General features: G+C 40.9%; 47 protein-coding genes and 1 pseudogene (1 of these 48 cut by a window edge). 36 read left to right on the plus strand and 12 right to left on the minus strand.

Features of this window, described 5'->3' with window-relative positions:
* The 4 genes from ACFI4Z_RS11010 to ACFI4Z_RS11025 all read left to right on the plus strand — a co-directional run.
* Positions 1-1,605 carry the 3' portion of a methyl-accepting chemotaxis protein gene (locus ACFI4Z_RS11010; RefSeq protein ID WP_462670637.1) on the plus strand. It extends 1,089 nt beyond the left edge of the window, so 1,605 of the gene's 2,694 nt are visible here — the last part of the coding sequence; its start codon lies off the left edge, out of view; it ends in the stop codon at positions 1,603-1,605.
* A gap of 247 nt (positions 1,606-1,852) precedes the next feature.
* The gene (locus ACFI4Z_RS11015; RefSeq protein WP_462670638.1) at positions 1,853-2,674 is read left to right on the plus strand and encodes a CheR family methyltransferase; all 822 of its coding nucleotides are present in this window, start codon (positions 1,853-1,855) and stop codon (positions 2,672-2,674) included.
* Positions 2,667-3,284: a chemoreceptor glutamine deamidase CheD gene (cheD, locus tag ACFI4Z_RS11020; protein WP_462670639.1), complete on the plus strand. Its 618-nt coding sequence runs from the start codon at positions 2,667-2,669 to the stop codon at positions 3,282-3,284. The genes ACFI4Z_RS11015 and cheD overlap by 8 nt, the downstream gene beginning before the upstream one ends.
* A gap of 9 nt (positions 3,285-3,293) precedes the next feature.
* Positions 3,294-4,331, plus strand: coding sequence for a protein-glutamate methylesterase/protein-glutamine glutaminase (locus ACFI4Z_RS11025; protein ID WP_462670640.1), 1,038 nt, complete (start codon positions 3,294-3,296; stop codon positions 4,329-4,331).
* A 34-nt stretch (positions 4,332-4,365) separates the two neighbouring features.
* On the opposite strand, the gene ACFI4Z_RS11030 is transcribed toward ACFI4Z_RS11025, so the two are convergent.
* Positions 4,366-5,397 (minus strand): polysaccharide deacetylase family protein, encoded by a 1,032-nt coding sequence (locus ACFI4Z_RS11030; protein ID WP_462670641.1) that lies wholly within the window; start codon positions 5,395-5,397, stop codon positions 4,366-4,368.
* Here ACFI4Z_RS11030 and dinF point away from each other — a divergent pair.
* The 6 genes from dinF (at position 5,374) to ACFI4Z_RS11060 (ending at position 17,567) form a co-directional block, all read left to right on the plus strand.
* Positions 5,374-6,708, plus strand: coding sequence for an MATE family efflux transporter DinF (gene dinF, locus ACFI4Z_RS11035; RefSeq protein WP_462670642.1), 1,335 nt, complete (start codon positions 5,374-5,376; stop codon positions 6,706-6,708). The genes ACFI4Z_RS11030 and dinF overlap by 24 nt on opposite strands.
* 107 nt (positions 6,709-6,815) lie before the next feature.
* Positions 6,816-10,829, plus strand: coding sequence for a hybrid sensor histidine kinase/response regulator transcription factor (locus ACFI4Z_RS11040; protein ID WP_462670643.1), 4,014 nt, complete (start codon positions 6,816-6,818; stop codon positions 10,827-10,829).
* Between the two features lie 578 nt (positions 10,830-11,407).
* Positions 11,408-14,914, plus strand: a complete 3,507-nt coding sequence (locus tag ACFI4Z_RS11045; protein ID WP_462670644.1) for a PKD domain-containing protein — start codon at positions 11,408-11,410, stop codon at positions 14,912-14,914.
* A 47-nt stretch (positions 14,915-14,961) separates the two neighbouring features.
* Positions 14,962-15,333, plus strand: coding sequence for a hypothetical protein (locus ACFI4Z_RS11050; RefSeq protein WP_462670645.1), 372 nt, complete (start codon positions 14,962-14,964; stop codon positions 15,331-15,333).
* A gap of 72 nt (positions 15,334-15,405) precedes the next feature.
* Positions 15,406-16,020 carry a trimeric intracellular cation channel family protein gene (locus tag ACFI4Z_RS11055; RefSeq protein WP_099295550.1) on the plus strand — a complete coding sequence of 205 codons (615 nt, stop codon included), beginning with the start codon at positions 15,406-15,408 and terminating at the stop codon, positions 16,018-16,020.
* A gap of 35 nt (positions 16,021-16,055) precedes the next feature.
* Positions 16,056-17,567 carry a YifB family Mg chelatase-like AAA ATPase gene (locus ACFI4Z_RS11060; RefSeq protein ID WP_462670646.1) on the plus strand — a complete coding sequence of 504 codons (1,512 nt, stop codon included), beginning with the start codon at positions 16,056-16,058 and terminating at the stop codon, positions 17,565-17,567.
* 16 nt (positions 17,568-17,583) lie between these two features.
* Here the strand turns inward: ACFI4Z_RS11060 and ACFI4Z_RS11065 are convergent, their stop codons facing one another.
* Positions 17,584-18,288 (minus strand): response regulator transcription factor, encoded by a 705-nt coding sequence (locus ACFI4Z_RS11065; protein ID WP_099295552.1) that lies wholly within the window; start codon positions 18,286-18,288, stop codon positions 17,584-17,586.
* Positions 18,289-18,437: 149 nt separating this feature from the next.
* The gene (locus tag ACFI4Z_RS11070; protein WP_462670647.1) at positions 18,438-20,933 is read right to left on the minus strand and encodes an alpha/beta hydrolase family protein; all 2,496 of its coding nucleotides are present in this window, start codon (positions 20,931-20,933) and stop codon (positions 18,438-18,440) included.
* Positions 20,934-21,015: 82 nt separating this feature from the next.
* On the opposite strand from ACFI4Z_RS11070, the gene ACFI4Z_RS11075 reads away from it, so the two are divergent.
* Entirely contained in the window at positions 21,016-22,086 is a 1,071-nt protein-coding gene (locus ACFI4Z_RS11075) for a hemolysin family protein (protein WP_462670648.1), read from the plus strand.
* Positions 22,087-22,088: 2 nt separating this feature from the next.
* Here the strand turns inward: ACFI4Z_RS11075 and ACFI4Z_RS11080 are convergent, their stop codons facing one another.
* Positions 22,089-23,300, minus strand: coding sequence for an EAL domain-containing response regulator (locus ACFI4Z_RS11080; RefSeq protein ID WP_462670649.1), 1,212 nt, complete (start codon positions 23,298-23,300; stop codon positions 22,089-22,091).
* Positions 23,301-23,444: 144 nt separating this feature from the next.
* On the opposite strand from ACFI4Z_RS11080, the gene ACFI4Z_RS11085 reads away from it, so the two are divergent.
* The 4 genes from ACFI4Z_RS11085 (at position 23,445) to ACFI4Z_RS11100 (ending at position 28,553) form a co-directional block, all read left to right on the plus strand.
* Positions 23,445-24,461 carry a metalloprotease gene (locus ACFI4Z_RS11085; RefSeq protein WP_462670650.1) on the plus strand — a complete coding sequence of 339 codons (1,017 nt, stop codon included), beginning with the start codon at positions 23,445-23,447 and terminating at the stop codon, positions 24,459-24,461.
* Positions 24,462-24,598: 137 nt separating this feature from the next.
* A complete protein-coding gene (locus tag ACFI4Z_RS11090) occupies positions 24,599-25,840 on the plus strand; it encodes an HlyD family efflux transporter periplasmic adaptor subunit (protein WP_462670651.1) in 1,242 nt (413 codons plus the stop codon).
* A 226-nt stretch (positions 25,841-26,066) separates the two neighbouring features.
* A complete protein-coding gene (locus tag ACFI4Z_RS11095; protein ID WP_462670652.1) occupies positions 26,067-26,213 on the plus strand; it encodes a hypothetical protein in 147 nt (48 codons plus the stop codon).
* A gap of 198 nt (positions 26,214-26,411) precedes the next feature.
* A complete protein-coding gene (locus ACFI4Z_RS11100; protein ID WP_462670653.1) occupies positions 26,412-28,553 on the plus strand; it encodes a peptidase domain-containing ABC transporter in 2,142 nt (713 codons plus the stop codon).
* A gap of 46 nt (positions 28,554-28,599) precedes the next feature.
* Here ACFI4Z_RS11100 and ACFI4Z_RS11105 read toward each other — a convergent pair.
* Both ACFI4Z_RS11105 and ACFI4Z_RS11110 read right to left on the minus strand, forming a co-directional pair.
* Positions 28,600-29,909, minus strand: a pseudogene (locus ACFI4Z_RS11105) (short-chain fatty acid transporter).
* Positions 29,910-29,987: 78 nt separating this feature from the next.
* Positions 29,988-30,938: a chemotaxis protein CheV gene (locus ACFI4Z_RS11110; RefSeq protein ID WP_462670654.1), complete on the minus strand. Its 951-nt coding sequence runs from the start codon at positions 30,936-30,938 to the stop codon at positions 29,988-29,990.
* Positions 30,939-31,107: 169 nt separating this feature from the next.
* Between ACFI4Z_RS11110 and ACFI4Z_RS11115 the strand changes: the two genes are divergently transcribed.
* The gene (locus ACFI4Z_RS11115; protein ID WP_462670655.1) at positions 31,108-32,175 is read left to right on the plus strand and encodes a potassium channel family protein; all 1,068 of its coding nucleotides are present in this window, start codon (positions 31,108-31,110) and stop codon (positions 32,173-32,175) included.
* A complete protein-coding gene (locus ACFI4Z_RS11120; protein ID WP_099295560.1) occupies positions 32,175-32,390 on the plus strand; it encodes a hypothetical protein in 216 nt (71 codons plus the stop codon). The genes ACFI4Z_RS11115 and ACFI4Z_RS11120 overlap by 1 nt, the downstream gene beginning before the upstream one ends.
* A 16-nt stretch (positions 32,391-32,406) precedes the next feature.
* On the opposite strand, the gene ACFI4Z_RS11125 is transcribed toward ACFI4Z_RS11120, so the two are convergent.
* The gene (locus tag ACFI4Z_RS11125; RefSeq protein ID WP_462670656.1) at positions 32,407-32,904 is read right to left on the minus strand and encodes an EVE domain-containing protein; all 498 of its coding nucleotides are present in this window, start codon (positions 32,902-32,904) and stop codon (positions 32,407-32,409) included.
* 74 nt (positions 32,905-32,978) lie between these two features.
* Here ACFI4Z_RS11125 and tesB point away from each other — a divergent pair, with 74 nt between their 5' ends.
* Positions 32,979-33,836, plus strand: coding sequence for an acyl-CoA thioesterase II (tesB, locus tag ACFI4Z_RS11130; protein ID WP_099295562.1), 858 nt, complete (start codon positions 32,979-32,981; stop codon positions 33,834-33,836).
* 61 nt (positions 33,837-33,897) lie between these two features.
* Here tesB and plsB read toward each other — a convergent pair whose 3' ends face one another.
* The gene (gene plsB / locus ACFI4Z_RS11135; RefSeq protein ID WP_462670657.1) at positions 33,898-36,336 is read right to left on the minus strand and encodes a glycerol-3-phosphate 1-O-acyltransferase PlsB; all 2,439 of its coding nucleotides are present in this window, start codon (positions 36,334-36,336) and stop codon (positions 33,898-33,900) included.
* A gap of 389 nt (positions 36,337-36,725) precedes the next feature.
* On the opposite strand from plsB, the gene rpsJ reads away from it, so the two are divergent.
* The 12 genes from rpsJ to ACFI4Z_RS11195 all read left to right on the plus strand — a co-directional run bounded on the left by rpsJ (position 36,726) and on the right by ACFI4Z_RS11195 (position 42,736).
* Positions 36,726-37,037: a 30S ribosomal protein S10 gene (gene rpsJ, locus ACFI4Z_RS11140; RefSeq protein ID WP_002957900.1), complete on the plus strand. Its 312-nt coding sequence runs from the start codon at positions 36,726-36,728 to the stop codon at positions 37,035-37,037.
* A 27-nt stretch (positions 37,038-37,064) separates the two neighbouring features.
* Entirely contained in the window at positions 37,065-37,700 is a 636-nt protein-coding gene (rplC, locus tag ACFI4Z_RS11145) for a 50S ribosomal protein L3 (protein WP_058561417.1), read from the plus strand.
* Positions 37,701-37,717: 17 nt separating this feature from the next.
* Complete coding sequence (gene rplD, locus ACFI4Z_RS11150) at positions 37,718-38,323, plus strand: 50S ribosomal protein L4 (protein ID WP_058561416.1); 606 nt, start codon at positions 37,718-37,720, stop codon at positions 38,321-38,323.
* Positions 38,320-38,622 carry a 50S ribosomal protein L23 gene (gene rplW / locus ACFI4Z_RS11155; protein ID WP_099295563.1) on the plus strand — a complete coding sequence of 101 codons (303 nt, stop codon included), beginning with the start codon at positions 38,320-38,322 and terminating at the stop codon, positions 38,620-38,622. The genes rplD and rplW overlap by 4 nt, the downstream gene beginning before the upstream one ends.
* A gap of 17 nt (positions 38,623-38,639) precedes the next feature.
* A complete protein-coding gene (rplB, locus tag ACFI4Z_RS11160) occupies positions 38,640-39,464 on the plus strand; it encodes a 50S ribosomal protein L2 (protein ID WP_004588688.1) in 825 nt (274 codons plus the stop codon).
* Between the two features lie 15 nt (positions 39,465-39,479).
* The gene (gene rpsS, locus ACFI4Z_RS11165) at positions 39,480-39,758 is read left to right on the plus strand and encodes a 30S ribosomal protein S19 (protein ID WP_004588689.1); all 279 of its coding nucleotides are present in this window, start codon (positions 39,480-39,482) and stop codon (positions 39,756-39,758) included.
* 14 nt (positions 39,759-39,772) lie between these two features.
* A complete protein-coding gene (gene rplV / locus ACFI4Z_RS11170; protein ID WP_087532558.1) occupies positions 39,773-40,105 on the plus strand; it encodes a 50S ribosomal protein L22 in 333 nt (110 codons plus the stop codon).
* An 11-nt stretch (positions 40,106-40,116) separates the two neighbouring features.
* Positions 40,117-40,818, plus strand: a complete 702-nt coding sequence (gene rpsC, locus ACFI4Z_RS11175) for a 30S ribosomal protein S3 (RefSeq protein WP_004588691.1) — start codon at positions 40,117-40,119, stop codon at positions 40,816-40,818.
* Between the two features lie 12 nt (positions 40,819-40,830).
* Positions 40,831-41,244 carry a 50S ribosomal protein L16 gene (gene rplP / locus ACFI4Z_RS11180; RefSeq protein ID WP_054206129.1) on the plus strand — a complete coding sequence of 138 codons (414 nt, stop codon included), beginning with the start codon at positions 40,831-40,833 and terminating at the stop codon, positions 41,242-41,244.
* Positions 41,244-41,435, plus strand: coding sequence for a 50S ribosomal protein L29 (rpmC, locus tag ACFI4Z_RS11185; protein WP_004588692.1), 192 nt, complete (start codon positions 41,244-41,246; stop codon positions 41,433-41,435). Before rplP ends, rpmC begins: the two co-directional genes overlap by 1 nt.
* Positions 41,435-41,692, plus strand: a complete 258-nt coding sequence (gene rpsQ, locus ACFI4Z_RS11190) for a 30S ribosomal protein S17 (protein WP_058561414.1) — start codon at positions 41,435-41,437, stop codon at positions 41,690-41,692. The genes rpmC and rpsQ overlap by 1 nt, the downstream gene beginning before the upstream one ends.
* A 279-nt stretch (positions 41,693-41,971) precedes the next feature.
* The gene (locus ACFI4Z_RS11195) at positions 41,972-42,736 is read left to right on the plus strand and encodes a hypothetical protein (protein ID WP_462670658.1); all 765 of its coding nucleotides are present in this window, start codon (positions 41,972-41,974) and stop codon (positions 42,734-42,736) included.
* 90 nt (positions 42,737-42,826) lie between these two features.
* Here the strand turns inward: ACFI4Z_RS11195 and ACFI4Z_RS11200 are convergent, their stop codons facing one another.
* The 3 genes from ACFI4Z_RS11200 to nfuA form a co-directional block, all read right to left on the minus strand.
* Entirely contained in the window at positions 42,827-44,452 is a 1,626-nt protein-coding gene (locus ACFI4Z_RS11200) for an endonuclease (protein ID WP_462670659.1), read from the minus strand.
* Positions 44,453-44,597: 145 nt separating this feature from the next.
* Positions 44,598-44,867 carry a hypothetical protein gene (locus ACFI4Z_RS11205; RefSeq protein WP_462670660.1) on the minus strand — a complete coding sequence of 90 codons (270 nt, stop codon included), beginning with the start codon at positions 44,865-44,867 and terminating at the stop codon, positions 44,598-44,600.
* 5 nt (positions 44,868-44,872) lie between these two features.
* Positions 44,873-45,448 (minus strand): Fe-S biogenesis protein NfuA, encoded by a 576-nt coding sequence (nfuA, locus tag ACFI4Z_RS11210; protein ID WP_099295567.1) that lies wholly within the window; start codon positions 45,446-45,448, stop codon positions 44,873-44,875.
* A gap of 145 nt (positions 45,449-45,593) precedes the next feature.
* Here nfuA and ACFI4Z_RS11215 point away from each other — a divergent pair, with 145 nt between their 5' ends.
* Positions 45,594-48,143, plus strand: a complete 2,550-nt coding sequence (locus ACFI4Z_RS11215; RefSeq protein WP_462670661.1) for a M14 metallopeptidase family protein — start codon at positions 45,594-45,596, stop codon at positions 48,141-48,143.
* A 1-nt stretch (position 48,144) separates the two neighbouring features.
* Here ACFI4Z_RS11215 and ACFI4Z_RS11220 read toward each other — a convergent pair whose 3' ends face one another.
* Positions 48,145-48,846 (minus strand): ComF family protein, encoded by a 702-nt coding sequence (locus ACFI4Z_RS11220; RefSeq protein ID WP_462670662.1) that lies wholly within the window; start codon positions 48,844-48,846, stop codon positions 48,145-48,147.
* Between the two features lie 58 nt (positions 48,847-48,904).
* On the opposite strand from ACFI4Z_RS11220, the gene bioH reads away from it, so the two are divergent.
* From bioH to ACFI4Z_RS11245, 5 genes are all read left to right on the plus strand, one after another.
* Positions 48,905-49,642 (plus strand): pimeloyl-ACP methyl ester esterase BioH, encoded by a 738-nt coding sequence (bioH, locus tag ACFI4Z_RS11225; RefSeq protein ID WP_462670663.1) that lies wholly within the window; start codon positions 48,905-48,907, stop codon positions 49,640-49,642.
* Positions 49,643-49,745: 103 nt separating this feature from the next.
* Positions 49,746-50,054 (plus strand): hypothetical protein, encoded by a 309-nt coding sequence (locus ACFI4Z_RS11230; protein WP_462670664.1) that lies wholly within the window; start codon positions 49,746-49,748, stop codon positions 50,052-50,054.
* A gap of 6 nt (positions 50,055-50,060) precedes the next feature.
* Positions 50,061-50,933, plus strand: a complete 873-nt coding sequence (locus ACFI4Z_RS11235) for a putative metalloprotease CJM1_0395 family protein (RefSeq protein WP_462670665.1) — start codon at positions 50,061-50,063, stop codon at positions 50,931-50,933.
* Between the two features lie 307 nt (positions 50,934-51,240).
* The gene (locus tag ACFI4Z_RS11240; protein ID WP_462670666.1) at positions 51,241-56,781 is read left to right on the plus strand and encodes a S8 family serine peptidase; all 5,541 of its coding nucleotides are present in this window, start codon (positions 51,241-51,243) and stop codon (positions 56,779-56,781) included.
* A gap of 140 nt (positions 56,782-56,921) precedes the next feature.
* Positions 56,922-57,650 (plus strand): hypothetical protein, encoded by a 729-nt coding sequence (locus tag ACFI4Z_RS11245; protein WP_462670667.1) that lies wholly within the window; start codon positions 56,922-56,924, stop codon positions 57,648-57,650.
* The last annotated feature ends 21 nt before the right edge of the window (positions 57,651-57,671 follow it).

A 57,671-nucleotide genomic window follows, 5' to 3' on the forward strand; every position in this document is an offset into this window, starting at 1 on the left:
AGGCGGTTAGGGACGATTGTTGAATGGCAGGATATCACTGAAAGTGAACATAAAGCGCAAGAGGAAGAAAAGAGTGCGCAAGAAAACTTACGGGTTCGTCGTGCACTAGATCGAGTCGCCACAAACACCATGATTGCCGATGCAGAAAACAACATAATTTACCTCAATGAAGCCGTCACTAATATGATGCGTGCTGCTGAGTCGGACTTACGCAAAGATTTACCGAATTTTGATAGTAGCAAGTTATTGGGTCAAAATATCGATGTTTTCCATAAGAATCCTGCACATCAAAGGGGGCTATTAAACACGTTATCGACCACCTACCGAGCTGAAATCTTAGTGGGAGGAAGAACATTTGGACTTGTTGCCAACCCTATATTCACGCCAGAAAAAGAGCGTATTGGAACGGTTGTCGAATGGGTCGATCGCACTGATGAAGTGGCGATAGAGAAAGAAATTAACGATCTTATTAAAGCGGCTGGGTCTGGCGAATTAAACAGTCGTATAAATGAAGAAGATAAAGCAGGGTTTTTTAAACGATTATCGGTTGGTTTGAATAGCTTGGTGAGTATTGTTGATGACGCTGTGGCCGATACAGGTCAAATGCTCAGCGCAATGGCGACGGGAGACTTATCCAAGCGAATAGAGAAAGACTACCAAGGGTCTTTTGATAAGCTGAAACAAGATGCCAACGCAACGGCTGATAAGCTCACTGAGGTTATGCATCGGATTAATTCATCGGCAACTTTGGTAGCAAGTGGAGCTGAAGAAATTTCACAGGGCAACACTGATTTAAGTCAACGTACAGAGGAGCAAGCATCTTCGTTGGAAGAAACGGCTTCAAGCATGGAAGAAATGACAAGTACAGTACGCCAAAATGCGGATAACGCTAAAGTGGCCAATGGACTTGCCGAAGAAACCAGAGATAAAGCATTAGAAGGCGGCGAAGTGGTTAATCGCGCTGTTGCGAGTATGTCAGCGATTAATGAATCGAGTAAAAAAATTGCCGATATAATCAGTGTTATTGACGAAATCGCATTCCAAACTAATCTGCTTGCACTGAATGCGGCTGTCGAGGCGGCTCGAGCAGGTGAGCAAGGGCGGGGCTTTGCGGTGGTTGCTGGTGAAGTTAGAAATCTTGCTCAGCGCTCAGCAGGTGCAGCCAAAGAGATTAAAGAGCTAATCAGAGATAGCGTTGGTAAAGTTGAGGATGGCACATTATTGGTGAATGAATCCGGCGCTACATTGCAAGAAATTGTAAGTTCTGTTCAGAAAGTGACAGAGATGATTTCTGATATTGCGCAAGCATCAGAAGAGCAAAGTTCAGGTATTGAGCAGGTCAACAAAGCGATATCTCAAATGGACGAAATGACTCAGCAAAATGCCGCGCTAGTCGAAGAGGCGTCTGCCGCTGGAGAGTCTATGGCAGAGCAGGCAAATGATATGCGTCGCTTGTTAAATTTCTTTTCTTTGAATCAACAAGAGTCATCAACGATAACGACATCATCAGTGATTGAAACACCTAAAGGTCACAGTCGTAATATTCGTAGTGCGCCTCGAGGTAATGACTTTGCTGATTCATCAGATGAATGGGAAGAGTTCTAACTTTTTGACCGGCATTAGAGGTTTTTAATGCCGGTCTTTTAACTATCGATAAGTTCAAAGCTGAAACGTATTATATTTTGTGGCATTCATTTTACTTGAGTAGTTTATGCGTACTTTTCATAAGTTACCTTCGCAGTGAATGCTGTTTACTTAGGTAAATCAAAGCGTACATGGCAAGTTGAAAGTCACCTTATTTCATAAATGGGTTTTTCGACTCAATTTAGTCATTATAGTGTGAGTATGTGCAATGAAAGAGTTTTTATTGACGGACAGTGATTTTAAAAAAATTGCATCACTCGTCTACAACGCATGCGGGATTGTATTGGGTGACCATAAAAGAGAAATGGTTTATTCGCGCTTAGCTCGGCGTATTCGCACTTTGAATTTGGCTAATTTTAAGCAATATTTAGAATATTTAGAGACGCATAAAGAACAAGAGTTTAGTGACTTTATCAATGCGATAACGACAAATTTAACCTCCTTTTTTCGTGAACCCCATCATTTTGAATACCTCAAATCAGAGGTAGTCCCTAAACTACTACTAGCTAATCGAGCGTCTAAGCGTGTAAGAGTATGGTCTGCTGGTTGCTCTACTGGCGAAGAACCTTACACCTTAGCTATGACGTTAGAGGGGTTATTTCCAAGTGGGTGGGATGTTAAAATCTTAGCCACCGATCTTGATTCTAATGTACTGAGTAAAGCGCAGTACGGCAGTTACACGGCTGCTAACGTAAATGGACTTGAATCTCATCATTTAAAGCGTTGGTTTTTGAAAAGTAAAAATGGTGAATCTTACAAAGTTAAACCTGAACTGCAAAAAAAAGTACATTTTAAACGACTAAATTTGTTACAGCAGTGGCCAATGAAAGGTTCATTTGATGTGATCTTTTGTCGCAATGTGGTTATTTATTTTGATAAGGAAACTAAAGATCAATTGTTTAAGCGTTATTGTGACATTCTAGCACCCCGTGGCCACTTATTCTTAGGTCACTCAGAGAGTATGGGTAAAGAGCACAATGAATTTAAAAACTTAGGTAAAACAATGTATCAAAAGGTAGCGGATGAATAGTCAATTTAAAACCGTGCTACCAGGTTTTGAGCACGTAAAACGATTTTGGGATGCGGGGCAAAAACAAGTTATTGTTAAAGTATTGCCGGGTGAATTTTATGTCTCTAAAAATGAAGAGTTGATCAGTACTGTACTTGGTTCTTGTATTGCTGCGTGTGTTTATGATGAACGATTAGGTATTGGCGGGATGAATCACTTTATGCTTCCAGCAGAGAAAGGGGTTGATCAAACCAGTGCCCACAGTTTAAATTGTCGTTATGGAAACTGGGCCATGGAATTCTTGATAAATGAAATTCTTAAAAATGGTGGTTCCAAAAAAAACTTAAAAGTTAAACTGTTTGGTGGCGGTAAGATCATACGTTCCATGACAGACATAGGTTTAGGTAATATTCGTTTTGCATACTCTTATGTGCAAGAAGAAGGATTAGACCTTGTTTCTCATGATGTCGGCGGCCCTTGGCCCAGAAAGGTTGTATTTAATCCCCAAACAGGCAAAGCGCAAGTAAAAAAACTACGTGAAATGCACAGTGATGCATTAGAAAAACGTGAAGTGCGATACCTGCATGATATAGAAAAACAAGACTCGAAAACAGATATCGAGCTGTTTTAGGAGATCGTCATGATCAAAGTTTTAGTTGTTGATGATTCACCTTTAATTAGGAGAATTTTAACCGATGTTTTATGTGAGCCAGACGATATTGAAGTAGTTGGGTGTGCCGAAGATCCATATCAAGCGCGAGAAATGATAAAGCAGTTAAAGCCTGACGTTTTAACGTTGGATGTTGAAATGCCAAAAATGGATGGTATCAGTTTTTTAAAAAACTTAATGCGTTTACGGCCAATGCCAGTCGTTATGATCTCAACGTTAACTCAAAAAGGCTCACCCGTTACGCTAGAAGCGCTGGAGTTGGGGGCTGTTGATTTTATAGCCAAGCCGACTGTTAATGTCTCTGAGCAATTCAATCAGTATGCCGCAGTGCTGCAGCAAAAAGTGCGAACGGCTGCAAGTGCACGCGTGCGCCCGTTTAAAGCATCACATAATCAGTTGATAGAGCCAAGCTTAATGGCAAACTTTAACGTTTCTGCTATTTTGGCCATTGGTGCATCCACAGGTGGAACAGAAGCAATTAAAGAAGTATTGGTTCGGATGCCTAAGAACTGCCCTTCTATTGTTATAACACAACATATCCCGCCAGTATTTAGTAGCTCGTTTGCTCAACGAATGGATAGAACTTGCACTATTAACGTTAAAGAGGCTGAGCACGGAGATAAACTGGCGCCTGGGTGGGCATTTATTGCGCCAGGCGATAAACATTTAAGTGTTGTTAAGCGTGGTAGTCATTTGGTTTGTCAGTTGGATGAGTCAGCCGCAATTAATCGCCATCGGCCTGCAGTAGATGTGTTGTTTAACTCGCTCGTTAGTATACACCCTAAAAACACCATGGCAGCACTCCTAACAGGCATGGGTAATGATGGAGCGAAGGGTTTATTAACGCTTAAGCAAAATGGGGCCTATACAATTGCACAAGATGAGCTTACATCCGTGGTTTGGGGTATGCCTAAAGCGGCGATTGAATTAGGGGCTGCCAGTGATGTTTTACCGCTTGAGAAAGTAGCTGACTATCTATTGAAGAAAGCACAAAAACAGCCCAACTAAGTAGCCCTTGCTTTATTTAGTGGGTCACTATTAGTTACTGTGTGATCACCCATGGTTGGGAAAACCAGTAATAGCTCCCTTTATGAGCTTTCGATGGCGCGGTACAGTTAAATCGCGAACGCCCCAAATTTAACTTTTTAGGGGAGTGTACGGTAACCGTATCTTTTGTAATCCAATCAAGCTGTGCTTGCCCGATACCAGAAATGTAGCAGGCCAACTGGCTTTTATGAAAGTCACCCATTTCAAATTGAATACTGATGGTGGGTGGGTTTTCGTTCGTCACACTATCAGAGTATGTAAGAGTTTTAATGTTAAATGCGCGGGAGCTCAGTTTGGTTTTTAGTGTATCCAATTTGCTATAAAACCCCGATGCTGGAAAGCGAGGTAGGCGGGTAAAGTCAGAGTTTACGCCAATGGCTCCTGAGTGTTGGCCAATACCAATGAAACCAAGGCTTTTTACTAATTCTTGAAGCTGGTTATTGAACTCACCATAAGGATAAGCTAAGTATTTAAAATCATGACCAATTTCCTCTTTAATGCGCTTTTGCGAAAATAAAATATCGTCTTTAATTCGCGCTTTCCATTGTGCGTCGCTTTCACCACTTTGGCGTTGGTGGAGGTAATCGTGTTGTGAGCTATGATTGCTGATCAGCGCCCCTTTTTTGGCAAGCTCTCTAAGTTTATCCCAACCCATAACATAACCTTTGCCTTCATCAATCAATCTTGGATTTACAAAAATGGTATAGGGGTAATTAAATGCTTCAAGTATAGGAGCGGCTTGGTCATAATTGTTGTTGTAACCATCATCAAAGGTAATTGCGAGTGTTTTATCAGGTAAACTTTGGCCTTGTTGTAAAGAGTTTACTAATTCATTTAATGGAATAACATTAAAGTCATGTTGTTTAAGGTAGCTTAAATGCGCTTCAAAGTTTGTAGCACTGATGCTAGTAACTGCGGGCAGCGTTTCGCTAACATGATGATACTGTAGAATAATCGCGCTTTTTACAGAAAACGATAGGTAAAAAAGGATAGATAAAACACAGTGAAACAATTTATTAAAGTTCATAAAGCACACCATAAAAGCTTGTTGTTATTAGCGGGTCCGATGATCTTATCAAATATAACCGTGCCACTGTTAGGAATAGTTGATACAGCGGTCATTGGGCATTTAGGGAGTGCGCATTATCTTGCAGGTATAGCGCTGGGCGCTGCAGTCATTTCATTATTGTTTTGGCTGGCAGGCTTCTTAAGAATGAGTACCACAGGTTTGGTTGCTCAAGCGTATGGTAGGCAGGATAAAGTACTGCTGGCAAGTTTATTAAAGCGCAGTTTATTGCTAGCTCTTGTTGTTGCGTTTACTTTACTTGCAGCATCACCGTGGATAAAGGATTTAATTGCGTATTTATCAGGGTCCAGTGATGCTGTCCTGGAGCAGGCGTATATTTATTTTGATATTCGTATTTTTAGCGCGCCTGCTGCGTTATGTAATTTGGTTTTATTGGCGTGGATGTTGGGTGTGCATTATGGTCGAGGTCCTTTTTATTTATTGTTAGCAACTAATATTACCAATATTGTGCTCGATATTTATTTTGTTGTTTACTTAGATTGGCAAGTAGCTGGCGCGGCATGGGCTTCTGTAATTGCAGATTATACCGCGTTTATATTTGCTACTTTTTTGGTTTTAAAATTAGCAGCTAAAAAGTCGGTACCATTATTTTTTGGCGATTGGTTTAGTATTGCCAAAATGCTGGACTTGCTGAGCTTAAACCGTGATATTTTTATTCGCTCTCTTATTTTACAGTTGTGTTTTAGCTTTATGACCTTTTATGCGGCACGAATAGGCGATATCACCTTGGCTGCAAATGCTGTATTGCTTAACTTTTTAATGCTGGTTAGTTTTGCTCTTGACGGAGTTGCTTATGCAAGCGAAGCAAAGGTCGGACAGGCTAAGGGTCAAAATAGTGAGCGTAAAATACATTTGTGGGTTCGAGTTAGTTTATTTTGGGGAGCAATTTTTGCTTTGGTCTATAGTGTACTTTTTGCCTTATTAGGGAAGCAGATTATCGCCTTACTAACTGATGTACCTGAGGTTATAGCTACGGCCACGGTGTACTTGCCTTGGCTTATTGTGTTACCTGTAGCGGCAATGAGTTGTTTTTTATTTGATGGTGTATTTGTTGGGTTAACGCGAGCAAAAGACATGCGTAATAGTATGTTATTGTCAGCAAGCGTGGGCTTTGCGGGCGTGTTTTTTGTTTTTCATTCTTGGCAAAATCATGGTTTATGGCTAGCAATGACCTGCTTTATGCTCTTAAGGGGTATGACATTAATTATACGATATAGGCAGCTAAAAAAAATGGGGCGCTTACTTCACTAAGTATTCAATACGGGTAAATTTGCTTTAATCACGTTAAATTACGTGTGTAAACAAAAGGTTTCAGCTAAGCTTTACCTATATGGAATGAGTAGAGTAAAGGGTTTTTGATGCGGTTAAAGCTAGGGTTTTTACTTGGTGTATTAATCTTACTCAAATTAAGTAATGCCTTAGCGGCTTTTGAGCATTACACAATAGAAGATGGCTTGTCTCAAAGTATAGTGTTTAGCATAGAGCAAGATGAACTTGGTTTTATGTGGTTTGCAACACAAGATGGTTTAAACCGTTTTGATGGGAACCGTTTCGAAGTGTTTAAGGCCTCGGATAAAAATAGTAATTCGTTGGCAAACAATTACATTTACCCATTATCCCTAGATAATCAAAATCAGTTAGTTATTGGCACGCGCTATGGGGGGGTTAATCAGTTAAACTTATTTAATTACGCTTTTTCTACTCCTTTGTTAAATGAAAAGCGCATTACTGCACTACTCCTTTATGAAAAATGGCTGTTTGTTGGTACGTTTGACGGTGTTGTGTATCGTATAAACCGTGACTCATCAAAAATTGATACGCTCGTCGATAATCTAAAAAAGCCGATTTACGCACTTGAAAAAATAGATAATATTCTATGGATTGGCAGTAATGGTAGCGGTTTAACCCACTATGATTTACAAACCGACACCTTATTGCCAGCTATGTTAGAAGACATCTTTAAAGCTGAGCCTATCTATCCAAGTATTTATGCCATTAAGCAAGATGCTAATGCTCACGTATGGATTGCAACCCAAGGAGGCGGCGCTTATAAAATCGATTTAACAAAACGGATATTTACCAATTGGCGCCATGATGAACAAGATTTTGAGAGCATTTCAAGTAACCAAATCCGTGATATTGAATTCGATGAGCAAGGCCGAACTTGGTTTGCAACACGTGGTGGTGGTGTCAGTATTTATCACCAGCAAACACAGCGCTTCACTCATTTAAAACATGACCCTTTTGATCGCTACAGCTTAGCGCATAATCGTGTGTACAGTGTATTTAAAGATCAATCAGGTATTATGTGGTTTGGTACAGCGAATGGTATTAGCAAGTTAGATCCAGCCTCGTTGAGCTTTACTAAATTACGTAAACCAGCCCCTTTATCCAGTAATGATGCTTGGGCTCTTCATGAAGACTCTAAGCAGCGGCTATGGTATGGGAGTTGGGGGGCCGGTATTGATATCCTTGATAAAAACTTTAACCGTGTAGACCACCTAGATAAACATTCATCCCCAATAGCATTATCAAGCAACGCAATCAAAGTCATTACCCAAGATGGGTTAGGCAATACGTGGATTGGAACGTGGGAGCGCGGCATTAATGTTATCACCAAACAAGGTGAATTGATCGCATATCATGCAGAGGAGGGGAAGCATGGGTTGTATGAGAATAGTATCTATAGCTTATTAGCCGATAGTAACAACAATGTATGGGTGGGAACGAATGGTGGGGGCTTATTCAAATTTGATATTCAATCGCAAAAATTTATTAGCTACAGTAAGCCGCAACCCAATACAACTTTGCTCATAGATGCCCCAAGAGTGACCAGCCTTTATCACGGGCAAAATAATGAGCTTTGGATTGCGACAGATGGCTTTGGTGCTTATAAGTATAATACCGAGTTAGATTCCCTCTCCCATTTTACAAAGCGTCCTTCAGGCGAAGGGTTAAGCCACAATACAGTTCGAGCATTCTTACTACGTGATAACGGAGATATGTGGCTGGCAACCTCTAATGGGGTCAATATTATAAAAGCAGGCACAGGGCAAATTACACACATCGGGTTGGATGATGGCTTACCTAACCAAGTTGTATATGGTTTGGTTGCACAAGGCGAGGAATCGGTTTGGCTCAGTACTAACAATGGCCTTGCTAAAGTTAATAGCTCGACTGGCCTCATTAGGCACTTTAAAGCAAAAGATGGCATTCAAGGAAATGAGTTTAATGCAGGGGCGTATCTCAAAACGCGGCAAGGAAAAGTCATTTTTGGCGGAACACAAGGCCTAACCGTTTTTTCGTCCGATGAATACCAACCTCAACTACCTGCTAAACTAGCATTAACCAAGCTAAAGTTTGATGACCAGCCTCTAAGCAACAGCATGGGTAGCCAATTAGGTATGCATTATGAGGTTGAGAAAAATCGTCAACTGGAGATCCCTCACTCAGTAAAACGTATTTCGCTTGCCGTTAATCTTTTGCACTTCTCAGAACCTAAAACCAATGTCTATCGCTATCGATTAATTGGCTTTGAACAACAATGGCGTTCAGCGAAAGGAGCAAGTCTTTCGATTGATTATACAAATTTACCGGCAGGAAATTATCAGCTTGTTGTTGAAGCAAATTCACATTTAGGTGGGAAAGCACTCGCTCCGTTGATGTTAAACCTACATGTACTTACTCCGTGGTGGCAAAGCTCATTGGCTTATTTTATTTATTGCCTCTTGTGTGCAATATTTGTTTGGATATGTATTAGTCTATGGACACAGCGATTACGTAATCAAAAGAGTGAACTAGAGCGTTGCGTGGTATTGAGAACCCAAGAGATTGAGTCGCAAAAGTCAGTGATTGAAAAGCAAGCTACTGCGCTTGGGCACACGTTAGAAAGCAAAGTTCGCTTCTTTACTCATGCATCCCATGAACTACGAACCCCGCTTAGCTTGCTTGTTGCACCAACACAGGCATTGTTAACGAATGAGAGTAACCCTAATAAAAGAGCTAATCTGGATTTAATTTTGCGCAATTCACGACGGCTCGAGGGATTAGTAGATAAGTTACTTACGTTAACGCACTTTGATCAAAGCAATGATGAAGAACTAAAAACTATTTCATTGTCGGCAATAGCCAGAGAGGTTGCTGAGCAGTTTAGTGTGTTAGGTGAGCAAGATATTGTGTTCGAATATGATATTGAAGAAGCTCTTTATATCCACGCTAGCAGAGAAGGGTTAATCACAATATTTAATAACCTGCTAAGTAATGCATTCAAATTTACTACACAAGGCAGAGTTGAGTTAAAGGTTTATGCTTTGCAGCAACAGGCAGTAATAGAGTTTAAAGACACTGGACGGGGTATTGCTGAGGTGGAAGCCAGTAAAGTCTATGATTTGTTCTACCGAACAGCAGGCAATACAAATGTAGAAGGCAGCGGTGTAGGCTTATCTATTGTTAAAAAGCTCGTAGATAAATACGCTGGACAAATTGAGCTACAAAGTACATTGCTCAAAGGCACTCAATTTAGTGTTAAATTCGCTCTGGTTTGTGCTCCTAAGCAATTGCAAAGTCAACATAATCTTCAAATCAAAACTAAGCAACATCTTAACGAAGATGATTTGGCAACCGTGTTAGTTGCTGAAGATAATGATGAATTAAGGCATTACCTTTACAATGAGTTAGCTGCTAAATATCAGGTGCTGATGGCCAGTAATGGTAAAGTTGCGATGGAATTAATGCAAAAGCATGTACCTGATTTATTAATTACAGATTTGATGATGCCAAAAATGGACGGATTTGCTCTATTAAAAGAAGCGCATAACTGTCGTATTACTTGCCATATTCCGGCTATTATTTTAACCGCTAAAGGCGATCACGAAAGCCGCTTAAAAGGACTTAATCATTTTGCGCTCGATGTCATTACTAAGCCTTTTGACCGTGATGAGCTATTGGTTAAAGTCGATAATTGGATTGCATGGAAAAATACATATCATCAACATACTCCACATGAGATTCAAGCTGAATCAACAAAAAGTGGTACGGTGAATCGAGATCCCAAAGACACACAATTATTAGTTAATTTAAATGCGTTTCTAGATCTACATTACTCGGATACGCAGCTGACGGTGCCACGTTGCGCAAAAGAGTTAGCGCTTAGTGAACGTCAATTTCAGCGAAAATTGAAAGTGCTTATTAACCTTTCCCCAACTGAGTTCATCCGAGATTTTCGTCTTACTAAGGCTGCAGACTTATTACTGCAGGGTCGGCAGATAAATTTAGTAATAGAAGATGTCGGTTTTACCTCGCGTTCTTATTTTTCTAAGGCCTTTAAAGCTAAATATGGGATGACAGCAAAGGAATATCAGTTATCTAATTAGTTGAAAGTTATTACTTTGTCGTGTGAGGAGACAAATTGGTCGGATATGGACGCTGTTTTTTTTGCGTCTTGCGGTATGCTTTATTCATCCTTTTTAGCATGTAACTCCCTTCGCTTTAATGGGTCTGACACTTACATATAGTAAATATGTATAAATCATCGAATTTCTCTCCTTAAGTGGAGGCTGGAGAGTAGGCTAGCCTCTGCTATTTTTCTTTTATTGCTTTGCCAATACCTGATTAGAATATTTCATATCACAAGTGTTTCACGCCTCTATCATATTGAAAATTATAAACTTGTCGGGAATGAGTACAAATTGGTCGCATATGTAGTCACCGTGTTTAGTAAGTTAAACTAGAATCATCCCAGTTACTTTTTGTAGAAAAGGTGCTCCAAAAATTGATACCTGAGTAATGGAATAGCGGCTCAATTGCATAAGTGGATTTGCCAATTAATTTTGCAAAAGATGTATCTCGTCATTCTATTTTCATTTATTGATTTATTCATTTGGCTTATCTGTGTCGTGTAATCAGTTTTATTGATTTACATAGGGCCAGCAACAGGGAAAAAGGAAATAAAATGAGTGTATCAAATAGGCTTCATCGTTCGAGTGTTTTGGCACTATTGACGAGTGCTTTTATTATCACAGGTTGTGGCGGCGGAGGCGGCGATAGTGGCGACTCCACGCCCCCAGCTATAAGTAATAACAGCCCAACTGTGAGTATTTCTGGTGACGCAGAAGTTAACGAGGGAAAAGAGTTGTCCTTGACCGCTGTTGCCAGCGACAGTGATGGCAGTATCACAAGCTACGCATGGCAAGCCATTTCAGGGCCTACAGTCACGTTAGCAGGTAGTGATAGTGAAAATGTTAGCTTTACTGCGCCTAATATCGAAGAAGATACCGATTTAGTACTTGAAGTGACGGTGACGGATAATGAAGGTGCGACCAAAAGTGCTCAAATCACGGTTAATATAAAGCGTGAAGTGCTCAGTGTGACTATTACAGGAATTGTCACAGATGAGCCTATTGTCTCTTCAAATATAGCTGTTCAAGTGGGTGATGACCTTTTTGAAGTCACCGCCGATGAAACGGGTCAATACACAGTGAAAGTTGAAGTGGATGACTCGTTTGCTAATAAGCTTGTAAGGTTAGTGGCACTGGGGAACAACGCTATCAACCCAGAAGTTGAATTTGTATCGCAGTTAAAGTCAGTTGCAACCTTAATTACACAAGCAGGTGATGATGCGACTTTGACAAAAAATGAAAACTTCGGCGTGAACATCACCAATGTGAGTACAGCTGAATATGCTTTGGTTAAACGCGATAATGGCGATGTGCAAGACGAAGCTTCACTTTCAAATGCGTTGTTAGCTGTTGATGCAAATGAAAAGCTATTACTAGCATCTTTAATTAAAATTATAGTAGATGATGAAAACTATACCCTCCCTGAAGGCGTGGATTCAACATTGGCGTTAGTGTCTAATTCAAACGATATTGACAACTTCGTGAACACTGTTGAGAGTCAAGACCCTGACTTAATCGAGGCCACTAAAAAAGCGATTAAAGACGATGATGACCTGATTGACAAAACCATTGGTGATGTAACCGGTGAATTCATTTTGACAATGCCACAATCTTACCGCGCAGCTGCGGCGCAATTACATCTTCTTGATGAGGAAAAGGGCTACATTAGTTTTACTGGTTTTGATACAAACTTTACGTGGCAACAAACTGGGCCCTCGATAAGCATGGTACTTGATGAGGCCGCTTTAGAGAGCTGCGCCATGATGATGGATGAGAATAATCAGCAGCAGGAGAGTTGTCAGTACCTAGTAGAGTTAGGTATGACCATACTCCTTGAGAACGATGTGAATAAAACCGTTGAACTTTACAGAAAGTTTGAAAGACGCTGGAGCAGCACAGGTGATGTTCACGATTCATATGAAGGCACAACCAACTTTAGTTTAATTGAAAAGCAACAGACGATAGCCATTACGGCCGATAAACTACTAGGCACCTGGGTTGTTGATGGTGCAAGTGAATTTCAAGGTTTAAGAAGTGCCGTATCATTTGATTTACTTGCTGGCGGTGCGGGAACGCTCAGAGATAATGATAAAGCACCTGTTAGTATCACTTGGCAAATAATTGATAATCGCTTAGTGATTACCAACACCAATGAAGAGGCCGTGTTTGATTATGAGTTTTGGTTGATCAAGGATGTTCAAGTAGGGTATCAATTTGTGTCATCACTAAACGCCAAAGCAGATGAATCAACACGTACTTCATCTGGCTTAATGATCAAAGATAATCAATTAGCATTTAGTGCAAACGAATTGCTGGGCAAATGGACAATCTATCGGGGATACAACGCGCCACAGACTGATTTACATTACGATGTGTATGCTGATGGCTTAATGAACTTTAATTTGAACCAAGATTATCGTTCGTGGCAAATCGGCAGTGAGGGTGAGTTTTTACGTTATAACTACTTCACTGATAACGGTGTTCAACCAGTGTGTCCTGAAGGCCAAACCTGCCAAGTATACAGCGAGTTTTCACAACGTTTATTGGCAACAGCCAATGACCAAAACTTTACCTATCGTAAATACAGGTTCTTTAATTTTGATGGTTCAGAAAGGCCGCAAAATTACTCCTCCCATCTTCGTAATTTCTCAGTTGCAAATGGTGAGTATGGTGTTACACGTTTTGCACCCTATTGGATTCAAGAGAACCCAGGCTTTGATGAGAACGGATACCCAACCAATGTAAATTATATCGAACTGTTTACGCCTAATAGCAAAGGGGTAGAAACAATAACTATTGCGACAAACTATGACTCGCAAGGCGAGCCTAGTAGTTACACAATTAGCTTTACTAACTCAGGTGTTTCGCAGTCGTACGATTATAGTTTAGCTTCTGGGAAACTTTTATTTAGTGATCAACAAATCGAAATAAAGGACTTTGATCGCAACTTCCTCACTGTGTGTATTTATGCTCAGGGCGAAGTCTGTAATGAAGCAAATACACAAGCTTGGTACTTTGATGAAGCAATGGCAGCCGAAAATGTACAAACTGTTCGTCCTCAACCTACACACCCGCTCGATGGTGCATGGCAGTTGGCCGATGAACCTGATGTAGTGCTGGTTTTGCGTGATGGCAAGTGGATTCAAATTCAATCAATAGCGGTAGAAGGTGAGACTGACGCTTTTCCTGGCTATGAAATAGGTGATTTTACTTGGAATGAAGCAACAGGAGATCTTACTGTTAATTTAACTGAAGACACTAATGGGGCATTTGGCTATGACAGCGACGAGCCATTAAAAATTACGGTTAATGCAGATGAGCTGATTTTTTCAGTAGAAGGTGAAGGGGATTATAGGTTTACCCGTATTTATGACCCAAGTAAGCCTCATGTAGGTGCTTACTTTAGTGGTTCAATTACCAATAATGACTTTTTCTTAGCAGTGTTTAAAGGAGATGGTTATTTCACTGAATTTGATCATGAGGTTGGTTTTACACCAGCAATTAATGCGGGTACTTACACTTATACTGCAGATCCGTCTGGCGATCCTGAACTGTTAAGTGTCACCTTGGATTACTACCTTAATCAGATGCAAGCTGATGAGCCAGAGGAAATTGAACCTTATGTTGTGATTAAGGGTGAGGGTAATAGATTGGTGTGGCTTGATGGTAATGACTTTGGTGTGGACCAGCGAGTAACTAACGTCGTAGAACCAATAGAGTTTAGCGCAGCAGATATTATTGGTGATTATGTATTTAGTTTTATGGAGCAAGGTACTACTACTGAACGTGCGATTGAAGTTCGCAGCGATGGAACCGCTAGCTTTGATTTAGATGGTACAGTTCGAGAGGGAGCCTGGTCACTTGAATTAGGGAGTTTAAAGTTAATAAGCCCTGAGTCGGCAACGCAAGATACGACCTTTGGTATGATTATTACTCCTAGCTCTGTAATAGCGAACGGCTATGCTGTGGCAGCCTTTAGCGTCACAGTACCGGGTAATCATCCTGATAAGGAGGATCCAAGCCTGCATATTAGTGTAATGGGTAGCTTTATAAAACAATAGCATTTGACGGAGCCTAACGGCTCCGTTTTATTTTAAGGATTAAGAAAATGTATAAAATCTTATTGGTTATATTTTTGGTCGCACTTACAGGCTGTGAAACAGTTGAGTCTGTGCAGCAGGATGTCAGTGCGTTTAGTGATAATCTGTTTTCCAGCTCAGGCAGTGAAGAGGATATCGTTAATGCATATGAAAAAGCACAGGAAGCTTATTCAGAGGCAAACAAGGTAAGAAAGCAAACTTCTTCACTAAATGCACAACAGCGAAGCTTGTGGGCTGAGCTTGAAAGTGATTATAAAAAACTGGTTGCAAACCCTGATTCAGCAGCTGATAAAGAATCAATTTTTTCTGATGGCACATTGGCTGAAAATATCATGACGCAAAGCCTTGAGTTTATCGAATTGACGGCAAAAGCAGATTAATTATTAAGATTGCTTAAAAGTGGCTGATGATTGTGTTAAAACAATCGCCTAGTTTACTTTTTAGCGACAACTATGACTGAACTTTACCACTGGTTTGATTTAATTGGCGTTGCCGTATTTGCAGTATCAGGCACGTTGATTGCGTACGATAAAAAAATGGATGGCTTTGGTGTTTTTGTACTCGCTACTGTTACGGCTATTGGTGGGGGAACAGTGCGTGATTTGATCTTGGATGTGCCGGTATTTTGGCTGCACGATCAAAGTTATTTTATTGCTATTTTTGCCGCAGTATTTATTACAGCTAGATTGATCAACAAGCAAAAATCGATACCGCTTTACCACTTACAAATTGCAGATGCATTTGGGTTAGCATTTTTCGCTGTAATGGGGACGCAAAAAGCGCTACTCGCAGGCATGCCTGCGACCACTGCGATTATTATGGGAATTATCACAGGTTGTTTTGGCGGTATGATACGCGATGTATTAGCAGGTAATATCCCGATGTTGTTAAAAGGTGAGCTTTACGCCATTACGTGTATTGCTGGTGGGTTAGTTTACACTCAGAGTGTTTCACTGAATGCGATGACTGAAATTGCGATGGTTTTAGCAATGCTAACAACCTTATTATTACGTCTTGCAGCAATGAAATGGCAACTTACACTACATATTTTTAAATATCCTGACTAGACTGTAATAAAAAGTACATTACAGGGACAATGGATGTGTCGTTAGCTCGTATTTATTCTCGTGCGCAGGTAGGAATTCAAGCGCCAGAGGTGATGGTTGAAGTTCACTTAGGTAATGGTCTGCCAGCATTTCATATCGTAGGTTTGCCAGAAGCCTCTGTCAAAGAATCAAAAGACAGAGTAAGAAGTGCGCTGGAAAACTCCCAATTTGGCTTTCCAGATCAAAGAATTACCGTTAACCTTGCGCCTGCAGATTTACCAAAAGATGGAGGTCGCTTTGATTTAGCCATTGCTGTGGGTATTTTGGTAGCCTCAGGACAAGTGGTTTGTAATGAATTAGAGCGCTATGAGTTTTATGGTGAGCTTGCGTTAAATGGCGAAGTAAGAGGTGTGAATGCTATTTTACCGTCGGTATTGGCTGCTAAGGAGCAAGGGCGTTGTTGTTTTCTGCCTGCTGTAAATGACAGTTTAGCCAGCTTAGTGAATGGCGTGTCTCGTAAAGCGGTCAACTCAATACAAGATGTGTGGAATGATTTGTTGAATCAGCAACCATTGCCACTGAACATTGAGTATGAAGAGCGTGTTCACTGCACGCATTTTATTCACGATTTAAGTGATGTTAAAGGTCAGCCTGGTGCTAAAAGGGTATTGGAAATAGCGGCCGCCGGGGGTCATAATTTACTTTTTTTAGGGCCACCTGGCACAGGTAAGTCAATGCTTGCTCAGCGTATGCCCACAATTATGCCAAGTATGTCTGATGAAGAAGCCCTTTCTAGTGCCGCGTTGTACTCTATTATTGGTCAATCAATCGACTTAACTAATTGGCGGAAAAGGCCGTTTCGCAGTCCTCATCATACCTGTTCAGCTGTAGCCCTAGTTGGGGGTTCTTCAAATCCTAAACCGGGTGAGATATCTCTGGCTCATAATGGTGTACTATTTTTAGATGAGTTGCCAGAATTTGAACGAAAAGTATTGGATTCACTGCGCGAGCCAATGGAAACCGGCACGGTTACTATTTCGAGGGCTGCGCGGCAAATGGAGTTTCCTGCACAGTTTCAGCTTATTGCTGCTTTGAACCCAAGCCCTACAGGATGCCATAATGATAAGCGAGCAACCCCAGATCAAGTTATGCGCTATTTATCACGAGTGTCAGGACCTTTTATTGATCGGATTGATTTACAAATAGAACTACCACGGTTGAGTAGCAATCAGTTACAAAGTACAGCGCCCGAAGAAAGTAGTGCACAGGTAAGGGCGCGGGTTGAAGCAGCATATGACATCCAGTTGAATAGACAAGGTAAAGTAAATGCACGGCTTAATAATAAAGAAATGAGTAAATTCTGCGAATTAGCACCCGCGGAGTTACAGTTTTTAGCTAAAGCCAGTGAAAAGCTGTCATTGTCACCACGCTCTTATCATCGGGTAATAAAAGTTGCGCGCACAATTAGTGATTTAAAAGGCAAGGAAAATATAGGATTAGCGCAATTAAAGGAGGCGCTTAATTATCGCGCCTTTGAGCGTTTGATTTCGCAGTTAACACAGTATTAGCGGCTGGTTATTTTGCTTAAATTGATAGCATGTACCCTTTGCCACGTACAGTTACGATGCGTTTTTGGTCTTTTTCATCACTCAGCTTTTTGCGTAAACGGCCAACGAGAACATCTACAGTTCGATCGTTAGGGCTCCAATCAGGTTGACCTATTTCTTCTGATATTTTTTCTCTAGGCGTCGCTTTACCTGCGTTCGAAATTAAGCATATAAGGACTTTATGCTCTGCTTCAGTTAAGCGTGATTCAATGCCATTTGCAGTAATCAGTGTGCGATTATCTGGATGGAGTTTAAAGTCGGCGTATTCAATAAACTCTTCACTTTCGTCATTATCGGTGCTGCCTTTTAACCTTTTGTGCAGAGCACGCATGCGTAACTCTAGCTCTAAAAGATCAACTGGCTTGCAAATATAATCATCAGCACCTTGGGCAAGGCCTGCAATTCTATCGGCTTGTGAATCGCGGCTTGAAAGCATAATCACACCGATATCAGTTAAGGTATTGAGCTCTTTAGCTAAATGAAGCCCGTCACGCATAGGTAGAACAATATCAACAATGGCAAGTGAAATGGCACTATTGCTATGTTCACGTGAACTAACAATTTCAAGCGCTTGAGCACCTGTTGCATCATTTTCAATGTGAAATTCAGTCTGGGCAAAGTGTTTAATGATGCGTTTAACCAATAGTTCATCATCTTCAACCAGTAAAACATTAATAGTCATAGTATCTTAATTACCTATATTGATGTCTCCATATTAGCACTCATTAGCGCAAGGAGAGAACAACTGAAGTACTGTTTATGATAGTTTCTTTGCATAAACTCAAATAATAGAAAGAAAGGAAAGCTTTGTTTCCTTTCTTTCATACCTTATTATTTCTCAGGGTATAAGTATTGCCACCATTGTGGTTCATCTTTTAAATGCTTATCAAAATAGGCAAGCATTGTGCTCCACCAATCAAAGCGTTTATCGCGAGCAAAAATTTGATGGTCAGCACCTTTATACTCAATCAGATCAACATCCTTACCAAGAAGTTTTAGTGCAGTGTACATGTTATGACTTTCGCCAACTGGCACATTGGTGTCGGAGTCTCCATGCAGTAAAAGTAATGGTGTTGTTACTTTATCTGCATGAAAAACAGGGCTTCGTTGACTGTAAAGTTCACTGTTATTCCACGGGAAGCTGCCTTTAGATGCTTCACCAGAATATAAATAGCCCCACCAACCTTGACCCCAATACGAGGTAATATTAGAAATACCTGCATGGGCAATAGACGCGCTAAACATGTCGGTTTTAGTCGCTAATAACATGGTCATAAAGCCGCCGTAGGATGCACCTAAATTACCTAAACGATTTTTATCAATAAATGAGTACTGTTCAAGTAATGCCTGAGTGCCCTGCATAATGTCCTCAGCTGTATGTTCACCCCATGCATTGACGTGTTTAGCTGAGAATTCTTGACCAAACCCTGTTGCTCCAGTTGGTTGAACAACATAGACAACATAGCCATTAGCTGCCCAAAAGTTAAATGGGTAACGACCAGTAAAACCACGCGAAACCGGAGATGTACCACCATAATAATAGATCAAAGCGGGATGCTTTTTAGATTTATCTAGATTGGTTGGTAAATAGACGCGGCCTTTTATTTCAACGCCCTGTTTATTTGTGAAGTTAAACTCTTCAAGCGTTGGAATTTGCGTATTCGCATAGGCTAAAGGTTTCGAATCCCATAGTGTGCTTGCTCTATTTTTGCTGATCTTTAAATATTTTAATTGCTGTGGTGAAGAAGCTGTTGTGCCACTGAACAAAATAGCGGGTGAGCGGTTTTTAGAAACACTAAATTGCTCAACAACATCTAATTTAGAGTTTAGTTTGCTAAATCGGTTTTTACTTAAATCAAATAAATACAGTTGTTGGGTATCTTGCTCTGTAACTTTTAGAACAGCATCACCGTTGTTAAGCACATTTAGTTGACCTATAGCTGGGTCAAAGTTTTTGCTCAATGCTTTGGCCTTTTTGCCATCAGAGTCAAGTAAATATAGCTGCCCATCATAGTTATTGGCGAGCATATCTTGTGGGATGTTACGGCCTAAACCATCTTTAAAGTCAGGTCCTGCAACAACATAGATACCTTCATCGGTGTACTTAGCTTGATTAAAGGTTTTAAATTGACCTAAAACACTGTGCTTTGCTGTCGCAAGGGTTGTTTCAACGAGCTCTGCGATAGGGTGAGTAGATGCTTCCATAGCGTGAGCACTTCGGCTTAATAAGACTGTACCTTGTTCGCTGTTGAAGTCTTCTATGCTATGGTTTAAAGGACCTTCGCTGATTGCTTTGCTTAAACCAGAATTGATATCAAGTAGATAAGCTTGTGAAGTGGTGCGAGCATATGACCAGCGATCTTGCAGACCCCTGTAATGCTTGGTTAAACTGGTATCGGCTTTGGGATACTTAGACCAAGTAAAAATTAAGCTATCGTTGTTATAAAACGCAAAGGCGCTCGCGCCCTCTAAGTTCTCAGCAATAACATCAAGTGCTAAGTTTTTGCGATTTAATTTCTTTAATTTACCGTCAATTAAGTACACAACAGATTTGTTATCAGGACTCCAAATTACATTACTTGGTTGGCCTGATTCAAAGCGATAAAGCACTGTGTTGTCTTGATCTTTAAGCACCGTTGTTATTTGTGCTTGATTGCCTGCAGCATCATTGTAAGAGCGAGTGCTGGCAATATAGTGTTCTGCATCAGGTGACAGTGACAACATGCTTATAGTCGGCGCATCAAACAATTGCTTTGCAGAGAGAGTTTTACTCGGGTTTTGACTTATGGTGATTTTGTCATGTTCTGACTTAGGCTCAAAATCCAGTGACACCTCATTCCAATTAGCGACTTGTTCTGCAATGATCAGAATTTTATGCTCGCCATTACTTAGTGCCAGTTGGTAAGTATGATCGGTGGCAGTTAGCTCCACGCCATCGATAAACAACTTGGCTTTTTCAATTCCGCTAAGCTTGAGTGCACCTTCACTAAAACGTTCAGTGTGTATGGTAAATTTTAATGCCTGTATTCCACCCAGAGTAAGTGCGTTTACGTTACTCAATGCTTGCCATTTATGCTGCTCACCAAAGACTGAAATGTGAGAGCTATTAGCTTGTAAACTCGGAAGTAGATTTTTGATTGCTGCATCATGGTGGGGAGTTTGGTAAGGCTTTACTTGCATTTGCTCAGCCAAAGGGCCAGCAAAAGCGATGTTATCCTTATTCAACACTGCAGCCCCAGCAGAACTTGAGACAGAGTATAAAGCCAGTACACTGAGTGCCTTTAACACCCGTTTATTTGATAATTTTACAGACAAATTGAAAGTCATAGCTAAGCCTTAGAACGATAATTTGGATAAATATATCATGTATTGGTAGGATGCTCATTAGTCCAACGATGAGAGTGATTTAATGACGTTATTAATTGTTTACATGTGTGTTGCTATTCTAATTTCATTCCTGTGTTCTATTATGGAAGCTGTGTTATTGAGCATCACCCCAAGCTATGTTGCTTTGTTGCGTAAACAAAACCCAAAGCTGGCTCAATGTGTTGAAAAACTAAAAAAGAATGTAGATCAACCATTAGCAGCTATCTTAACTTTAAATACCGTTGCGCATACCGCAGGTGCTGCTGGTGTAGGAGCGCAAGCAGCTGTTGTTTTCTCTGATGCCGCAGTGGGTATTGCATCAGCCATAATGACACTACTTGTATTAGTATTATCAGAAATAATTCCCAAAACACTCGGTGCTAATTATTGGCGTGCATTGACCCCAGTTGTAGCTCGAGGGCTGGTGTATTTAGTCATTTTATTAAAACCCTTTGTATGGTTTGCTGAAAAGCTAACTAATTTGATGGGCCGCAACTATGATGAAGCGTTTTATATTCGACAAGAAATTGAAGCAATGGCTGACATTGGCACTGAGTCGGGCGCACTACATCAGGAAGAGTCCGAAATTATTCGTAGTTTGTTGCATTTTAGACATGCTACGCTCGACTCCATAATGACGCCACGCACTGTATTATTTAAAGTACATAAAGATATCACTGTGCACCAATATTTGGCTGAACATGGGTCTTCGTCGTTTTCGCGTGTGTTAGTTTACGATAAAGATGGCGATGATATTATTGGTTTTGTGCATAAAAACGACATTATGCTGGCATACCATCGACTGGGTGAAGACTACAAAATAAGTAAGTTAGTTAAACCTTTATATACAGTTCCAGAGACGCTTTATGTGCCTACACTACTGCACACCTTATTAGCACAAAGAACGCATATATGTTTGGTAATTGACGAATATGGCGATGTGCAAGGTATTGTAACCCTTGAAGACATGATTGAGTCATTAATGGGGCTTAATATTATGGACGAACGTGACCAATCTGCAGATATGCAAATGGTCGCTAAGCAACGTTGGCGACAGCGTTTAGCCAATACAGATAAATTACTTAGTGAAGACGAAGGCGACGATAAAAAATAAAGTCAGTGTTGATTAGTGTCCTTAACCATTTGTAACCATGACTTTGCCCATGCAGTGAATTCGGATCTTGATTTAGGTTTGCAAATTAAAAAGCCCTGCATCAAGATAAATTCTTTGAAGCGGTCTAAGTATTCGAGCTCTTCAATGCGCTCGATGCCTTCTGCAACAATTGAAATTCCTTCCTGTATGGCAATATTAACCAAGCTACTGGTGATTACTTGAGAGAATTGGTCGGTTTCAATATGGCTAATTAGAGTCCTATCAATTTTCACTTCACTAAAGGGCAAGGTTTTAAGTTGATTTACATTAGTAAAGCCGATGCCATAGTCATCTAAAGAAATATCAAAACCGCGAATTCTTAATCGATTCAAGGTTTCTAATTGCGCGCTGCTACAGAGAGCGTGTTGTTCTGTTATCTCTAAAATTATTTCGCTAGGCGTTAAATTATTAAGCTTTAGTATAAGTGCTAGCTTGTCGGGGCAGCTTAAATCTTCTAACTGGCAAGGCGACAAATTGAAAGCTAACTTAAATTTATAACCCAAGCATTCTTTCAATGCGATAAAATCTGTAGTGGCTTTTTCAAACAGCTGGAACGTGATCAAATTAATTAAATCAAGATCTTCAGCAACACTAATAAAATGATCGGGTAATAACTGCTGCCCGTTTGCAGTGACAATACGCGCGAGCACTTCTACACTGGTGATTTTATTTTTGTAGCGGTTAATTTTTGGTTGATAAAAGGGGGTTATTTCATTGTGGCTAATGGCATGTAATAACTGTGATTCATCAATAGATTCAATGGGCTTTTCTATATGCGAAGCTAAATGGTCTAGTTTTTTAAGTAGCGTGTGCACTTGAGTGAGCTGCACTGGTTTTACTATGTTACCAATTAAATGTGCATTACTTCTTTTTGCTAGATCTGCTGCTAAATCAATAACTTTATGATCCATTTCAGAAATAATAACAATCGCACCTGGATAATTCATATCACCTAAGTGCCTAATAAGCTCCATTCCATCCATATCAGGCATATTAAGGTCAGTGAAAACTGCATCATATTTTAATGAGGCATTTTTTACTTTATGCAATGCCTCTTGCGCGCTTAAGCATGTTGTAATATTGGGGATTTCAAGTTCGTTTAGAATAGCTTCCATCACCACTAAAATAGCTTTGGAATCATCAACTACGAGAATGTTTTTGGCTAATTTGGTCATATTCACTCCTTGAATTTAAAGCAGGTATTAGTATAAAAGTAGCTGCAAACCAAGAAAAAGTCAGTATTTAGGATAAAATAATTTCACAAATTAAAACCGAAAAATAGGTATACTAACGCCACTCTTTTTTAGGCTTTAAGTATTATGATTCAAATACAATTAACTCTTGCAGAGCAGGCATTTAGGTTAATGCTTGCAGAGCAAAAAATTGTGCAAATTTTTCAATCTGACCAAGCAATTAGTTTTGATAGCCCACGAACACACTATGTTGAATTTGAGTTAGAGGGAAATCGAGTTGGTATAGATACCAGCGAAGTGCATGAGCAGATGCTACTGCTGCATATTAATGACCATCTGGTACAAAAGCTTGCGATCCCTGAGGTACAAAAAGCCAAGCCTAAGCAAGGGCTGTTAGGTTTATTTGCCCTAGGCTTTAAGGTATTTAAGAGTGCAAAAGTGGTTAAGGCGGCATTAGCAGGAGCGTCAGTTGCAGGTTATGCGTGGCTTTTTACCTTTGAATTTGCCTTAATGCTTATTGCGTGTTTAGTCATTCATGAATACGGGCATGTAAGAGCAATGAAGTACTTCGGCATAAAAACCAAAGGTATTTATTTAATTCCCTTTGTTGGTGGTCTTGCTGTGAGCGACGATAAAATAACTACTCGCTGGCAAGATGTGGTGATCTCTTTAATGGGACCCGCGTTTGGTCTAATCACTTCTGTATTGGGGGTGGTGCTTTATTACTCCACCGAGATGGAAATTTTTGCTGGAGTCGCAGTACTCAGTGCATTGCTTAATTTATTTAACTTACTGCCTATTCTACCGCTCGATGGTGGGCATGTATTAAAAAGTATTAGCTTTTCAATGCGCTCATGGGTAGGTTTGAGTATATGTATTTTAGGGGTGTTATTTGGATTGTGGATAAGCTATACCTTTGGCTTAATGTTACTGGTGTTCTTTTTGTTCATTGGCGCGCTGGAAATTGCCTTTGAATGGCGCGGCCGGCATCACTCACATTTACTGCCATTAGATAAATATGGACAAGGCTTTTCAGCAGTAATGTATGCGCTGGTAGTTGTAGGCCATGTAGCAGTGATGATGCATTTTGCAGATTCTGAAAATCCAATACTTAGCCTACCGATGACAATTTTATCGAGCTAAAAAAACAGTATGGCAGATCAAACTTTGCTCATAATGCTATTTTTTTTGCTCGGTTGTTATTGTTTTTTATTGTTGCTATTTTGTTTTTTAAAAGGTACTTTCCTGAAATCGGGAATTAGCCCATCGGATATTCAGGGATGTTATTTAGAAAGGAAGCTGTCGCTCAGCAAAGTGAGCGCTTAACAGGGTCGATTACCCTCACACAACCACTATCAATAAAATTAACTGTGCTTATTTTGGCTTGTGTGGCTATCGCAGTTATTACCTTCTTGTTTACCGCAGAATACTCCCGCAAAGAAACCGTGCGCGGTTTTTTAATGCCCAATAAAGGGGTAATTAAAAGCTTTGCTAATCAAGGTGGCATGATTGAGCAGTTGTTGGTACAAGAAGGCGATGCCGTTACTAAAGGTCAGTCTTTGGTGACCATCATTGTGCAGCAAAATAACAGCCAAGGTATTGCCTTAAGTACCCAGCTTGTTGAGCAGTTAAGTATGCAAATACAATTGCTTAATGACGAAATAACACAAAACCATACCCTACAAGAACAAGAATTACTTAACTTGCAAGCGCAAAAACGTGCGCTAACTAATGAGCAAGTGGCATTAAAAAACCAGATTACACTGACCGATGAAAAGCTCGCACTACTTAGCCGTCAACAAAGTAATATCAACCAGCTTAATAAAAATGGCTTTTTATCAAATATTGAGCGTGAGCAACAACAGCAAGCCCTGTTAGATGTTAAGCAAGAAAAACAAAACCTAGCGCGTTTGCTGATGCAGCAAGAAAACCAGTTAAGCCAACTTAACTTTAGTATTGCTAATGTACCCCAGCAATACACGCTGCGTATAAATAGCCTTAAACGCCAACAAGCGGATATTCAAAACCAGCTCACACAAATTAAAAGTAACTATCAATATACCATAACAGCCAGTAACAGCGGTGTTGTTACTGGCATTCAAGTGGTTGAGGGTGAAACACTCACTCAATCCAAACCGCTACTGCATATTATTCCTGAAGGCTCAGAGCTAGTGGCGGAATTGCTGCTACCAACACGCTCAGCAGGGTTTATTGCGCTTGGTAACGATACGCGCTTGCGCTTTGATGCCTTTCCTTATCAACGCTTTGGTTTTATTAACAGTAAAATTAGCCGTATTGATAAGGCACTCATTACCCCAAATGAAATACGCTTGCCCATTGCACTGCAAGAGCCAGTGTACCGCCTGCGGGTAACACTCAGCCAACAGCAAATGCAGGCTTATGGTAAAGCATTTGAGTTAAAAAGTGGCATGTTGTTTGAGGCAGATATTATGCTAGAGCAGCGTAAACTGATTGAATGGCTGCTTGAGCCGCTGTATAGCCTAAAAGGGCGTGTGAATTAACTGTAAATTGTAGGTCGCAATTTATTCCGATAAAAGCAAAAATTCATCTGTTTAATTTGCTGTAATAAGTAATATTAAGCAGAGAAGAGAGTGGCTGACTTTAGTCAAACTTTAGCGAGAACAGCTAAAGCCAGCCTAATTAACCGCTCACCTTTATGGTAAAGGTTGAGCATATTAACAACCCGATGACTTGGCTAAAAGTATCGGATTTATGGAGTATAACAAAATGCGTGAATTAAACGTAAAAGAAATTCAACAAGTGAATGGTGGTATATTGGGGCTTATAAGAGCTGCCTGGAAGGCAAGAAAAGCTATTGCAGTTGCCTCTGCTCCTTTGACTGAAGGAGCTACAGGGGATTCTAGTAATCCTTAAATTGTCCATTTATAGGGGGGAAAGGGAAGTCCCCTCTTTTATTTTACAAGTAATTAAGGGGTTTCATGAAAATATTCATCTTATTTATATTTATGGTTAATATTGCATACTTTGTGGATCATGGAGAGTTTAAAATAATTAGTTTATTATTTTTGCTTACACTCTGCTTAATGACGTATCTTAAAAAAAGAAAATAGAATGACTAAAAACCTCTACTTTTCTGTATGTTTGCCTACCCCTCTCATTCTCCAATCCGAAATAGCCGAATGTGGTCTCGCTTCAATGGCTATGGTGGCGTGTTATCACGGCCATAAGTTGGACATGCCAGCCATGCGTAAGCGCTTTTCAGCTAATTTAAAGGGCATGAACTTACAGCAGCTGATTGAACTGGGTGATGGCTTAGGGCTCGCCAGTCGTGCGCTGCAATGCCCACTTGATGAAGTGCATAAATTACAAACCCCCTGTATTCTGCATTGGGATTTAAACCACTTTGTAGTGCTGACCAAAGTATCAGGTAAAGGTGCTGCAGCTAAATTTGCTATTAACGACCCTGCGGTGGGTAAGCGTAATTTAAATAGTGATGAGTTCAGTAAACACTTTACCGGTATTTGTTTAGAGCTCACGCCAACCAGCAAGTTTGAAGCAAAACAAGAGCAAGCAAGAATGAAGTTTACCCAACTTTGGAGCACCATGAAGGGCTTAAAGGCGGGATTACTAAAGCTGATTGCGTTATCACTGGTATTGCAATTATTTGCCCTAATGACCCCTTATTATATGCAGTGGGTGGTGGATGAAGTCTTAATCAGTTTTGATGAATCGTTATTAACGGTACTTGCCATGGGTTTTGCACTCATTGCGATTATTTCGGTGGTGACTAATGCAGCACGAAGTTGGCTGATTTTGCGGCTTTCAAGCCTTTTGAATATGCAAATGGGCGTGAACTTGCTCAGGCACTTATTACGCCTTCCGATGAATTATTTTGAGTCACGCCATGTGGGCGATATTGTCTCGCGCTTCGGCTCTTTGGCGCAAATACGAGAGCGCATTACCACAGGGTTTGTTGAAACACTGGTCGATGGCGTTATGGCTATTACCGTACTCATTATGATGCTTATCTATTCGCTAAAACTCACTGCGGTAGTTGTTGGCGCAATTGTGCTATATACCTTAGTGCGTTTGGCGCTTTACAGGCCACTGCACCAAGCCACCGAAGAAATGATTCAAAACTCTGCCAAAGAGCAATCGAACTTTTTAGAAAATATTCGCGGTATGCAAACTATAAAGCTGTTTGGCAATGAATCGCAGCGCCAAGGCATTTGGCAAAACCGCTATGCTGAGGTAATAAACAGCGAAATTCGTTTAGGGCGATTAAATATAAGTTTTGATTCATTCAACAAGCTGTTATTTGGCCTTGAAAATGTATTAGTAATTTACTTTGCGGTACTCATGGTAATGAGTAATAGCTTGTCAGTGGGTATGGTACTGGCGTTTATTGCCTATAAAAACCAACTGACTAGCCGCTTTGCTAATTTAATAGAACAAATAATCCAATTTAAAATGATGCGCTTACACCTTGACCGTATTGCCGATATAGCCTTGACCAAACAAGAAGCTAATCGTGATGGTGAAATGGCCTATACCGGTGATGACGAGGGTAAAGTAGAAGGCCAACTGACGCTTGACAATATTTGCTTTAGTTACAGTGAAGAGCAAGCGCCGATTTTAAATAATGTTAACTTAACGCTCAATGCGGGTGATTCTATTGCGATTACCGGGCCATCTGGCGCAGGTAAAACCACCTTGATGAAAATTATGCTGGGGTTACTACAACCTACCTCAGGTAAAGTGCTGCTTGATGGTAAAGATATTACCCAACTAGGCCTTAAAAATTACCGCAAACAAATAGCTGCGGTGATGCAAGATGACACATTGTTAGCTGGCTCAATCGCCGATAACATCAGTTTTTTTGACCCACAACCCAATTACTTAAAAATAGAGCAATGTGCCCATCATGCGGCTATTCATGATGATATTACTAAAATGACAATGGGCTATAACTCATTGGTGGGGGATATGGGCTCAAACTTATCGGGCGGGCAAGTACAGCGTTTATTGCTCGCACGCGCATTGTATCAATCTCCTTGCGTGTTATTTATGGACGAAGCAACCAGTCATTTAGATAAAGACAACGAAGCGAAAATAAGTGAGCAAATTCAGCATTTGCCCATCACACGAATTATGATTGCTCATCGCCAAGAAACTATTAATATGGCTGGCAAAGTCTATCATTTGAATGCAGGTGAATTAGCGGATTTAGACCAGCAAAGTGAGAGTGCATAAAACAATCAAGGCGTGTGTATTACACGCCTTTTTATTATGCTTGCCGTTAATAAAAGCTCAATACCAGCGATATAAACACCCCAGTAATAATCAGCTGTACCACGCAAAAGCCCATAATATCTTTGGCTTTTAGGCCAGCAATAGCCAGTACGGGTAAGGCCCAGAATGGTTGAATCAGATTAGTCCACGCATCTCCCCACGCCACAGCCATAGCAACCCGCGCCATATCTGCACCAAGCTCTTGTGCTGCAGGGATAACAATAGGGGCTTGCACCGCCCACTGGCCGCCACCGGATGGTACAAATATATTTACTAAGCCCGCACTCAAAAAGCTCCAAAAGGGCAATGACTCTGCGTTGGCTATGGCGATAAAGCCTTGTGAAATTTGTTGTGCTAAACCGGTATCAATCATAATTGCCATGATCCCTGCATAAAATGGGAACTGGATAATAATACCTGCGCCGCTGGGCACTGCTTGTTGTAAGCTACTAAGTAAGTTATGGGGTGTTTGATGTAATAATATTGCTGCAAATAAAAACAGCCCTATAACACTGTTTAGATTAAGTGAGCCATTACTGAAAATAAAATAATACGTTAAATATGCAAGGCCAAGTAAGCCTGTGGTCATACCTAACACGCGGCTGTGCTCGATATGATCTGCTGGGCGGGTAAATGTGATTTCTTTATTTTTAGGCCCTATGAGTTTGTTTTTATCAACATACACGCTGTCTTTATCGCAAGGGAGCATGGCGCGGTTTACTAGCGGCATAATGATAAATAAGCCAACCACAATAGCGATATTAAAACTTGAAAATAGCGTATCAGCAGTACTTATAACGCCAATACTTTGCTCTGAAAAATGCCCCGTGGTGGCAATTGTCAAAGGTACAGAGCCTGCCAAGCCACCATGCCATACAATAAATCCAGAGTAAGCACTGGCCACTAATAATCGGTAGTCCACTTTTGTTTGTCTGGCTATTGCTTTGGCAAACAAAGCGCCTATTACTAAGCAAACCCCCAGTTAAGCCAGCTGCCCAATAGTGCTACCAGTGTGACCCAAATAATAGCTTTGGCGGGAGTATTGGCAATACGGGCTAACTTAGCGAGTATTCGGCTAACAATAGGCGTGCTTGCTAGCATATAACCGGTTAGTAGCACCAAAAGCATTTGCATCGCAAATTGCAGCAAATTCCAAAAACCACTTCCCCAGGCATCGAGTACTTCTATTGGTGTTGCTGGAGTAAATAGACTCGCAATTACAAAGCTAAGCAGAGTCAATAGAATAACAAATATAAAAGGGTCGGGTAGGTAGCGCTCAACTAACTGAGTAAAGGGTTTTGCAACACGGTTTAGCATAATGAGAGTATTTTGTTGTTATTGTCACTTATAGCCAATTAAGCATGAAAGGTCTTAATTGGCAAGTAGGTCAATGTATTAGCTGCTTTTATCTAATACTGCTTTTAAGCGATTTTGAACCTCTTCAACAAGTAAGTCGGGTTGGAATTTAGACAAGAAGGCGTTACAGCCTACCTTTTCAACTAAAGCTTGGTTAAAGCTGCCGCTTAACGATGTATTTAGCACAACGTGTAAATTCTTCAGGCGGTCATCATTGCGAATTTCATGCGTTAGCCGATACCCATCCATTGCTGGCATTTCTGCATCGGTGATCACCATAAGTAAGTCTTGCTCTACGTTATCACCTCTATCAGCCCAGCTTTTCAACATATTTAATGCCTCAAGGCCATTTGTTGCGGGAATAATTTCAATGCCTAGCTGAGACAACGTATCGCTTACTTGTTTGCGCGCAGTTGGGGAGTCGTCAGCATGTAAAATTTTACGGCCTGCGAATTCATCAACAATTGTTTTATCTAATACTTCATCCGATATGTGGATTTCATATTCAACAATTTCGGCCAGTACTTTTTCTACATCTATAATTTCAACGAGCTGCTCTTGCCCGTCACGCTGAATTTTTGTCAGTGCAGTAAGGTAATGGTTTTTGCCGACGGATGTGGGGGGCGGCATGATATCTGACCATGTCATATTCATTATTTGATCAACTTTACCGATTAAAAAGCCTTGCACAGTTCGGTTGTATTCGGTGATAACCAAATTACTGTCTTCGGTGTTTTTTGCCGCGGGCATGCAAATAGCCTGTCGTAAATCTATAACAGGAATAGATTCGCCTCTTATATTGGCAACCCCAGATATTTTAGGGTGAGCGTGGGGAATTATATTTAAGTGAGGAAGTTTCACAACTTCTTTAATTTTGAATACATTAAGCGCAAAAAGATGACGGCTATGTAAATAAAATAGCAACAGCTCAAGACGATTTTCGCCGACCAGCTGAGTTCGTTGATCTACAGAAGCTAATACACCCGACATAACACACCCGTCTTTGTAATTAATAAAACAAGTATAGCTTACACTGTTCTGCTTTAAAAAAGCAGTCTAGAAAATAATCTTCGTCTTTATACATGTTTCAACCATTGCCATCATTTCGTCATTACAGTAACTTATCAAATAATTAATAGCAGAATTACCAAGTGTGGGCATGCCTTTTATATTTAAACGATTTTTTTTATTGGTGAGAAGTCACATTGATCAAGTTAGTTGGCAGGCGGTCGCTTTGGCTACTTTGGTACATATGGCCCTGACTTGGTTATTACTTATTTTAGCAGGTGAGGAGGCACTCACTCCAATAAGTACATTTGTGTATTACTATATAGTAACAACATCAACTGTAGGATATGGCGACTTTAGCGCCACTACAGATTTAGGGCGGTGGGTTGTTGCACTTGTACAAATCCCTTTTGGGTTAGCTTTATTTGGCGTTCTGTTGGGTAAAACAGGGCAAACAGTGACATATTTAATTAGGCGCGCTATGACAGGTGATAAAAACTTTTCGCATTTTAATAATCACATCATTATTTTTGGTTGGCACCAAACACGAACAAAAAAGATGATTGATTACATTTTAGCAGATCAAAAACGCACACAAAGACGGATTTTATTAGCAGTGACAGAGCAAATGGAGCACCCATTTTTGACTAATGAGCACGTAGATTTTGTGCGTTTAAGCAGCTTTACTGATTGTACGCAACTTGAACGGGTGGCTATCAGCCATGCGGATAAAGTGATTATTGATGGTCAAGATGACGATCAAACCTTTACCACGGCATTACGTATTAGCAAACTAGTTAAGGATGGTGGGCATATTAGTGCGCACTTTAACGATGAGAGTAAAGTAGAAATGCTATTAGAGCATTGCCACAATGTGGAATGTTCAAGTGCAAAGTCAGCAGAAATTTTAGTGCGTTCAATGCAAGATCCAGGCTCAAGCCGAGTGCAGGAAGAGCTGTTATCAACATTACATGGTGATACACAATTTAGCTTGGTGATACCTGCTGATTTAGCACAAATGGAATTTGGTAAGTTGTTTCATCATTTTAAACATGATCACGATGCCATTTTACTCGGTGTTGCACATAACCTGAGTGCTAAAAATATGGATTTGAATCCGCCGCTCAACTACCCGGTAAACAGTGGTGATATACTTCATTACATAGCGATTGACCGGGTGTTAAGTAATGAAGTTGATTGGCAGAAGTTGACGAAGTAATGAATGAAGTAGCGTTTCTAATTATTATATTAAGCGCATACATTTTGCCTATAGTGCTGGTATTAAACAGTAAAAGAACGCAAGGTCATGAAAAGAACGGCTGGCTTATAGGCATTATCTTTTTCTCGTGGTTAGCGCTTGTCATGTACTTTGCTATTGTGCCAAAGCATGGCCATAAAAAGAAAAAAGGCCGAGAAAAGAAGCGAAAAACTTAGATTTTAGCCCTTAGTTTTATGGTCTGTCGGTCTTTATCTGCAGCTTATCGCTTACAGCTTGTCCCATTCTAGTTATCTCATCCCAATCATTTTTGGTCACTGGCATTATTGATAAGCGTCCCCCTTTTTTCAATGCGATGTCAGTGATTGCATTGTTTTCTTTAATTGCTTTAAGGCTAACTAATTTATTTAGATGCTGCTGATAAGTCACATCAACAACCACCCAGCGGGGTGAATCTACCGTTGCTTTGGCATCAAAATAATCACTGCTTAAATCAAACTGAGTGGGATCAGGGTAGGCCTCGCGTGTAACAGTTGCTAATCCAGCAACACCAATATGTTTGCAGCTAGAATGATAAATCATCACTTGATCGCCCACCTTAACCTTGTCGCGCATAAAGTTGCGTGCTTGATAATTTCGCACACCTTCCCATTGCGTTGTTTGTTGTGGCGCATTTTTTAAATTAGCAATTGAGAATACATCAGGCTCGGTTTTGAATAGCCAATAAGCCATTGTTATCTCCCTAAGATTTACATAATTATAGTCTATAGTATTATGAGAGCCTTGTCGGGATTGAGGATATAAAAATGAGCCAAGTTTTAGATGATTTGTTGTCGTTATTAACTTTAGAAGAGATTGAGCAGGGCTTGTATCGCGGGCAAAGTCAAGATTTAGGGTTTAGAGCAGTATTTGGTGGCCAAGTAATGGGGCAAGCGCTGTCTGCGGCTAAAGAAACATTGCCTGAGGGGCGCATAGTTCATTCTTTGCATTCTTATTTTCTCCGCCCTGGAGATGCTGCAAAACCGATAGTTTACGATGTAGAAAACATTCGTGACGGTAAAAGTTTTAGTACGCGCCGTGTAAAAGCAATTCAATATGGCAAGCCTATTTTTTATATGACGGCCTCTTTCCAAGGTGTTGAAGAAGGGCTTTCACATCAAGCCACTATGCCTGATGTTCCAGCTCCTGAAGAGCTAAAATCATCGCTAGAATTTTATCAAGCAAATGCTAATCATATTCCTGAGGCTATCCGAAATAAATTTATTCGTGAAGTACCGATCGATATGCGTCCGGTTACTTTTCATAATCCATTTAAGCCTGAAGTAATTGAACCGGTGAAGCATATTTGGTTTAAAGCCAATGGTGATATGCCGGACGATCAACGGATTCATAACTACTTATTGGCGTACGCGTCTGATTTTGAGTTTTTACCTACCGCGCTGCAACCGCATGGTGTGTCATTTATGCAACCGAATATGCAGGTTGCTACCATTGACCATGCAATGTGGTTTCACCGCCCATTTAGGTTGGATGACTGGATTTTATATACTATCGATAGCCCAAGTGCGAGCTCGGGGCGAGGTTTAGTACGTGGACAGTTTTTTGACCGCCAAGGCAATTTAGTCGCTTCAACGATACAAGAAGGTGTGATGCGACAGCGTTAAGCAGCACTATAAATACGTAAGGCAAAAGGTTAGGTGTAGCAACACCTAACCTTCTAATGTCTTAACTACTTTGGTTTTGAACAATGTCAGTAATTGATTGCCAAATACGGGCAGGTAATAACGTTTTAAGGTGCATATAAACTTCACACAGCTCATTACTGCCTTGCAGTCCATCATCTGACTCGCTAATAAGCGCTTGTTGACGAAGGTTGCTAATAAAGCCTATCAACACTTTCTTATCGAAAAACTCAGGGCTTTTAATGCCATGTAATGTGCCCAGTCGTTGCGCTAATACTTGGCTCTCACGTTCAAGCTCGGCGCGATCAATCCCTTTACTTGTTTGAATAAAACCAATGACGATAGCGTAGCGTTGTAAAGTTAAACTAAGGGCACGACCCAACATCTCAAGTTTTGCTAGGCAGTCATTGCTGTTGGTAATTTTTATCTCATCACCATTTATTTCAATTAGCTCTTGATCAACAAAGCTTGCCAATATGCGAGAGATATAATTTTCGTCCAATTCATTTAAAAACCACTCTTTAGCGAATAATGGGTAGAAGCGACAGATCAATTCTTGGCATTGACTAAGTGTGGTTTTATGGCTTTTAAATATATGCAGTGCAAGTAAACTTGGCACGGCAAACACATGTAAAATGTTATTACGGTAGTAATTAAAGAGGGTTTTTTCTTTATCATTAATGGCGATGATTTCACCAAACTCATCACTTATTACATCAAATTTATTAAGCTTTAAGGCATGGTCTAATAATTGCCCTGCATTTTCATCAGGAGCACTAATTTTATCGCTATAGCTGGCACTTCTTTGCAAATGTAAATAAAAGTCTAGCTGAGCTAATAGTTTTGGTTTGCTCAATGCTTGTTTATCATTTACGAGTAAAATCATTGCCAATAAATTTACAGCGTTCAGTGCAGCTGCACTGTTGATGTTTACCATTACTTTATCCGCTAAATTCGCTACTTGCGGACCGAGCCACTGTGGTTTTTGTACATCGGTTGGGTGGATAGACTCACGCCAATCAGGTTGATGCTCGTTTAGATATTGATTAACAGAAATTGGGTCGCCAAAATTTAAGTAGCCGCGGCCATAGTTTTTAAGGTTCTTAATCGCTTTAAATATACCGAATATAGACTCGCCTTTTTTATCATTGCCAGCCAGTTCTTTGAGGTAGGTATTAATTTCCATTACGTGCTCGTAGCCGATATACACGGGCACTATAGAGATTGGTCGGTCTATTCCGCGCATCATAGCTTGCAGTGTCATTGCCAACATACCTGTTTTAGGCGGTAATAAGCGCCCAGTTCGACTACGGCCACCTTCAGTATAAAACTTAACTGAATAGCCTTTAATAAATAGCTGGCTTAAATATTCTTTAAATACCGCTGAGTAAAGCTTATTGCCGGCAAACGAGCGGCGAATGAAAAACGCACCACTGCGACGGAATATGCCACCGGCTGGGAAAAAGTTAAGATTAATGCCTGCTGCTATATGTGGCGGGACTAAACCTAGGTGGTAAATAGAGTAGGTAAGTAATAAATAATCCATATGGCTGCGATGACACGGCATATAAATTATTTCATGGCCTTTATTGGTTAAATCGTGCAGTTGCTCGGTGTATTTAATATCAATACCGTTATACAGTTTATTCCAAAGCCAAGTAAGGACGCGATCTGCAACCCTGATAGTGGCATCACTGTAGTTTGCGGCAATTTCATCAAGTAGTTTTAACGCATTTTGACGAGCTTGTTCATGGCTAATGTTTTTCTCTTTTGCTTCTGTCTGAATGGCTTTTTTGATGGTTGGCGAAGCGAGTAACGAACTAAATAGCTGCTCACGAGAGGGCATTTTTGGCCCCGTTGCCGCCAGCTTTTGCCGGCGAAAATGAACACGAGCCACACGCAGTAGTTTATGCGGTAGCTCATCAACATCTGCTTTTTCATTTACAAGCAACGATAAGTCGAGAGGTTGACTAAACCTTACAAAGTTATCACGCCCTGAAAACAACAAAACAAAAAACTTACGAAACCAGCTTGGTGTTAACGAATGAGATACTAAAGTTCCTAAACCTGGTTTTTCTTTACCGGGGTTACGGCCCCATAAAATAGTGACAGGGATAACTTGTACGTTTTGCTCGTTACTGGCAATCAGCTGCTCAATAATTAGTTTGCCTTTTTGCAAGGCATCGGTTGGTTTTGCTTTATCACCAAATAATGGTGGTGGATTTTGCAGTCCAATAAAACGGTCCAGTTCAGTATTACCTAATAACTGTTGCTCGGTTGGATTTGGCAAGCCATGTTTTTTACATACGCGAGCGAGTGCGGCTAAGTCAGAGCGCGCATTGAGTTTAACAATATAAAAGGTGGGCGATGACGGGTCGAGACTATATTGTTCGATTGGGTTTTCAGGCAGCACCTTACTTTTAACTAGTAAGCGGTTCATCACCATAGAGAAAAAGTTTAAACAACGACTAAAAATACGCATCAACTCACCAAAGTTAAGGGTTAAAAAGCAAAATAAACGAGGATAATACCAAGTTATAACTGGACTGACCATTAAGATAGTTATCGCTCGTATCTATTATAGCCAATACTGCGTTGAGTTTATTGTGTTTTTAATGAACAATTTAATATGGTAGGGGTATTATTGAAATAGTTGTTGCATTTATCACCAATGTCACTATAATACGCAGGCTTTCAAAATTCCCCTGGGAACTTGGAAGGAACATTAAGCTTGGATTTCAAGCTAATAAAACAGGAGTTCCGATTTGGAACTCAACGTAGATATAAATCAACAACCGGCATCTTAATTATTAAGATTGTTTCGGTCGTTTTTTTATGCTCTTTAAATGCTCTTTATATTGAGGTTTAAGAATGTCAAATCAACGCATTCGTATTCGCCTAAAAGCTTTTGACCACCGTTTGATTGACCAATCAACGGCGGAAATCGTGGAAACTGCGAAACGCACTGGCGCACAAGTACGTGGTCCAATTCCACTACCTACACGCTTTGAACGTTTTACTGTACTTACTTCACCGCACGTTAATAAAGACGCGCGTGATCAGTACGAGATCCGCACCCATAAACGTCTGATCGACATCGTAGAACCAACTGACAAGACTGTTGACGCTCTTATGCGTTTAGATCTTGCTGCTGGTGTTGATGTTCAAATCAGCCTGGGTTAATCGGAAGATTAGAGAGGTTTTAGGAAAATGGCATTAGGTCTAGTCGGTCGTAAAGTGGGTATGACACGTATCTTCACTGAAGATGGTGTATCTATCCCTGTGACAGTTATTGAAGCGACACCTAACCGCATTGCTCAGATCAAATCTGAAGCAACAGACGGTTATAACTCACTTCAAGTAACCGCAGGCACTAAAAAAGCAAGCCGTGTAAACAAAGCAGCAGCGGGTCATTTCGCTAAAGCTGGTGTTGAAGCGGGTCGCGGTCTGTGGGAATTCCGCCTAAATGGTGGTGAAGGCGATTTTGAAGTAGGCGCAGAGCTTACTGTTGAATTATTCAACGAAATCAACAAAGTTGACGTAACCGGTACTTCTAAAGGTAAAGGTTTCCAAGGTGGTGTTAAGCGCTGGAATTTCAGCATGCAAGACGCTACACATGGTAACTCTCTATCTCACCGTGCTCCTGGTTCAATCGGTCAAAACCAATCACCTGGTAAGGTGTTTAAAGGTAAGAAAATGGCCGGTCAAATGGGTAATGAGCAAGTAACAACTCAGAACCTAGAACTAGTTCGCGTTGACGCTGAGCGTAATTTGCTTTTAGTTAAAGGTGCAGTACCTGGCGCTATCGGCGGTGACGTTATCGTTAAACCAGCTGTTAAAGCATAAGTCCTGGAGATTTAGTGATGGAATTAGCAATTAAAGACGCTTCTGGCGCTCTTGAAGTTTCTGAAGCTACTTTTGGACGTGAGTTTAACGAAGCATTAGTACACCAAGTAGTTGTTGCATACGCAGCAGGTGCTCGTCAAGGTACTCGTGCTCAGAAGACACGTTCTGAAGTAAGCGGTGGTGGTAAAAAACCATGGGCTCAAAAAGGTACTGGCCGTGCACGTGCTGGTACAATCCGTAGTCCAATTTGGCGTTCAGGTGGCGTTAGCTTCGCAGCTAAACCACAAGACCACAGCCAAAAAGTAAACCGTAAAATGTACCGCGGTGCGATCAAAAGCATCTTATCTGAATTAGTTCGTCAAGAGCGTTTAATCGTTGTTGAAAGTTTTGGTCTTGAAGCACCAAAAACTAAAGAACTAGTTTCTAAGCTTAAAGAACTTGAGCTTAAAGATGTTCTTATCGTGACTGAAGAAGTAGATGAAAATCTATTCTTATCGGCACGTAACCTGTACAAGGTTGACACGCGCGATGTAGCTGGTATCGATCCTGTAAGCTTAATCGCTTTCGACAAGGTACTTATTACAGCTGCTGCTGTTAAGCAACTTGAGGAGACGCTAGCATGATCCGTGAAGAACGTCTTTTAAAAGTGATCCTTGCTCCACATATCTCTGAAAAGAGCACAATTGCTGCTGAAGAAAACAACACGATTGTTTTCAAAGTAACAAATGACGCAACTAAAGCTGAGATCAAATCAGCTGTTGAGAAGCTTTTTGAAGTGGAAGTAACTGGTGTTCGCACACTAAACGTTAAGGGTAAAACAAAACGTACTGGCGCACGTTTCGGTCGTCGTAGCGACTGGAAAAAAGCTTACGTTACTCTTAAAGAAGGTAGCGAGCTAGACTTTGTCGGCGGCGCCGAGTAATAAGGGGAGTTAGAATTATGGCACTTCAAAAGTGTAAACCAACTTCTGCGGGTCGTCGTCACCTAGTTAAAGTGGTTAACCCAGATTTACATAAGGGTAAACCTTACGCACCACTATTAGAGAAAAACTCTAAATCAGGTGGTCGTAATAACAATGGTCGTATTACGGTTCGTCATATCGGTGGTGGTCATAAGCATCATTACCGTTTAATCGATTTTAAACGTACTAAAGATGGCATCCCAGCCACTGTTGAGCGTTTGGAATATGATCCAAACCGTAGCGCAAACATCGCTCTTGTATTATATGCAGACGGTGAGCGTCGTTACATTATCGCACCTAAAGGCTTAAAAGCTGGCGATGCAATCCAGTCTGGTGTTGATGCACCAATCAAGCCTGGTAATGCATTACCTATGCGTAACATGCCTGTAGGTTCGACTGTTCACAACGTAGAATTAAAACCAGGTAAAGGTGCTCAAATCGCACGTTCTGCTGGTGCATACGTTCAAATCCTTGCGCGTGATGGTCAATACGTAACTCTACGTCTTCGTTCTGGCGAAGTACGTAAAGTACAATCTGATTGTCGTGCAACACTAGGTGAAGTAGGCAATGCTGAGCATATGCTTCGTTCACTTGGTAAAGCAGGTGCAAATCGCTGGCGTGGTATTCGTCCGACAGTTCGTGGTGTTGCCATGAACCCGGTAGATCACCCACACGGTGGTGGTGAAGGTCGTACATCTGGTGGTCGTCATCCTGTGTCTCCATGGGGTAAGCCTACTAAAGGTGCTAAGACGCGTAAGAACAAGCGTACGGATAAATTTATAGTACGTCGTCGTACTAAGTAATATTGAGGAATAGCCATGCCACGCTCTCTCAAGAAGGGTCCTTTTATAGACCTACACTTGCTGAAGAAGGTAGAGAAAGCTTTGGAAAGCGGTGAAAAGAAGCCAATTAAAACTTGGAGCCGTCGTTCAATGATCATACCTAACATGATCGGATTGACCATTGCTGTCCATAATGGTCGCCAGCATGTACCAGTTTTCGTTTCTGACGAAATGATCGGTCACAAACTAGGTGAATTTGCACCAACTCGCACTTACCGTGGCCATGCTGCGGATAAGAAAGCGAAGAAACGTTAAGAGGGGAATGATAAATGCAAGCATTAGCTAAACATAAATTCGCCTCTGGTTCGGCGCAAAAAGCTCGTCTAGTTGCAGATCAGATCCGCGGGTTACCTGTCGATCGCGCTCTAGAAATCCTGGCGTACAGCCCAAAGAAAGCGGCTGTATTAGTTAAAAAAGTACTTGAGTCTGCTATTGCTAACGCAGAGCATAACGAAGGTGCTGACATTGATGAGCTTCGCGTAAGCACGATTTTTGTGGACGATGGTCCTACAATGAAGCGTATTATGCCACGTGCTAAAGGACGCGCAGACCGCATCCTTAAGCGTACAAGCCACATCACTGTTGTGGTTTCAGATAGCTAGGAGTATAAGTAATGGGACAAAAAGTTCATCCTACTGGTATTCGCCTAGGTATATCTAAACCTTGGGTTTCTACCTGGTACGCGAGTTCTAAAGATTTCTCTGATCAGCTTTTTGGCGATCACAAAGTACGTACTTTCCTTACAAAGGAATTAAAAGCGGCTTCTGTGTCTAAAATCGTTATTGAGCGTCCAGCAAAATCAATCCGCGTAACAATCCATACGGCTCGTCCGGGTGTTGTTATCGGTAAAAAAGGCGAAGACGTTGAAAAGCTACGTCAAGCGGTAACTAAGATCGCAGGTGTACCTGCTCAGATTAATATTTCTGAAGTACGTAAACCAGAATTAGATGCACAACTAGTAGCAGACGGCATTGCCTCTCAGCTAGAGCGTCGTGTTATGTTCCGTCGCGCTATGAAGCGTTCGGTACAAAATGCAATGCGCATCGGTTCTAAAGGGATCAAAGTTGAAGTTAGCGGTCGTCTTGGCGGCGCAGAAATCGCACGTTCAGAATGGTATCGTGAAGGTCGTGTACCTCTACATACTCTTCGTGCTGATATCGACTACGCAACTTCTGAAGCCTTAACCACTTACGGTATCATTGGTGTTAAAGTTTGGATCTTCAAAGGCGAAGTTATTGGTGGTTTACCACTAGTACAAGAGCAAGAGAAGCCAGCTAAACGCGCACCAAAGAAAGCCAAGAAAAGTGCTAAGTAGAGGTAGCGAGTAATGTTACAGCCAAAACGTACAAAATTCCGTAAAACGCATAAAGGCCGCAACCGTGGTCTTGCGCAAAACGGTAACAAAGTAAGCTTCGGTACTTTCGGTTTGAAAGCTACTGGTCGTGGCCGCATGACTGCTCGTCAAATCGAAGCAGCTCGTCGAGCTATGACACGTCACGTCAAGCGTCAAGGTAAAATCTGGATTCGTGTATTCCCAGACAAGCCAATTACAAACAAACCGCTTGAAGTTCGTATGGGTAAAGGTAAAGGTTCTGTTGAATATTGGGTTGCTGAAATTCAGCCTGGTAAAGTACTTTACGAAATGGAAGGTGTTTCTGAAGAGCTTGCTCGTGAAGCGTTTAACCTTGCTGCACGTAAATTACCATTCAAAACAACTTTCGTAACTCGGACGGTGATGTAATGAAAGCTAGCGAACTAAAAGACAAAAGCGTAGAAGAGCTTAATGCTGAACTTCTAGGACTTCTTCGTGAGCAGTTTAACCTGCGCATGCAAGCAAGCACTGGTCAGTTAGCTCAAACTCACACGCTAAGAACAGTACGTCGCGATATCGCGCGTGTAAAAACAATTATTAACCAGAAGGCAGGTCAATAATGAGCGATAAAATCCGTACTCTTCAAGGCCGTGTAATCAGCGACAAGATGGAAAAATCTTTCACTGTTGCTATCGCACGTTACGTGAAGCACCCAATCTATGGGAAATTCATCAAACGTACGACTAAGTTACACGTACATGACGAAAGCAATACAGCTCAGGCTGGTGACGTAGTTACTATCCGTGAGTGTGCTCCTATTTCTAAGAACAAATCTTGGACTTTAGTAGACGTTGTTGAGCGTCCAAAGAAAGCTTAATTTTTAATTAAGTTTACTTTACTAAAAAGCCCTGGCATTAGCCGGGGCTTTTTGTTTTCACAGCGATAAGCTTTCAGCCATCAGCTGGTTGCAGTGAATTTAAGCCCCGTAGCTTGGGTTTAGTATTACGAAACCCGAGGAAATAAGAACGCAACGAATATGCTGCAATTATTCATACATTGATAAAAGCCTTTAGGTTTGTACCCTAATTAAGCTCAGCCCATTGAACTAAATCTGTATTTAAACACTCATAAAGCAAACTGTTCACAGGGAGCTTACGTGTTTAAAAATAACTATAAAGCGTGGTGTATTTCTATTGGCTTGCATGTCGTTATTATTTATTTAGTCTCAAGGCAAACGGTAGCGGTTCAGCAACCTGAAAAAGTGAAAGTCATGCAAGCCTACGTCATGGTTGATCTTACAACAATGCCAGAGATTAACAGTAGTATGCAACCTGCCTTTGCAGCCACCGTCCTTGAAAATGAGGCAAAATTAAGTGAGGGGGAGCAATCAGGGGAGCAACCAGAAGCTCAGCAGCCCAAACATAAGGCTCCGGTGCACGCGGATGCGACATCGGTTATGGGTGAAGCAAACACTCAGGTAAACCCGCGACCAAGCTCATCTAGGGTTGAGAGCTCAGTGGCCCAAGTTGTGATTGATAGCCAAAAGGGAGAAGTTGATCAGCAAGGCTTAGAGCAATCATTTAAAAAGCTGAATCCCTATGTACCTATACCTAATTTTACACCTTCAACTACAGCAACAGTCTCCTTTGATTTCTCAGAACAGTTTAGCGAAAAAATTAAAAACACACAGCAGAGGGTAACAGTCCCTAAAGAACATTCAAGTTCATTTGAATCAGAGATATTATGGCAAAACGCTAATGGAAGTAAGCGCATGGAAATGTATAAAGGTATGTGCTACAAAATTGACTTCAATGGTGTGATGGGCAAAGTAGGTTTACCACAAGGGTCACCAAGACCATGTAAAGATAACGATGCTATTTTATTCGATAAAATAATGGATAAGTGGAACAAAAAACAATAGCAAGTAGCTGCGCTATTTACCCAATATGTTATTAAGCAGCAATACGTAAGTGAATAAAGCCCCCTTTGGAAGAGGGCTTAAACGGGTGGGTTACCAAATCATCTCTACAAACTCAGGATGGTCAACAAATGGGTTGCGGTTGCCTTGATGTTCAAAGGCCGCTTGATTACGGTTAAGCTCTACTTGGCTTACGGGATCATTTGTATGCCATTGAATAAGCATGCTCACAACCCAATTTTCGAATACTTGGTTTGATGTGCCATTGAGTACAGCATCACTGTATGTTGTATTGTTTTGCCAGCTTCCTATTACATTTTCATAGCGAGTTGCCATATAAAAATATGCGCGGGCAAAGTCACCTTTAAATTCATCAATCGGTTCAAATACGTTACCAGAGTAATTTAATGAGCTCGTTGCGGAACCGAGTTTACTGCCGTTGCTTGAAGTGTAAGTTGCGCTGGCTACATCACCAAATGGGAAGTTACTGCGTTTAGAGTTTACATAGCCATCAGTTGCAAAAATATGATGAACATCTGAATTCATCGGTTCTACTTTGCCACCAAACCAACTTTTAGGGAAAGAGTGCTCGCGGTTGTAACAATCGCCTTCATTACTGTATGTACCACATTGGTCACTGACCGCAACATAGCTAAAGCTATCTTGTCCAGCTGGGTTTTCTGAATAACGATCGAGGATTGAATTGTCGTTTTCGAACGATGTATCGCGCGATGCACTATCGTAAAAACTCCAAATAGCTGAGTAGCCTTGTGAGTTATGCCCTTTAATGATGTTGTATAACTCAGTTTTTAAAGCGTACCCGGTTAACCCTTGAGTAGTAACATAATAGCCTGTAGGTTCAGGGGGCGTAGTTCCACCACCAGACCCTGATCCGAGAGTAAATGGGGTTGATTCTGAACTTTGAAAGCTAGCTCCGTTTGCCAGTACTTTTGAATTGCTGGTTAGTGCATAGTTGCCATTGCCATAAGTACAACATATACCATCCCCATAGCTATCAAAAATAGTGAAGGTGTAATTCCCATCGGTTAAGCAAGCTTGCTCTTCATATTGAGTGTTAGCACTGTAGCCATTACCAGTGGCAACATTCATATTTTGGCTATTGGTTATTTGCCAGCTGGTTTCTTCGCCATAATTATCAGTAAGTAATGATATATCAACAGTGTTATCAGTGCAGCCATTACTGGGTGGGTTGGACATAACACTTGGATTAAAGCTATCAACGTAAACAGTTTCGTTGCCATCAAAACCTGTAACATCATAAAAGCGAAGCCCAACAGCAATTGTTTCATTTGCAGAGGCTGTATATTGATAACTGACTTTTTGCCATTGATTCAATAATGCAGGATTTGAGTATCCTTGATAGCCATTAACCAATAAGCGAGCCTTAACACCTCCCTCAGTGTGATAGACCCAGGTTGAAAAAGTATAGCTTTGGCCTGATTCTAATTGCACATTTTGCAATAAATCGGTATTGCTTTGACTGCCAGTTGTAACAACAACTCTTGCAGCAAGTGTGTCTGTATTAACAATATTACTGGCTGCTGATACAGTGATACCTGAATCAATAGTGCTCCAATTATTAGGTGTGTTGCCAGTCCAATCTTCGAAGCTCCCGTTAGAAACTACCGCGTAGCTTGGTATTGTTGTTAGTAACAGCGCTGCAGCAAGGGTATGTTTTTTATATGTCCCGTGTAACATAATTATTCCTTGTAACGTGGTTGGAACAACTGAATAAAATACAGTTGTGATTGTTGCTCTAAATGAGCAATACCAATATACCTTATAGGAACAATGTTACGAAATAGTTAATTAAAATGCTGGGTATAAAAAAGGATAGCGAAGATTATTTCCAAAGATCGGGGTCTTCATGTTTAGACGTGGTTTTATTTAAGACTTGTGAAAAACGATTGGCAAATATTCCAATGTACCCCCAAGCTGCAAAAAACAGGGCAATAAAAAGGATAACTAAACCTATGACTTGAAGAGTGTAATGACTAAAATAGCCCAGCGCTATAAATATAACGGCCAGCACAAATAGTGCTAGGCCGCGTAAAAAGCGCTTTAAGCTGAGCTTAGGATTGGAGCCTAAACGATATATCAGCGGCTTTATCACAATACTTAGTAGTAAGAGTGATCACCAGCTTGGTGATCTGTAATATCAGCAACGCCAGTGATTTCTTCAAATTTAGCGAGCATTTCTTTTTCAATGCCTTCTTTTAATGTGACATCGATCATAGAGCAACCGTTACAGCCACCGCCAAATTGAAGAACTGCAATGCCTTCAGCAGTAACTTCAACCAAACTTACCTGACCACCATGATTGGCAAGTTGTGGGTTTACTTCGGTCTCTAACATATGCTGAATGCGCTCGTTAAGGCTGGCGTCATCGCCAATTTTACGTGCTTTAGCATTCGGGGCTTTAAGTGTTAATTGCGTGCCCATTTTGTCAGTAACAAAATCAATTTCAGCTTCTTCTAAAAACGGTGCGCTTTCAGCATCAACAACTGCATCAAAACCATTAAAAGGTAAGCGAATGTCGCTTGCTTCAACAGCATCTTCAGGACAATAAGAAACACCACACTCAGCTTGTGATGTACCAGGGTTAACAACAAATACGCGAATATTGGTTTGTTCAGCTTGGTCAGCTAATAATTTTGCAAAATGTGATTGTGCAGTTTCGGAAATAGATATCATAAAACAACTATACTTGACTAAATTACTCGGATACTGAGTATCATACTCCGCTCATCGCGTTGTCGCCAGTGTTGAGCGTAAAAAGTTGGCATCTAATTTAAGCAATGTTAGCGTGCAAACATTGATCATTTTATGAGTGTTTTATATGCGTTTGATAATAACAATCTTTACACTACTTTTGAGCTTTTCAAGTATCGCTCAGCCGCTGTCGTATTATTTTGAAGACGACGTAAAATTTGACCCAGCGATCCCAACGCCAAAGGAAGTATTAGGGTATGAAGTGGGTGAATGGCATGTTCGTCATGATCAGCTTGTTCGTTACATGGAAGTGGTTGCAGAAAAAAGTGACCGTATTAACTTTGAAGTCATTGGCCGGACCCATGAGCAACGTCCTTTGGTAATGTTGACAATTACGTCGGCAGATAAATTGGCTAGCGTAGAGCAGACTCGTCAAGCGCATTTAGCACGTTTAAAAGGCAAGCAAACATCAGATAAAGATCAGCCCGCTGTTGTATGGATGGGTTACAGTGTTCACGGTAATGAATCATCAGGCAGTAACACTGCATTATTGGTTGCTTATTATCTCGCTGCTGCACAAGGCAAAGAAGTTGAGACCTTATTAGACAACACGGTGATTCTACTTGATCCATCACTTAATCCAGATGGCCTCGCGCGTTTTGCGAATTGGGCAAATAGTAATCGTGGAATGAACTTATCGTCAGACCCACAGACTCGTGAGCACGTAGAAAGTTGGCCAAGTAGCCGTACGAACCATTATTGGTTTGATTTAAATCGTGATTGGTTGTTGTTACAGCACCCTGAATCGCGTGCACGTATTGCTAAATTCCATCATTGGAAACCTAATATTTTAACTGACTTTCATGAGATGGGCCCAAACAGTACCTACTTCTTTCAGCCAGGTATTCCAACTCGTAAGCACCCTATTACCCCTGATGAGAATGTAAGCCTAACCAAGGCGATTGCAAATTATCACGCAAAAACTTTAGATGAAAACAATGCATTGTATTTCACTGAGGAAAGCTTCGATGACTTTTACTACGGCAAAGGTTCTACTTACCCTGACGTAAATGGCGGTGTGGGCATTTTATTTGAGCAAGCAAGCTCTCGTGGTCACGTACAAGAAACACAAAATGGTACTTTAACTTTCCCTTTTACTATCAAAAACCAGCTACTAACGAGTATGTCTACGTTCGAAGCCGCTATTGATAATCGTAAAGCGTTACTCGACTACCAAGCTAAGTTTTATAATCAGGCCGTGGATCTCGCAAATGAAGAAGACTTTAAAGGGTATGTTGTTGATGCAGGGAAAGACGCTGCACGTTTCTCACTGTTTTTAGATCTTTTAAAGCAACATCAAATTACTGCCTACCCACTTAATAAAGCATTAAAAGTTGAAGGTAAGCGCTTTTCTGAGCAAAGTTACTTTATACCATTAGCACAGGCGCAATTTCGTTTAGTAAAGGCGGTATTTAGTGAGCAAAAACGTTTTGTTGATAATACTTTCTATGACGTATCGGGTTGGACATTAGCACATGCTTTTAATCTTGAGTTTGCAGCCGTTAAAAGTAGCTGGGGGCTTGATGTTGGCACTACCGCGTGGCAGCAACAAGACAAAGCGACTTTTTCCCCGCTGACTAAGGAGTATGCGTTTGGTTTTAAGTGGGATAACTATTTAGCACCGAAAATGCTTAACACGCTATTAAGCCAAGGCGTAAAGGCACGAGTAGCACTTAACGCACTATCGGCTAAATCAGTGTCAAACAGTGTCGATTTTTCAGCAGGGAGCATTATTGTTCCTGCAGGTATTCAAACCAAAGATAACTGGGTTGAATTATTAAATGCAGCGCAAAATGAATTTGGTATTGAAATAACACCCATTACCTCTGGACTAACTTCAAAAGGCGCCGATTTGGGCTCGCGCTCACTGGCGGTTGTTAAAGCACCTAAAGTGTTATTAGTGGGTGGCAGAGGAACTAGCCAATATGAAGTGGGTGAAGTGTGGTATTACCTTGATCGTTTTGTTGGGGTTGCGCCTACCATTGTTGAAATGCAACGTTTAGGTCGTTTAGAGCTTAGTGATTACAGCCATATAGTTCTGGCACATGGTAACTATAATAGCTTGAGCGATGCGGACAAGGTAGCTATCAAAACATGGGTACGTAAAGGGGGCGTTATTTGGGGCCACAAAGGTGGCGCTAAGTTTTTAGTTGAGCAGCAACTACTCAAAACAAGCTATCTATCTCGTCAAGATGTGGCAAGTGCGTTCAAAACTGATGGACTTAGTTATGGTGATAAAGATGACTTAGCTGGTAGGCAGCGTATTGCAGGCGCTATTTTTAACACGCGTGTTGATTTGACCCATCCCCTTACTTATTCATTAGAGCGTAATACACTACCCGTGTTTAAAAATAGCACATGGTTATTAGAAACTTCTAAGGCACCATTTGTAAACGTTTTAGAGTATACACAAAAGCCTCTATTAGCTGGTTTTACCGATGATATTAATATAGAGCAGGTTGCAGGTGCAGCAGGTCTTGTGGCGCACTCATACGGCCGTGGTAATGTTATTGGTATGACAGATAATCCTGTATTTCGCGGGTACTGGTATGGCACTAGCCGTTTATTAAGTAATGCACTGTTCTTTGGCCATGCATTTAGAGCTAGCAGCGAGTAAGCTAGCGACCAAGTGGCGTTAAACAAGTAACAAATGCCCAAACTTGTTTAGCGCCCGCTTTTTTTAAAGCCACTGTTGCAGCATTGAGTGTTGCACCTGTGGTCATTACATCATCTACAATAGCCACCGTTTTCCCTGCTAAATTTTGATGGCAAATAAATGCACCCTGTAGGTTTTTAATGCGCCTCGCTTTGGTTAGTGAAGACTGTGCGTTGGTTCTTTTGTGCCTTACTAAGTAATCAAGTTTGACGTTTTCATCAGGTAAACAGTTAACCCATGTTTGAGCAACTTGATTATAACCTCGTTGTATAAAGCGTTCGCGGTGCAGCGGCATAATAATAAAAAGCTCAGGCCATTTATCACAATGCGCTCTCACCGTACTCATTTGTTGGGTAATTATTTGTTGTAGTACATTTTTATAAAAAATTTGGTTACTAAACTTAAGTTGACTTAACCAACCATCAAAGGGTGGGCGATACCATGCGCAGGCAATCAAGTGATCAAACAGACAGTCTGGAAATAGCTCTACTATATCTGGCCGGTAGAGTAAATTGGGATGCTTACTTAAGTTCAGTAGTGGTAAATCAGCTAGGCAGTATTGGCAAATCCCGACATGAGTATTAATGGGGGTTTTGCATTGCACACAAAAAGATGGAAAAAACCAATCAAGAATGCCGGTTGCTTGCTTCTTTAAGCTTGTCATTGCATTCATTCCTTTAAACGCTATTATGAACGCTAAGTTTGGGTGAGGAATGGTAAAAATGCAAAATGAGCTAGTGTTGTTGCACGGCTGGGGGATGAACCAAGGAGTATGGCAAATCATCTTACCTGAGTTAGAGTTTTTACATGGCAGTACCGTGAGATGCATTGATTTACCGGGGTATGGTGAAAATCAGCATTGCCCGTCGCCCTATACGTTGCATGAGGCTGCTAAGCAAATAAGTGAGCAACTAGCAGAAAACACAACCTTAATGGGGTGGTCGTTAGGCGGCCTATTTGCGCTGTATATTGCAAAAAATTGGCCTGACAAAGTCGCGAAGGTTATTTTAGTTGCATCGACCCCTTATTTCGCTGAGCAATCGGATTGGCCGGGTATTAAACCGGATGTGTTGAATGCCTTTAAAGAGCAATTGGTGACACATCGAGAAAAAACCATTGAACGATTTTTAGCAATCCAAGCGATGGGTAGTAATAGCGCCCGTGATGATATAAAAAAATTAAAACAACTATTAAATGAGTTTCCTGCGCCCAGAGATACCGCATTAACTGCTGGTCTTGATATTTTACAACAAGATGATTTACGCGATTTATTTAAAGATATCTCAGTACCCTTAAAAGGTGTATTTGGTCGTCTTGATGCGTTGGTTCCGTATCGTGTAATCAGTAAAATTAAGGCATTGAACGATGACTTTGAATACGAAGTGTTAGATAAAGCATCACATGCGCCATTTATCTCACATAAAGATGAGTTTTTATCTGCCATCAAATCAATGCTTTAAAATTTTACCGCCACAACCCAGTAAATATAAGGGTTTTATACTTTATTTTGTTTGTTTTATGAGCGATAATTAAAAGTAAGTCTATCATTGGTGGAGGTGTAATATGCCAATCGGATCTGTATTTAATAATGGAGTAGAAGGGTTTAACCGTGCCAGCCAAGGTATTGAAAAGGCCAGCGCCGAGATTAACCGTGCCAGTATTGATCAACAAGATGATGCGCAACTCGCTCAGCAACGTCAATTGCAAGCTGCACGCCCTGAAGAGGCGGTCACAGCACCTGTGTCTCAACCTGCTCGTATAGATGAGGCATTAGTAAGTCTTAAAGTTGAAGAGTTCAACGCTAAGGCAAATACTCAGTCGATACAAACAGCAGACGAAGTGTTAGGCACGCTTATCGATGTACGAGTTTAGTTACGTATGAACATTGTCACGCCATTTCCTAATGTAAATATAAACACCGCCAATGTTTATACGGAAAGCGCTCGGCGTGACAATCAGCTCCGCGAAATCATTCCTCCTCCAGCTGCAACAAAACCAAGTAATGCCGAAAACAAAGCGCTTGGTGATAACGAAAAGGCAAAGCTACCAGGCTCTGCTGATAATGCCACCTATGATGCTAAAGGCAAAATAGCTGATGAAAGCGTTATTCAGGAACGTCAGCAAGGTGAGCAAAACCCTGATGATAATGAGCAGCAAAGCAAAGAGCAGCAAAAAGAAGAAAAAAAAGAGCAGCAAGCTGCAGAACAAGAAGAGCTTGATGCTGCACAGATTAAAGAATTAAAAGCACGTGACACCGAAGTGCGAGTGCATGAGCAAGCTCATGCCTCCGTTGGCGGTCAATATGCAGGCTCCCCAAGCTATGAATATCAGCGCGGCCCTGACGGTCAAAATTATGCTGTTGGTGGTGAAGTACAAATTGATGTTGCTGAAATAGAAGGTGACCCACAAGCAACGATCGAAAAAATGCAAACCGTGCGAGCAGCAGCGCTTGCGCCAGCAGAGCCTTCAGGTGCTGACAGAGCCATTGCCGCTGATGCCACGCAAAAACTATCAGCAGCACAGGTTGAGCTTACAAGTAAATCTAATAATGACGAAAGCGAGCAAGGTGGTGCAACGTTTAAAGTTGATAGTGCATTAACGGATGACGACCAAGCTATCAAAACTTCTAGCCCTGAAACCGCGACTGCAAAACGTGACGTTGATGTCGACGCTCGTGCGGTAAGAGTCGCGCAGTTTTATCAAGGGGCCACTTCACCTTATGGGCAAGCAGACTTTTCGGCCATAATTTAGCTTAGGCTTTTATTTTCCCCTCATTAATGCTCTTTATAACACTTTGTATATTTAAATTATTTTTAATCCCCCCCCAGTTATAACGGTACAAATTGATACAATCTGATACTTATCTTCTCAATCCCTTTAGTTCTCTCGTTGATGTTATTTTTATGTTTATATTGTGTGTATTTCAGGTTCTTTACACCATTGATATTGTGCAGTGTGATGTGTTTATCTTAGCTCGCTAACTCACATTAGCATCATCAGGTATCTCTAAATAATAACGATTTCCAGACTAACTAAGAGTTAATACAGGATAAGTGAAATGCAAATTCGAGCTAAGAATATTAAGCACTTTAAAAAGAGCTCCCTAGCTATACTGACAGCAGTATATGTAGGAGCGATAGGCCACGCTACAGCTGAGCCGGGATTTAAAAAAGCAGGAGAGGTTGATTTATATGTCCCCACTTTTACAGCTGAGGATGTCGCAGCTTATAAAGAACAAAAACAAATAACTAGTACTTCAAATTTACTAAGAGGCAGCGTTGCGGGTTTAAATCAGCATTATCAAAGCCAACAACCTGAGCATGTGTTTCAGCCTAAGCCCGGTGTAACAGGTAAACAGGTTTATATTGTTCAGTTAGATGAGCAACCTGTAGCAAGTTATCAAGGTGGCATTCAAGGCTTCGCCGCGACGGCAGTAAAAGATCTTCGCTCAGTGGTGGTTCGGCAGCGATTAGATACTTCCGCAAGTGAAGTGCGTTCATACCAGGGCTTTCTAAAACAGCGTCAAAGTGCAGTGCTTAATAATGCACGCACGCATGGTGCAAATATTGATCTTAAGAAACAGTTTACACTTGCTAACAATGCAATTGTCGTTGAAATGACGCAGCAAGATGCAAAGTTACTAGCACGGCAGACAGGCGTTAAACGCATTACTGAAAACCGTATCTTTGAATTACGCACTGACCGTGGTCCAGAGTTTATTGGCGCAGATGAAGTGTGGGAAGGTAGAGCACCAGTAAACACTTTAGGCGTTAAAGGTGAAGGTATGGTGGTTGGTATTATTGATACAGGTATTAATACTGACCACATAGCATTTGCCAGCGATGAAGAGTACAGTAAATTAAATCCATTTGGCTCTGGAAACTTTGTAGGTGATTGTGAAGTAGACGAAAGCTTATGTAACGATAAATTAATTGGTGTTCGCTCTTACCCTGAAATTACTGCCGCGAACAGCGATTATACATTTAGTCGAGATGATCGTCGCCCAGAAAATGGTGAAGACTACAACGGTCATGGTTCACACACTGCTAGTACCACTGCGGGTAACCAGCTTACAAACACACCACTGCAAGCTGCAACAGGTGAAAAAGTAAGTGATGGTCAAGACTTGCCATTTAACTTTAAGCAAACCAGCGGTGTTGCTCCCAGAGCTCATATTATCTCATATCAAGTTTGTCATGCCGGTGTTGCAGGCGACCCATTTTCAGGTTGTCCTGAATCAGCAATTTTATCTGCGTTTGAAGATGCGATTGCGGATGGTGTGGATACAATTAACTTCTCTATTGGTGGTGGTGAATCATTCCCGTGGGAAGATCCAATGGAGCTTGCTTTTTTAAGTGCACGTAAAGCGGGTATTTCTGTTGCAGCAGCAGCAGGTAACTCGGGTCCTAATTATATGTCGGCGGATCACACGTCACCATGGGTGACGACTGTAGGCGCGACCACTCACGACCGCGAAATGTCGATGGGCGACAAAATTATTAGCGACTTCCAAGGTACTCGTACACCTTACGTTGGTGAATATGCAGGTAAAAGCTACTCAGGGGGTATCACTGGTGAAGTAGTACTTGCTGAAAAATACCCAGATCCAAATACTAACGATAATTATACAGCTGCAAGTTGTAATGTACCTTTTCCAGCGGGCACATTTACAGCCGACCAAATAGTTGTGTGTGAACGTGGCGATATTGCTCGTGTAGATAAAGCAAAAAATGTTGCGGCAGGTGGTGCGGGTGGTTTCATATTACAAAACATTATATACAGTGATAATGTGGTTGCTGATAACTTTGTAATTCCAGGTATCCACCTGTCAGCGAGTTCACGTTATGCAATTCGTAATTGGGTTAATGCAAATCCTGACGGTGCGGCTATCGCAACGATTGGGGAAGCAGTCAATACGTACGTACTAAATCCAGAAGCCGGCAATCAGCTTGCCAGCTTTAGTTCAATGGGGCCAAGCCGCTATATCAATAACCTTGTGCCAGATTTAACTGCTCCAGGGGTGGATATATACGCAGCGAATGCCGATGATCAACCATTTACTGCTAACCCACGCGCGTCAGATTGGACGTTCATGAGCGGTACTTCAATGGCTACGCCACATGTAACAGGTGCGATGACATTATTAATGCAGCTTCATAAAGACTGGACACCTGCGGAAGTACAATCAGCATTGATGATGACGGCTAATAAAGTCAGTATATACAATGGCGTTGTTAACGTTGATCCATACTATAACTTTATGGCTGGTAGCGGTGCAATTGATGTTGCCCAAGCTGCAAATGCAGGCCTTGTCATGGATGAAACTATTGAAAACTATCAAGATGCGAATCCGCGAAATGGTGGAATTACAGAATGGTTAAACTTACCTTCATTAGTAAATCAAGACTGCGAACTTGAATGTAAGTGGATGCGTACTGTTAAGGCGACTAAGGATGGATCGTGGGAAGCATCTGGTTTTGGTTGGGGTGTAAATGGCGAACTTGAAAGCGATGGTGTTGAAGTACATATATCGCCAAGTAACTTCACCCTTAAAGCGGGTGAAACGCAAGATGTAATGGTAACAATGGTATTACCAAATATCATTGAGCATAAAGTTGAGCCGGTTGAAGAAGGTCAGCCTTGGCAATCAGTTCTAAATAAAGACTTTTGGTTTAACGGTAAAGTGTTGTTTGAAAACATTGATGGTGATTCACCAGATGCGCACTTCACCCTTATTGCTAAAAACACGATTGACGAGCTTCCAATGTCACTTGATATTGATATGGCTCGCTCTCAAGCATCAGAATCTATCGTGGTTAATACTGATAGCTATAGTGAATTTACTCCTAGCTATTATGGTTTAGTTAAACCGACTAATATAACGGCTGATCTTATAGGTGTAGGTCCGTATGTAACGAAAGATCGGGTTGAAAAAGGTTGGGATATTCAAGCGATTACTGTACCAGAGGGCACAAAGCGCTTAATGGTTAAAGTGGCTGATACTGAGCAAACATCTGATTTAAGTGATTTAGTTGAGCCGCGCTGGCAGGTTAAAAAAGCGCACTTAGTTGTCGGTTTTGATGCTGATAATAGCGGTTCATTTATGGTATCTGATGAAGAAATAGCTGATGATCCAAATGCAGTAATTAAAGCACTCAATGAAGAAATGGTTTGTTATTCATCAAGTAATGTTGAAGATAACTTCTGTAGCATTATTGATCCTACACCAGGCCAGTATTGGTTTGCTACTGCGGCACTTGGTGGTTTACGTGATGTAAGTTATAAAACTCAGACACATTACGCTGTTATCACTGACCAGTATGACGGTCAATTCAGTGTATCAGCGCCACAGCAACATACTGGCAATGGTAACTACGAAATGAAAGTGAACTGGGACATTACTGACTCACAGCCGGGTGATGTTTATTACGGTGGTTTTGCTTTAGGTAATGCAGAGGGCGCTGAAGGTACTTTAGGTTTCACGGCTATCAACTTAACCCGTGATGCTGATGCACTAACTCTTGATGTTAGCCAAGAAACTGCACGAGCGATGGATGTTGTAGATGTCACACTGAAACTAAAAGCCAACTATGAATCAGATGCACGTGACTATAACATGACGCTCAATATTCCAGATGGAATGCAAGTGTGGACAGATACGATGAAGTCTAACAACGAAGCTGTTGCTCAGATGATAAACGTAGAAGGTAATACACTGACAATTACGGGGACACAAGACGCAACTCGTAATATAGCGCGTGATTATGTTGTAACTAACAACATCACTGATGAAATGTGTAAAACACCAATGATCGATGAATACTCAACGGGGGGCTATATTGACTTATTTGGTGAGTTCGGTATGCAACCAGTTACGCAGTGGTATGAAGGTGGTTCAAATACTTACTTTGACCTTCCTATTGATTGGTTATTCTATAAAGAAGGCGCTAAGTTTGAAGTTTACAATCAAGTAAATAACAACGAAGTACGCTTACACCCAACAGGTGCAATGCAGTTTACACCTATTTGGTGGATTATGAGTCAACACCGAGGCCCTGGTTTCTTGATTGAAGCATTGGCACCGTTTTGGCGTGGTTCGTTTGAAATTGCAAACAAACGTGATCCATATGATCCAACAGGTTTAACTATTGCTTCACAGTATGCTGAAGAGCGTCCTGATTTAGGTGACCTATTGTTTATGGAGTTCGATAATGTAACTGATAAAAACACAGGTGAGATATTCGACTACGAAGTGATTTTACGCAGTGGTATTGATGATCATAAGAATAAGTATGAAATCATTTATGCATACGACAATTTGGGTGAAAATGTTGATGAAGGTACTATCTTCGTTGAAGGTGGCGATAGTGTATATTCAACAAATGCAGGCTTCAAAGATGGCGCAATCAATAATGTTGTGGGTTATAACGACCTAAGTAAACTCTTAAAAGATGACTTAGTAATTTGTTTTGACTATGTGGGTCCTGAGCAAAGCGAAATTGAATTCAGCTTTAAAGCATCAGTTAAACCTGAGTCTAAAGGCACAGTTCAAGATATTAGGTTAGATTACCAATTAGGTAATAGTACCAGCGCTATGATGATGCATTCAATCAATGTAAAAGGTAACTTAAAAATATCTGCATTAGATGATATGACAGTACCTGAAAATGGCCGTATTGATGGTATTGAAGTCATGGTACTTGATGCTGATCAGTCACCAAATGAACTTGTGGTTACAGGTGAGGGCATTACGAGTGAGGTAAATGGTATGTCATTTAACTTAATTCCTGAACCATATTTCTTTGGTGAAACCTACGTTACAGTAACCGTTCAAGATAAAGCAAACCCAACTGATAAAGTAAGTACTGACTTCTTACTTACAGTTGAATCGGATGGCGAGATTGCACCTGTAATGATTAATGACATTGCTGATATGAGTGTAATGCAAGGTGATATGCTCAATGATATAGCAGTATCGCTTTCACGAGATACCGAAGAGGTATTTACCTTGAGTGTTAATGCTGAAAACGCTGCAACGACAGTAGATGGCATGGAATTTAGCTTAATACCTGATGCTGACTTCTTTGGTGAAACTCCAGTGACAGTGACATTATCTGGTGAAGAGAATACGCTAACTACTACTTTCATGCTCACTGTAACAGCGGTTGACTTAGCTATTGTTGAGATTGCCGATATTACTGTAATGGAAAATAGCACCACTGAAGATGTAATGGTTGCACTTTCTCGTGCTACTGAGCAAGATTTTGCACTTAGTGTGAATGCACAAAATGCGACAGCATCTGTAGATGGCATGACCTTTAATCTAACCCCAACAGCAAATTTTTACGGGACTATACCGGTAAAAGTGACACTAACCAGTGGTGATAACTCATTAATGTCAGAGTTTGATTTAACGGTTATTTCTGATGGGATTGAATTAGGCTGTACTGACGCTGCTGCGGACAACTTTGATGTTAATGCAAACACCGATGATGGTAGCTGTATTTATCCAGAGGAAGAAAAAGAAGACAGCGGTTCATTAGGTTACTTAATGTTACTACTACTACTACCGTTACTGCATGCGCGTCGTCGTAAATAATAAATATTAGATAAATAGGCTAGTGCAAACTGCCTCAATCTGATCTAAAAGCCGCAAAGTAAAATTTGCGGCTTTTTCTATTGTGGAAACAAAAAGAACCTGTTATTTTTCCTGTGATTTTTATTAAGGAAGACAAATAAATGAAATATGCAGTATTAGCAGGGGCCTTATCACTTTTCTCAATCACCGCCATAGCAAACGAAACATCACTTTTAAGCTATGATTATGTTGAAGTAGGCTACGCTAAAATGGACGTCGATGATATTGATGAGCTTAGCTTTGACGGCTATGTTGTAAAACTTAGCAAGCAAGTGAGTGATAATTGGTACCTAACAGGTTTATACGCCAGCACATCAGATGATCTTTTTGAGAGCGAGTCGATGGATTATCGTGAGCTTTATCAAAATGGTGATTATGTGGGCACTTCAACCTTGTATACAGAATCACGAGTAGACATTGATATTACGCGTCTAGAGCTTGGTCTGGGGTATATCCAGCAGATATCAGCAGTGACCAATATAGACTACAGCATTAAGTTGGGCAGACTGAAGTTCGAATCGGACAATACTTATTTATTTGAAGAAAGGTTTAACGGGGCAGTATTTGATTCATATTCTGATGGTGGTTCAGATTCTAGTAGTGCAGATATCCTTTCAGCAAACGTACAAGTAAGGCATTTATTAACTGACCAGTTCGAAGTTAATGCGGGTGTTGGCTACGAGCGTTTACATGATGAAGAAAGTGATAATAACCTAGTGCTTAAAGCTGGCTTTAACTACGCATTTACTGAAAAAGTAATCGTAGGTGCTGCATATCGCAATGTTAATGAATATTCTGATTTGAGCGTAACGCTACGTTATAATTTTTAATGCATAAACAACGCGTTTAAA

Source organism: Pseudoalteromonas sp. RWi3 (genome assembly GCF_054960735.1).

What these genes read in the sequence shown, in the direction of transcription:
- nfuA (WP_099295567.1), bottom strand. Translation starts at nt 45,448, where the DNA reads ATGATATCTATTTCCGAAACTGCACAATCACATTTTGCAAAATTATTA.
- ACFI4Z_RS11045 (WP_462670644.1), top strand. Translation starts at nt 11,408, where the DNA reads ATGAGTGTATCAAATAGGCTTCATCGTTCGAGTGTTTTGGCACTATTG.
- ACFI4Z_RS11095 (WP_462670652.1), top strand. Translation starts at nt 26,067, where the DNA reads ATGCGTGAATTAAACGTAAAAGAAATTCAACAAGTGAATGGTGGTATA.
- ACFI4Z_RS11055 (WP_099295550.1), top strand. Translation starts at nt 15,406, where the DNA reads ATGACTGAACTTTACCACTGGTTTGATTTAATTGGCGTTGCCGTATTT.
- ACFI4Z_RS11085 (WP_462670650.1), top strand. Translation starts at nt 23,445, where the DNA reads ATGATTCAAATACAATTAACTCTTGCAGAGCAGGCATTTAGGTTAATG.
- ACFI4Z_RS11240 (WP_462670666.1), top strand. Translation starts at nt 51,241, where the DNA reads ATGCAAATTCGAGCTAAGAATATTAAGCACTTTAAAAAGAGCTCCCTA.
- cheD (WP_462670639.1), top strand. Translation starts at nt 2,667, where the DNA reads ATGAATAGTCAATTTAAAACCGTGCTACCAGGTTTTGAGCACGTAAAA.
- ACFI4Z_RS11015 (WP_462670638.1), top strand. Translation starts at nt 1,853, where the DNA reads ATGAAAGAGTTTTTATTGACGGACAGTGATTTTAAAAAAATTGCATCA.
- rplC (WP_058561417.1), top strand. Translation starts at nt 37,065, where the DNA reads ATGGCATTAGGTCTAGTCGGTCGTAAAGTGGGTATGACACGTATCTTC.
- rplB (WP_004588688.1), top strand. Translation starts at nt 38,640, where the DNA reads ATGGCACTTCAAAAGTGTAAACCAACTTCTGCGGGTCGTCGTCACCTA.
- ACFI4Z_RS11065 (WP_099295552.1), bottom strand. Translation starts at nt 18,288, where the DNA reads ATGACTATTAATGTTTTACTGGTTGAAGATGATGAACTATTGGTTAAA.
- ACFI4Z_RS11030 (WP_462670641.1), bottom strand. Translation starts at nt 5,397, where the DNA reads ATGAACTTTAATAAATTGTTTCACTGTGTTTTATCTATCCTTTTTTAC.
- ACFI4Z_RS11115 (WP_462670655.1), top strand. Translation starts at nt 31,108, where the DNA reads ATGCCTTTTATATTTAAACGATTTTTTTTATTGGTGAGAAGTCACATT.
- ACFI4Z_RS11025 (WP_462670640.1), top strand. Translation starts at nt 3,294, where the DNA reads ATGATCAAAGTTTTAGTTGTTGATGATTCACCTTTAATTAGGAGAATT.
- ACFI4Z_RS11220 (WP_462670662.1), bottom strand. Translation starts at nt 48,846, where the DNA reads ATGACAAGCTTAAAGAAGCAAGCAACCGGCATTCTTGATTGGTTTTTT.
- ACFI4Z_RS11040 (WP_462670643.1), top strand. Translation starts at nt 6,816, where the DNA reads ATGCGGTTAAAGCTAGGGTTTTTACTTGGTGTATTAATCTTACTCAAA.
- ACFI4Z_RS11230 (WP_462670664.1), top strand. Translation starts at nt 49,746, where the DNA reads ATGCCAATCGGATCTGTATTTAATAATGGAGTAGAAGGGTTTAACCGT.
- bioH (WP_462670663.1), top strand. Translation starts at nt 48,905, where the DNA reads ATGCAAAATGAGCTAGTGTTGTTGCACGGCTGGGGGATGAACCAAGGA.
- ACFI4Z_RS11090 (WP_462670651.1), top strand. Translation starts at nt 24,599, where the DNA reads ATGTTATTTAGAAAGGAAGCTGTCGCTCAGCAAAGTGAGCGCTTAACA.
- rpmC (WP_004588692.1), top strand. Translation starts at nt 41,244, where the DNA reads ATGAAAGCTAGCGAACTAAAAGACAAAAGCGTAGAAGAGCTTAATGCT.
- ACFI4Z_RS11120 (WP_099295560.1), top strand. Translation starts at nt 32,175, where the DNA reads ATGAATGAAGTAGCGTTTCTAATTATTATATTAAGCGCATACATTTTG.
- rpsQ (WP_058561414.1), top strand. Translation starts at nt 41,435, where the DNA reads ATGAGCGATAAAATCCGTACTCTTCAAGGCCGTGTAATCAGCGACAAG.
- ACFI4Z_RS11200 (WP_462670659.1), bottom strand. Translation starts at nt 44,452, where the DNA reads ATGTTACACGGGACATATAAAAAACATACCCTTGCTGCAGCGCTGTTA.
- rpsS (WP_004588689.1), top strand. Translation starts at nt 39,480, where the DNA reads ATGCCACGCTCTCTCAAGAAGGGTCCTTTTATAGACCTACACTTGCTG.
- ACFI4Z_RS11070 (WP_462670647.1), bottom strand. Translation starts at nt 20,933, where the DNA reads ATGACTTTCAATTTGTCTGTAAAATTATCAAATAAACGGGTGTTAAAG.
- rplW (WP_099295563.1), top strand. Translation starts at nt 38,320, where the DNA reads ATGATCCGTGAAGAACGTCTTTTAAAAGTGATCCTTGCTCCACATATC.
- ACFI4Z_RS11245 (WP_462670667.1), top strand. Translation starts at nt 56,922, where the DNA reads ATGAAATATGCAGTATTAGCAGGGGCCTTATCACTTTTCTCAATCACC.
- rplD (WP_058561416.1), top strand. Translation starts at nt 37,718, where the DNA reads ATGGAATTAGCAATTAAAGACGCTTCTGGCGCTCTTGAAGTTTCTGAA.
- ACFI4Z_RS11215 (WP_462670661.1), top strand. Translation starts at nt 45,594, where the DNA reads ATGCGTTTGATAATAACAATCTTTACACTACTTTTGAGCTTTTCAAGT.
- ACFI4Z_RS11050 (WP_462670645.1), top strand. Translation starts at nt 14,962, where the DNA reads ATGTATAAAATCTTATTGGTTATATTTTTGGTCGCACTTACAGGCTGT.
- rpsJ (WP_002957900.1), top strand. Translation starts at nt 36,726, where the DNA reads ATGTCAAATCAACGCATTCGTATTCGCCTAAAAGCTTTTGACCACCGT.
- rplV (WP_087532558.1), top strand. Translation starts at nt 39,773, where the DNA reads ATGCAAGCATTAGCTAAACATAAATTCGCCTCTGGTTCGGCGCAAAAA.
- tesB (WP_099295562.1), top strand. Translation starts at nt 32,979, where the DNA reads ATGAGCCAAGTTTTAGATGATTTGTTGTCGTTATTAACTTTAGAAGAG.
- ACFI4Z_RS11110 (WP_462670654.1), bottom strand. Translation starts at nt 30,938, where the DNA reads ATGTCGGGTGTATTAGCTTCTGTAGATCAACGAACTCAGCTGGTCGGC.
- rplP (WP_054206129.1), top strand. Translation starts at nt 40,831, where the DNA reads ATGTTACAGCCAAAACGTACAAAATTCCGTAAAACGCATAAAGGCCGC.
- ACFI4Z_RS11235 (WP_462670665.1), top strand. Translation starts at nt 50,061, where the DNA reads ATGAACATTGTCACGCCATTTCCTAATGTAAATATAAACACCGCCAAT.
- ACFI4Z_RS11125 (WP_462670656.1), bottom strand. Translation starts at nt 32,904, where the DNA reads ATGGCTTATTGGCTATTCAAAACCGAGCCTGATGTATTCTCAATTGCT.
- rpsC (WP_004588691.1), top strand. Translation starts at nt 40,117, where the DNA reads ATGGGACAAAAAGTTCATCCTACTGGTATTCGCCTAGGTATATCTAAA.
- plsB (WP_462670657.1), bottom strand. Translation starts at nt 36,336, where the DNA reads ATGCGTATTTTTAGTCGTTGTTTAAACTTTTTCTCTATGGTGATGAAC.
- ACFI4Z_RS11075 (WP_462670648.1), top strand. Translation starts at nt 21,016, where the DNA reads ATGACGTTATTAATTGTTTACATGTGTGTTGCTATTCTAATTTCATTC.
- ACFI4Z_RS11100 (WP_462670653.1), top strand. Translation starts at nt 26,412, where the DNA reads ATGACTAAAAACCTCTACTTTTCTGTATGTTTGCCTACCCCTCTCATT.
- ACFI4Z_RS11080 (WP_462670649.1), bottom strand. Translation starts at nt 23,300, where the DNA reads ATGACCAAATTAGCCAAAAACATTCTCGTAGTTGATGATTCCAAAGCT.